The organism is Bacillus salipaludis (assembly GCF_004358205.1).
On sequence record NZ_SMYO01000005.1, the window covers coordinates 230686 to 288356 of the forward strand.

The window sequence follows — 57671 nt, forward strand, 5'->3', positions numbered from 1 at the left end:
CGCTTGCTGATCAGTTAGAGGAAACAGAACTTGGCGGTCCGACAGAATTTGAAGTGATTACGGCCATGTCTTTTTATTATTTTGCTGAAATAAATCCTGTAGATATTGCCATTTATGAAGTAGGGCTTGGCGGTCGTTTTGATTCTACAAATGTCATCTTGCCGATTGCTTCGATTATAACGAATATTGGACTCGATCATACCAGTATTTTAGGGGATACTTATGAGGAAATCGCTTTTGAAAAGGCGGGAATTATAAAAAATCAAACACCTATTTTTACTGCAGTCAAACATCCTGGGGCATTAAATGTGATTGAAGAGCAGACGAAGCAAAAGGATGCGCCGATTTATCGTCTCGGTGAGGAATTTACAATCAGCGGTCATCGGTCGGTTTCGAAAGGTGAAATCTTTTCAATGAAAAATGCCTTACATTCATTGGAGGAAATTGAAATCAGTATGATTGGCAAACACCAAACCGAAAATGCCGCTCTGGCTATTACATCCGCTCAATATTTAAATCAAAAGGGATTGATTTCAATTACAGAGCTGTCCATTAGAGAGGGATTAAAAAAGGCTTACTGGCCAGGAAGGTTTGAAATACTTTCAGAAAAGCCTCTTGTCATCATTGATGGTGCACATAATGATGAAGGAATTGCCACGCTTGTTAACGAGTTAACAAACCGTTATTCGGATCGTAACATACACATTGTCTTTGCTGCATTAAAAGATAAAAAATTTGATAAGATGATTGAACAGCTTGATCAAGTGGCAGATAAAATTTCTTTCGTTTCATTTGATTATCCGCGTGCAGCAACTGCCCAAGATTTATATGAGAAAAGTAATTCGCAAAATAAGGAAATTGTAGAGAATTGGCAGGAGTATTTAAACGAAGCAATTCAAGCTATGCCATTCGATGGATTGTTATTAGTAACAGGTTCACTTTACTTTATTTCAGAAGCAAAAATTTTATTATGCAAGTATTTTAAAAATATGTAGATTTTGATTTAATAAAATAATTTCGCCTTAAATCAAGTTGTTCAAAATGTTTATGGCCATCAAAGCGGCTTTAATCGAGGTTGCAACTGCAGCAGAGCTCCGTAAGATAATGCGTTAATTTTGATAATTTGAATCGCATTTTACGCCGGGCAATATATGATAAGAGGAACCGTGCTGATAAAATGAAAAAAATACAAAAAGAACCCAAAATAGGGTTCTTTTTGTATTTTTTGTATATTGATATAATAGGTAATTTGATATAATAAAAAAAGAATAACCAAAATAAGATTCAAAAATTTAAATTTAAAACAGTCCAAAAGAAACTGGTAAAAACAATGGAAAGGGTAATATCGTTGTGGTAATTATTTTTTAGCTTTGTGGAGTGGGAATTATTGATTAAACCACAAAATATATATTTTAGTGTAAAACATGCTCAAAGTGTATTGTGGAAACCCAAGGGCAAAGTGCACAAGGAAGTCAAACTGTTCCATAGTCAAAAAGTAGTATTAAGACTCAAGGGTTTTCTTTGGCAAGTATCCTTAGACTGAAAAAATTAAGCTTTTTTCTAATGGCTTCGGGAGTAATTCCGATGCAGGTTTCATATTTCTTATTTTACCAGAATGCCTGCGTGTCCAGCTAAAATAGATATAAGAGAGGGGAGTAAATTGATAGTGGAAATATTTATATATTCATATATTTTCTTCTTAGGTTTATGTCTTGGCTCCTTCTATAACGTAGTCGGTCTACGGATTCCAATAAATCAATCAATCATAAAACCAAGGTCACATTGTCCAAATTGTAATCATACTTTATCCACGATAGATTTAATTCCAGTATTCTCATATGTAGTATTAAACGGGAAATGTCGGCGTTGTAAGGCGTCCATTTCTCTCTTTTATCCAATTATTGAAATGATAACAGGAATTCTTTTTATGTGTGCACCAATTATAATGGGCTGGTCATATGGGTTAATCGTTGCATGGACCCTTATCTCATTATTGGTTATTATTTCTGTTTCAGATATTAACTATATGATAATTCCTGATAAAGTTCTCCTCGTATTCTCTGCTCTTTTTTTTCTAGAGAGAGGGTTTTTTCCGCTTTTACCGTGGTGGGACTCAATTTTAGGGGCACTAGTCGGGTTTACTTTGCTTTTTATTATTGCAGTCTTGAGTAAAGGCGGTATGGGTGGCGGTGATATTAAGTTATACGGCGTAATTGGTTTCGTGATGGGGGTCAAGCTTGTATTGATTTCCTTCTTCCTAGCAACGTTTTTTGGAGCGTTTTGTGGTCTTATTGGAATGCTAATCGGAAAGGTGAAAAAAGGAAAACCTATACCTTTTGGACCTTTTATTGCTCTAGGTGCATTAGCAGCTTATTTTTTTGGCAATCAAATTTTTTATTGGTATCGATCCATGATGTAAGGAGTATTCAAAATGGCAATCAATTTCATGTTTGGTAAAAACAGAACATAAATAAAAAATTTGACGAAAGTCTACGATAACAAGACGACAAAAGTCTTGTTATTTTTTTTTGTCAATATGATAGGATGGAACAAATTAGCAGTTTGGTAGAGAGAGGTGTACAAATAGTGGACAAGCCCGATAAAAATGGCCGTACTATTACAATTAAATTAAATGGTGAACCACATACGTTTCAGGAAGAAATAAAAGAAGAGGAGAAAATAGAAACAAGGCAGCTACAGCCTGAAGTAATAGATGTAGAATCTAATCAGAAAGAAAAGGATGTTTTTTTGGAAACAGCTGCTGCCCAAGAGTCGATGGATGAAAGTTTCGATTGGATTATCCCTGAAACCGAAGAGCATGAAATCCAAGAATATAAAATTGTTCACCACCAAAAAAATAAGAATAGTACATTACCTAAGATTGCATCCTTTACTACCAACACCAAAAATAAAGATGGAAAGGGATTCCAATCCATCATTATTTCAGCCGTATTCGCTATCATCCTTGGCACCGGTTTTGGTTTTCTTATGCTTAAACTTGTCCTTACTGAACATAGCAATAAGCCAGCAACTGAGCAAGTCCTAACAGAAGAGCAAGGTGGCCAAAAAGCCGAAACACCTGCAGCAACAGGTGCAACAGCTTCAGTAAAGCCCATTACCACCTTTGTTATTCAGGGCGGTGTTTTTTCTTCAAAGGAGGGGGCCCAAGCAACTGCCGTTCAATTAGCGGAAAAAGAAGTACCTGCACAGTCAGTTGAAATTGACGGCAAACAGTATTTATTTTTAGGAGTGGCAAGTACGATTGATGATGCTAAAAAGCTTGGGAGTAAATATAAAGATGCTGGAATAACGGATGTATGGGCTAAATCACTCTCAGTTGATCAAAAGGATATCAATGGAGTAAATGCCGCTGATAAAACATTCCTCGACACAGTAGGTGCCGTCTACCAGGACCTTACTGAAGTAACAGCAGTTGCCCTATTATCAGAAAGTATTCCTGAGGAATCGTTTAAAACCGTATCCGCATTAATCGCGAAAACAGATAGTACGGCACTGAAAAATACAAAGGTAAAAAGCCTGCAAAATTTTCTGGCTATAGCTGCCGAAAAAGTAGCGAACTATCAAAAAAACAAAGATCAGAATAATCTTGTAGAAGCTCAACAAAATCTACTAAATTTTCTTTCCTTATATTATTCGCTGTAATCAAATTTCGACATCTGAAACACAAATCGCTATTTTCCGGGAAATGAATCTGCAAAAAAGCCTGTTCAAAAATGGACAGGCTTTTCATCATGAACATAAATTTAATTGTATAATTTGACAATTTTCTTCAAATTTTAACGATATATAAATTGTTTGCTCAGGCATAATCTGATACGATTGATTTGTATCTCCCTATGATGAAAAAAGCAAAAAGGTAAGGTGATGAAATGCAGAACCTCATTTTAGCCTCTTCTTCTCCACGGCGAAAAGAACTTCTAGAAAACCTCCGCCTATCTTTCGCAATTTCAAGTAGCGATGTTGATGAAAGCTTTGAACCACATCTTTCACCAGAAGAAGTCGTAGTGGAGCTTGCCAGCCGCAAAGCCCGGGTCATTTTTCAAGAGAACCCCGACGCTTTTGTGATTGGGGCTGATACCATCGTGGTTGCGAATGGCCAAATCTTAGGAAAGCCAGCGAATGAAGCAGAAGCTATCAGTATGTTAAGGAAACTTTCAGGAACACAGCATGAAGTATACACAGGTGTTGCCATTATTTCTTCAAAAAGCTCAACCCAGTTTTATGAAAAAACGGAAGTTTGGTTTTGGGAGTTAACGGATGAGGAAATTAACTTTTATGCGCAAAGTGGGGAACCGCTTGATAAAGCAGGTGCATATGGCATCCAAGGACTAGGGAGCATGCTTGTCAAAAAAATAAATGGAGATTATTTTGCGGTTGTCGGCCTGCCAGTTGCACGAACGGTTCGGGAATTAAAAAGGCTAGGCTATCCATTGCCGTATTAAGTGTTCATTAACTCCCAATGAAAAGGGAGGAAAAATAGTGTCCACTAATTCATTAATGATTCGGGATTTCCCACAGGATGAACGTCCAAGAGAACGTTTTATTCAACATGGTCCACAAAGCTTGTCCAATCATGAGCTCATTGCCATTTTACTAAGGACTGGTACAAAGGATGAATCCGTCCTGCAATTATCGAATCGCCTCTTAACCCATTTTGAAGGATTACGTTTGCTGAAATCGGCCACCTTGGAAGAAATTACTGAAATTAAAGGGATTGGTTCAGCAAAGGCGATTCAAATTCTTGCTGCTGTTGAAATTGGCAGAAGGATTGCCAATCTAAATTACAATGACCGCTATGTCATTCGCTCTCCGGAGGACGGGGCCAATTTTGTCATGAATGACATGCGCTTTTTGTCACAGGAGCACTTTGTCTGTCTGTATTTAAATACGAAAAATCAGGTGCTTCATAAACAAACCATTTTTATTGGCAGTTTGAATGCATCGATTGTACATCCTAGGGAAGTATTCCGTGAGGCATTAAAACGTTCGGCGGCTTCTATTATCGCTTTGCATAACCACCCCTCTGGAGATCCGTCTCCGAGCCGTGAGGATATTGAGGTGACGAAGCGTTTAGTTGAGTGTGGAAAAATGATTGGAATCGAGGTCCTTGATCATCTGATCATTGGTGAAAACAAATTTGTCTCACTCAAGGAAAAAGGTTATTTATAACAATAGGTTTTTATTTGACTCTAGGCTATAATATTAGTTATGATTTTTTAGGACTGTTTTGGAATTTTACGTTTTTTTTACAAACAATAAAGTTCGATTAAATGGTAAAGACATTACCTTTAAGATTAATTGCATTTTCGTATCAGAAAGGGAGATACAACGTATGTTTGGAATTGGTTCAAGAGACCTAGGAATTGATTTAGGCACAGCAAATACACTTGTATTTGTAAAAGGAAAAGGAATTGTATTACGTGAGCCATCTGTAGTGGCTTTACAAACCGATACAAAATCGATTATCGCTGTCGGAAATGACGCAAAAAATATGATTGGCCGTACACCAGGAAATGTTGTTGCCCTAAGGCCAATGAAGGACGGCGTCATCGCCGATTTTGAAACGACTGCCAAAATGATGAAGCATTATATCAGCCAGGCACAGAAGAACAAGGGTGTTTTTGCAGGTAAGCCATATGTCATGGTTTGTGTACCATCGGGAATTACTGCGGTTGAAGAAAGAGCAGTAATTGATGCAACACGTCAAGCTGGTGCGAAAGATGCCTATACGATTGAAGAGCCGTTTGCAGCTGCGATTGGGGCAAATCTCCCGGTCTGGGAACCAACAGGAAGCATGGTAGTGGATATTGGCGGCGGAACGACTGAAGTTGCCATCATTTCTTTAGGTGGTATCGTAACAAGCCAATCCATCCGCATTGCCGGGAATGATATGGACGAATCGATTATTTCGTTTATTCGTAAGAATTACAATTTAATGATTGGGGATCGTACTGCTGAAACAATCAAAATGGAAATTGGTTCTGCAGGTGATTTGGATGGAATTGAAAATATGGAAATCCGCGGCCGTGACTTATTAACTGGACTTCCAAAAACCATTGAAATTACAGCTAAAGAAATTGCGGTTGCCTTAAAAGACACCGTATATGCCATCGTTGACGCGGTGAAAAATACGCTTGAAAAAACTCCGCCGGAACTTGCGGCAGATATTATGGATCGCGGCATTGTGTTAACAGGCGGTGGAGCCCTTCTCAGAAACTTGGACAAGGTGATTAGTGAAGAAACTAAAATGCCGGTTCTTATCGCTGAAAACCCGCTTGACTGTGTGGCTATCGGAACAGGTAAAGCATTAGATCAAATTCACATATTTAAAAATAAAGCGAAAGACTCACGCTAGAAAAATAGAGGTGTATAAATCATGCCACAGTTCTTTTTGAATAAACGACTGATTGTTTTGCTTCTCAGCATTATTATTCTCGTGGCATTGATTGGGTTTTCTATGAGGGAGAGGAGTAAACTTACCTGGCCGGAGCAGTTTGTTAAAGACTCGGTCGGCTGGGTTCAATCCCTGGTTTCAAAGCCTGCGTATGTTGTTGCAGGCTTTTTTGAAAATCTCAAGGATTTAGAAAATACATATCAAGAAAATAAGGAATTAAAATCACGTGTCGAACAGATTGTCAGTCTTGAATCCCAGGTTCAAGATTTGAAAAAAGACAACGCAGATTTACGAAACGTTCTTGGTGAGAAAAAGACTCTGAGAGATTTTAAACCGCTGCCAGCTACCGTTATTGGCAGAAACCCTGATCGCTGGCATGAAATGATTATCATCGACAAAGGTAAAATTAATGGAATCAAGCAAAATATGGCGGTTGTTACCGCGAATGGACTAATTGGAAAAGTAAAAAATGTCAATCAATTTAGTTCGACTGTTCAATTATTAAGTGCAATGGATCCGAAAAACCGGATATCAGCTGTCGTTCAAGGGCAAAAAAATTCGTTTGGATTTGTTGAAGGCTTCGACAGCGAGAAGAAATTACTACAAGTAAAAACCATCCCATCAGGAGCGAAAATTAAGAAAGGACAAACCGTTGTCACCTCAGGTCTTGGCGGTGTGTTCCCAAAAGATTTGCCAATTGGGAAGGTAGTGGAAGTGAAACCGGACCAATATGGTCTGAATCAAACAGCATTAGTAAAACCTGGCGCGGATTTTTATGACATTCAAAATGTTTTGGTTATCACGAGAACGATGACTTCGCCTGATGTAGGACTGGTTGATAGTAAGGGGTTGGGATTGTGAAAAAATTCCTTCTTCCTCTTTTATTTTTGTTTTTATTTTTATTAGAAAGTCTTTTTGTGCAATTAGTTCCTGCAGATATTTTTGGACCCCGTAAAATGTGGGTTCCGCATTTTTTATTTTCTGCCGTTCTTTTTCTGACTATTTATGGCGGCAGAAAGTACGGCATTATTTACGGTGCTGTTTTTGGGCTGCTATTTGATATTGTTTATACGGAAATCCTTGGAATTAACCTTTTTCTTTATCCGTTTGTAGCCTATATCGTTGCAAAAATTATGCATGTATTGCAAAACAATATTATTGTTGCATTTATCGTTTCTCTTTTCGGAATTGGGCTATTAGAGATTGGTGTGTACGAAATGGATTCCTTAATTCATGTGACACAGCTTAGTTTTATGAGCTTTGTCGAAATGCGTATTTACCCAACTCTACTTTTTAATGCAATCTTTTTACTTCTGGCCGGCTATCCCTTCAAAAAATATTTTGAAAAATATTCTCAAGTATTACGGGACGAATAATGAATTAAAAAAGAGGAGAATAGACTGGGCGTGTCGAATTTATATAGTGCGTGTACTCTGACTCATTTAAATGCATGATTTTCATGCATTTTTTGGCTGGTAAGAAAGTATAAACTTATTCTAAGTTAATACTTTCTTCCTGCGCATAAGTGCAACTACGCCTCTGTCTTCGCCCTTACGGGCTCGCCAGTCGGCGAGTTTTCTTTAAATCCTTTGGGGATTGTGTTTGATCGACGGCGCAGCCCTTTTCTTTAAACTTGAGGTGAAAATTCTCCATGAAAAAACGACAAAATGTAACGATAAAGGGAACAAAGGAAGGCTTGGTCCTTCAACTAGATGACTGCTGTTCCTATGAGGAACTTAAAAAAGAACTGGATGAAAAGCTTTCTACTAACCTAAGAACCGAGGAAGACAGTCATTTCCTTGCGGTAAAGGTGAATGTAGGAAACCGATTTTTAAGTGATGATCAAAGGGAAGAACTTAAAAACCTAATTCGGCAGAAAAAGAATTTGGTTGTTGATGATATTGAATCAAATGTAATTACGAAAGAGGAAGCGAAACGGTTAAAGGCAGTAGATGAAGTCGTAACGGTTTCAAGAATCATTCGTTCAGGCCAAGTATTAGAGGTTCCAGGGGATTTATTGTTGATTGGTGACGTAAACCCTGGAGGAACGGTTATGGCCGGTGGCAATATTTTTATTATGGGAACATTAAAAGGAATTGCCCATGCAGGCTGTACAGGAAACGACGAAGCGATTATTGCCGCATCCAATATGAGGCCAACACAGTTAAGGATTAGCGATTGCTTAAATCGAGCACCCGACATTGTTCAAGATAAAGAAAAACATGAAATGGAATGTGCCTACATAGATGAGGACCGAAAAATCAGCGTAGATAGATTACAAGCTTTAATACATTTAAGACCTAATTTAACAAGATTAGAAGGGGGACAATAAAGTGGGAGAAGCTATAGTAATTACATCTGGTAAGGGTGGCGTCGGCAAAACAACGACTTCTGCTAATATTGGGACATCTCTGGCCCTTCAAGGAAAAAAGGTTTGCTTAGTCGATACAGATATTGGTCTTCGGAACTTGGATGTTGTGATGGGACTTGAGAATCGTATTATCTATGACCTTGTTGATGTCATTGAGAAAAGATGTAAAATTCATCAAGCATTGGTCAAGGACAAACGCTTTGATGATTTATTGTATTTGTTGCCTGCCGCTCAGACTGTTGATAAATCTGCGGTGAAACCGGAGCAAATGAAAGAGTTAATTACCCAACTAAAACAAGACTATGATTATATTATCATCGATTGCCCGGCTGGTATTGAGCAGGGCTTTCAGAATGCTGTTGCCGGGGCTGATAAAGCGATTGTGATTACTACCCCAGAGGCTTCTGCTATTCGTGATGCGGACCGGGTGATCGGTCTTCTCGAAAAAGAACAACATATGGAGCCGCCGAAATTAGTAATTAACCGGATTCGCAACCAAATGATGAAAAACGGCGATATGCTGGATGTCGATGAAATCACTCAGCATTTGTCGATTGAGCTTTTTGGGATTGTGGCGGATGATGAGGAAGTCATTCGCGCAAGCAATCACGGGGAGCCGATTGCAATGGATCCAAACAGTAAAGCATCGCTTGCTTATCGGAATATTGCCAGAAGAATTCTTGGCGAATCCATTCCTCTCCAGTCCTTAGAAGAACCGAATAAAGGTATGTTCACAAGGCTTAAAAAGTTTTTCGGTGTAAGATAATTTATAGATTTGTAAGTCTGTTCACAGGGCGTGGACAGGCTTTTTTTGATGTTGGTATTTTCTTTCCACTTTTATTAATATATTTTCCAGTTTAGGTAAAATACTTTCCATTTCAAAACCCACATATCAAGATAACAAACCAAGGATTTTTTTGAAGAGTCATACTCCTTAAATCTCTTTCATAAACTTGTACAAAAAGTGGGAAAAGGGTTGATGGATATGGCGCGGTCGACACCGGATGAAATACGCAAAAGAATCAATAAACGGAAAAAAGAAATAGGTATGCAAGAAAGAAATCCAGACCGCCAGCTGGCTTGGCCTGGGGAAGAAGAAAAGTACGGGTTCAATCATGTATCTTCCTATGGAAGTGGACCAGATGACGAAGGGCACCCGCTGTTTCGCATGGAAGTTTTTATTTTTAAAATACTGGCTTCAGTGTGTCTTTTTTTAGTAGTTGCGATTTTGTTTCGAAATCATACAGCAACATTTGACCAAGCCAGGAATGTAGTCCGAACCACAATGGACAAGGAGTTTAAATTTGCAGTAGTATCCCAGTGGTATGAAGAAAAGTTTGGCAAGCCACTTGCTTTGCTGCCTTTTAATGAACCGAAAAAAGAAAAGCAAACAGAAACAGATACAGCAGAAAAGCCTGCCTTGCCTGCAACCGGTAAAGTTCTAGAAAACTTTGAGAAAAACGGGCAGGGGATTATGATTGAAACGGCAAACGGAGCCTCGGTCAGAGCGATGAATGGGGGAACTGTTACATTTTCAGGTGTAAAGGATGGCATCGGAAAGACAGTCATTATCCAGCACTCCGATGGAACAGAAACCTGGTATGGGAACTTAGCTGACATTCAAGTCAAACTTTATGATTATGTGGAAAAAAGAAAAGTGGTCGGAACGGTATCATCAAGTGAAGAGAAATCAAAGGGTACGTACTATTTTGCCATTAAAAAAGGGGATGATTTTATCGACCCGGTCCAGGTGATCCGCTTTGAGTAGAGTGAGAGATTTACTTCAACAGGTTTATATTCATCCACTGTTATGGATTATTGTCGCACTTTCGATTGCAACCGCACATTTTCGAGAGGTTTGTCTATTGTTAGGAATTATTTTTATACATGAAATGGGGCATGCGGCTGCAGCTTCATTTTTTTCATGGAGAATTAAAAAAATAACGCTCCTGCCGTTTGGCGGGGTTGCTGAAATGGATGAACACGGCAATCGTCCGTTAAAGGAAGAGGCAATAGTTGTCCTTGCCGGCCCTTTACAGCATGTCTGGATGGTCGGTCTTGGCTTTTTGCTCTACTCCAATTCCTTGGTGTCTGCAGATTTATTTTATTTATTTTTCCAATACAATTTAATGATACTCATTTTTAATCTTTTTCCGGTGTGGCCGCTTGATGGCGGTAAGTTAGTCTTTTTATTCATGTCACTCAAAAAATCGTTTCCATTCGCGCACCGGGTCACATTGCAGATTTCCTTTATCAGTCTCACCATTTTCTCGTTGCTGATACTTTTTACCGCTCCGTATCATCTCAATGTCTGGGTGGTCATCGCGTTTCTGTATTTCTCGCTTTACCACGAGTGGAAGCAGCGTCGCTTTATTTTCATGCGTTTTCTGCTTGAACGCTATTACGGCAAGAAAAGTGATTTACACTTATTAAAACCGATTCAAGCGAACGAACATGATTTGTTAATTCATGTCCTCGAAAAATTTCAACGCGGCTGCAAGCATCCGATTATTGTTGAGGGGAACGGCATGGAAAAAGGAATGTTAGATGAAAATGAGCTGTTGCACGCTTATTTCACAGAAAAACGCTTAACCGACAAAGTTAGTGATTTGCTGTTTATGTTTTGAGAATCGGGTTTGGGGCAATCTGCTAGTAAAAGGTGGTTTAGCGCCAGTGAGATTGGCTATCCGACAATAGGCGTAGTCTACCCGACAATAGGAACAGCTTATCCGACAATAGGAACAGCTTATCCGACAATAGGAACAGCTTATCCGACAATAGGAACACAGTCTATCCGACAATTGAAGCACGCTATCCGACAGTTGGCTCTCCTCTCCAAAAAGGGTATAATAAATGCATCAAAAATAAAGTGGGGCCGCCCGATTGGATCAATTAATCATCAATTATCAGTCAAGAGAAAAAAGATTTGCATTCATGCGAAATCATAAGGTGGAAAAAATGGTTTTTGACCGGCCAGAGCAGCGTTCTTTGGTCGGTAATATTTATTATGGGACCGTTTCAAAGGTACTCCCCGGAATGAATGCCGTATTTGTCGACATTGGCGAAGAAAAACACGCCTATTTGCACCGGGACCTGCTGCCTTCCTATGTTTTATCATTAGATAAAATAAATGAAAAAAAGGGCATCTCAACATTTGTTCATCAAGGTGAAAAGCTGCTCGTACAGGTGAACAAAGATGCGACAGGAACAAAAGGGATGCGGGTAACAGGGATTATTGAAATCCAGGGAAATCAGCTCATCTACATGCCGCAAGGCCGCTATGTGGCGGTATCGAAAAAAATTGCCGATGATAACGAGAAAGCCAGCCTCCGCCGGATTGGCCATCAGCTCAAAACAGCCGACGAGGGAATTATTTTTCGCACCTCAAGTTTATTTGCAACAGAAGAAGAAATACATCAAGAACTTGAACAACTAAGAGTTCAACATCATGAATTAATGAAGCAGGCTGAAACCTTTAAAAAGCCCGGGTTGATTTTTCAAAAAGATACATTCGTTGAAATGCTAATCGAAGTGATGGCAAATATGGATAACGGCGAAGTCCTCGTAGATGATCTTTCATTAAAAAGAATATTAGAGGAACACAATCAAAACGCCACGGTAAGCTATTACGGCGGGAAGGAAAATATTTTCGCGGTGAACCGGGTTGAGCATGAAATCGACAAAGCGCTCAAACGGGTCGTTTGGCTCGAAAATGGTTCCTATCTTATTTTCGATGAAACGGAAGCATTAACGATTATTGATGTGAATACTGGCAAGTTCTCTGGAAAAAGCGACTATCAGGAAACTGTATTAAAAACAAACCTCTTGGCAGCAAAGGAAATTTGCCGGCAGCTGCGCCTTCGTGATATTGGCGGCATAGTCCTGATTGATTTTATTGATATGCATCGCGAGCAGGACAAGCAGTCAGTATTGGCAGTTTTTGAACAGAATAAAGATGAGAATCGTATTAAGTTGATTGGCTATACACCACTGGGCATTTTGCAGCTGACACGAAAGAAAACAAAGGTTTCCTTGTCAGAAGCGTTAACGGTTAAATGTTCCGTTTGTGAGGGAACGGGCAGAATTTTAAGTCAAGAAACGGTGGCTTTCCGGCTTGAAAGGGAATTAGTCGAGCACCGGAATGGAGATTTTGAAGCGGTGCTGGTGGAAACAACGAAAGAGGTAAAAGAAGCAATGGCACATCACCTTGAATTCTTAGAGGAATCTCTTAAATTTAAAGTTTATTTTTCCGTGAAGCCAAATCCAAGCCATTATTATCTATTAAAACAATTTGGTGAAGAAAGTGAGATGGCCCAAAAAGCTGGCGATTTCTATTGACACTTTCGTTTAAAATATGTTAGTATCTTAATGTTATGTTTGTAGCACCCGTGCTACAACCGCACAGAACAGGTAGTAAGTTTTATGCTTAAAGCATAGACGCCTGTGTATGGCGAGTCTGAGTTTATAAGGAGGTGCAGTTCATGTACGCAATTATCGAAACTGGCGGTAAGCAATTGAAAGTTGAAGAAGGCCAAGCAATCTACATTGAAAAATTAGATGCAGAAGCTGGTGAAACAGTTACTTTTGACAAGGTCCTTTTCGTTGGCGGTGAAGATGTAAAAGTAGGAAGCCCTGTTGTTGCAGGTGCTACAGTTACAGCTAAAGTTGAAAAACAAGGCCGTGCGAAGAAAATCATTGTTTTCAAGTACAAAGCGAAGAAAAACAACCGTAAGAAGCAAGGTCATCGTCAACCTTACACTAAAGTAGTCATCGAAAAAATCAACGCGTAAGGTGTTGAAATATAGATGATTGGAATTACGATTGATCGTAATCATTCCGGTGAAATTCAATCCTTCGAAATAAGCGGACATGCTTTTTTTGCCGACCGAGGCAAGGATATCGTCTGTGCAGGCGCATCTGCCGTTTCAGTTGGAGCTATCAATGCTGTTCATGCCATTACTGGTGTGACACCAATGATTGAACAGGGAGATGGTTTTCTCCGCTGTGTCATTCCTGATCATTTATCAGCTGACATACATGAGAAAATCCAGATTCTTCTCGAAGGTATGGTCGTTTCATTACGAACGATTGAAGAAGAGTACGGAACGCACATAAAAATTACCTTCAAAAAGCAGGAGGTGGAATAAATGTTATTAAAATTAGATCTTCAGTTGTTTGCATCTAAAAAGGGAGTAGGTTCTACCAAGAACGGACGTGACTCTATCGCAAAGCGCCTTGGTGCTAAGCGTGCAGACGGTCAATTCGTAACTGGTGGTTCAATCCTTTACCGTCAACGCGGTACAAAGATTTACCCAGGTGAAAACGTAGGCCGCGGCGGAGACGACACTCTTTTTGCAAAAATCGACGGCGTTGTAAAATTCGAACGTTTAGGTCGTGACCGTAAGAAAGTGAGCGTTTATCCAGTAGCTCAAGAAGCTTAAGCTTTTAATAAAACTCTAACCGGTTGGTTAGAGTTTTATTTTTGCAGATGTGAGAAAAAATTGCCAATTGGAATGATGGGAAATCATCCGAAACTCCATAAGTACTTCTTCATAAAAGCCGCTTTTTTTCCTCATTTGGACATAATTCGCAAAAAAACGCTTACTCATGGTTGCTTTTTTGATATACTATCAGAAAACGGTTATCGGACAATTAATGTGGGAGTGCAGGGAATGAAGGATCTAGATATTGTTGAAGTGCTTCGGCATTCGCGGCACGATTGGTTAAATCGGCTGCAATTGATAAAAGGAAATTTAGATTTAAATAAAATTGATCGGGCTAAAGAAATCATCGATGAGATTGTCATTGACACGCAGCAGGAATCAAAGCTCTCCAATTTACAGATGCCGATGTTTGCTTCATTGCTTTTAAAATCCAATTGGGATCAACCACATTTTCAGCTTGAATTTGAGGTTCTATCCGATGGGGATTTTATAAAAATAGATGATGCATTATTAACAAATTGGACAAAGTCCTTATTTTTACATTTAAATCAAGCAATTGAAGTATTTGGTGAAAACCATTTATCGATTACCATTGACCCGCAAATTGATGGTGCTCGTTTCTTTTTCGATTTTAGCGGGATAATAATAAAAAGTGAACTGATTGAACAATTCCTTTCTGAATCTCAAGGACCTGAACTGGTTCATGAAGTAAAGGAATTTTCTGAAAACGAACTCGCATTAGAAGTTTTTATGCCTTTTTTAAAAAGAGGATAGGGCTTCGCGATTCTCGTTGGTAGATCAGTTTGTTAAATGCAGACGGGAGGTCTACAACAAAATGTTTGTCGATCAAGTGAAAGTATATGTTAAGGGTGGAGATGGCGGCAATGGTATGGTCGCATTCCGCCGTGAAAAATATGTTCCAAATGGTGGTCCTGCAGGCGGGGACGGCGGAAAGGGTGCAAACGTCGTATTTGTCGTTGAAGAAGGTTTGCGCACACTAATGGATTTCCGCTATCAGCGTCATTTTAAGGCACCGCGCGGGGAGCATGGCATGTCAAAAAGCATGCATGGAAGAAATGCAAAAGATATGGTTATTAAGGTACCACCGGGAACGGTTGTAACTGATGCAGAAACAAAGGAAGTCATTGCTGACCTTGTTGAACATGGCCAACGTGCTGTTATTGCTAAAGGCGGCCGTGGCGGCAGGGGAAATAACCGCTTTGCCACACCGGCCAATCCGGCTCCGGAAATTGCTGAAAATGGTGAGCCGGGTCAGGAGCGCGATGTAATCCTTGAATTAAAATTGCTCGCTGATGTTGGGCTTGTAGGATTCCCAAGTGTCGGGAAATCCACTTTATTATCGGTTGTTTCAGCGGCTAGGCCGAAAATTGCCGAATATCATTTTACGACGATTGTTCCTAACCTTGGCATGGTGGAAACGGAAGATAACCGAAGTTTCGTCATGGCTGATTTACCTGGATTGATTGAGGGGGCCCATGAAGGTGTAGGCCTTGGCCATCAATTTTTACGGCATATCGAAAGGACCCGTGTCATTGTCCATGTCATTGATATGGCAGCGACAGAGGGCAGAGATCCGTACGAGGATTATTTGACCATTAATAAGGAATTAAAAGAATATAATCTAAGGCTGACCGAGCGTCCGCAAATTATTGTTGCGAATAAGATCGACATGCCGGATGCGGAAGAAAATCTGCAAAAATTTAAAGAGCGCTTGGAAGACGATTATCCAATTTTTCCGATTTCCGCTTTAACAAGAAAAGGGCTGCGCGATTTATTATTTGCGATTGCTGATAAATTGGAGGAGACACCGGAGTTCCCTCTTGAGCATGAAGAGGAACAAACAGGTGTACATCGTGTTCTATATAAACATGAGAAGGACCCTGACCACTTTAAAATTACGAGAGAGCCAGATGGTTCATTTGTAGTTTCTGGCGAAAAGGTGGAAAGGCTGTTTAAGATGACAGACTTTTCTCGTGAAGAATCTGTCCGCCGTTTCTCGCGGCAGCTTCGTGGTCTTGGGGTGGATGATGCCTTAAGGCAAAGAGGAGCAAAAGATGGGGATATCGTAAAATTGCTGGAGTTTGAATTTGAATTTATAGAGTAGCCTTCCTTGGTGGTTGGAGGTATAGAGATGAAAAGGAATAGAGTAGAGAAAAAATTCTATTTAGTACGTGAGGATGTTCTTCCGGAGGCAATGAAAAAAACGATTGATGCGAAGGAATTGCTTGAACGGGGTAAGGTGGAATCCGTCCAGGAAGCTGTCCAGCAAACCGATTTAAGCCGAAGCGCGTTTTATAAATATAGGGATACTGTTTTTCCTTTTTCGTCGATTAAAAAAGAAAAATTGGTCTCGCTCTTTTTTCATTTAGAAGATCGTTCCGGTACCCTTTCAAAATTGCTAAGTGTTGTTGCTTCGTCAGGCTGTAACTTGTTAACGATTCACCAAACCATCCCTCTCCAGGGCCGCGCGAATGTGACGCTTTCCATGAATACGGGGAACATGACCATGGAAATTGATGAGTTATTAACAGAATTAAAAAAGCTCGAATTTGTAGAGAATGTGGAAGTGCTGGGAACAGGTGCATAAGGAGGAGTTGTTTGTTCCTTATGAAAGCTGCTCCTAGCTTTCTTTTATTAGACATGACAACGAGGGAGTGGAGAAAAAGTGAAGGTAGGTTTCTTAGGACCAAAGGCAACGTTCACCGAAATTGCGGTGATGAGTGTTTTTTCAGAAGATGAGCTTGAACCGTTCCGGACGATTCCGGAATGCATGGATGCGGTTGCCGATGACAGAGTAGAGTTAGCGGTTGTTCCAATTGAAAATGCTCTTGAGGGTTCTGTAAATATTACTTTGGATTATTTAACCAGGGTAGTGGATATCCCGATTGTCGGGGAAATTACCATTCCGATTAAACAGCATTTTATGGTACATCCTTCGAATCAGGAGCATTGGCAGGATATAAAGCATATTTACAGCCATTCCCATGCCATTGCCCAGTGTCATAAGTTTTTACATACGCAGTTTAAGGGTGTTCCATTTGAAAGTGTAACATCGACGGCTGCGGCGGCAAAAATGGTAATGGACCATCCGGAATGGCAGGCAGCAGCGATTGCCAATGAGTTAGCTGCAAAAGAATATGGACTGCAGATTGTTCAAAGAAACATTCATGATTTTAACTTTAATCAAACGAGCTTTTTTATTCTTTCGAATAAAGATATGGATTTACCGTTAATGGAAGCAGCGAATGCTACCTACAAAACGACGATTATGGTGACTCTTCCTGCAGACCATGCCGGAGCGCTCCATCAGGTGCTATCTGCTTTTGCCTGGAGGAAATTAAACCTTTCGAAAATTGAATCGAGACCGATGAAGACCGGAATCGGCAATTACTTTTTCATTATTGATATCGAAATGAAGCTTGATGAGGTGTTGATTCCTGGAGCAATGGCGGAGTTAGAGGCACTTGGCTGCGGTGTAAAGATTTTAGGAAGCTATCCTTCGTTGATGGTGGAGTTGGATTAGGTAGCTTGTGAATTTTCAGAGTTTTAAAAAAAGGATCCGGGAACATGTTTCCGGGTCCTTTTAAGATTCCATTAAAAAGCCTTCACGTTTTAAGGCTGCTTCTGCTTCGTCAAGTGTCTTTTCACTTGGAGCTGAAATGGTATGAAGATGGATGCCGTCGGTTAATTCCGACAATAATGCTGCTTTGGTCGATTTCAGGTTTTCGATAAATTGTTTGACTTCCTTGCGGTTTGAAACCATTACGGATGCCGTTAAATCCCCGTATATCGCATGTTCGATTTTAACATCCTTGACCAATACACCAAGGTCCACCAACAGGTTGAGCTCCTTTTCAGTATCTTCCGGTTTATGAAAAGAGGGAATTGTTCTTTCAAATGCAGTGTTTCCGGCATTTTGATGTAAATATAGGTAGCCTTGGCTTGTGGCGATAATTGGTTCATTTTTTGCCTTGAGAAGGGTAATATCTCCAACGATGACCTGCCTGCTGACGTTTGTCCGGTTAGCTAAATCACTGCCAGTCAGTGGCTCAGTACTTTCTTTAAGCAGTTGAAGGATCAGGGTTCGCCGTTCCTCCCCTAAGATTTTCTTTTGCTCCATACAAGACCTCCTAGAAATTTCAAAGGGTTTACTATTTTGGGTTGTTAGTCCTTAAACCCTGAAATAGTAAGCCCATCAACCTAATATTTATCGTTTTTAGCATAACATAATTTACTCTTTTTAAATAACTACAGTGCCTTTATATTCCTTAACAATCCCAACGAGCGCTTCCCCAAGCTTCAAAACATCCTCTATGCTTGTTGACCGTCCAAATGATATCCGAATAAATTCCTTCGCTTGCCCGTCGCTAACTTCCAAAGCCTTCATCACCTTCGATGGGGACTGCATCCCCACTTGGCAGGCACTTCCGGTAGAAATCGCAAATCCGAGACGATTACATTCTAACATCACCCATTGCCCCTCAATCCCTGCAATTCGAAGACCAATAATTGAAGGCAGCTGAGCACCCTCCGCCTCAAAAAACTGAACCCATTGCTGAATCGGATTAAGTGCTTCTAGTAATGCCGTCCGGAGCCCCACATAATGATGATAAGTTTCCGAAATAGAAGGAAATATTAATTGAGCAGCTGCCGTCATGGATGCAACTCCAGGTACGTTAACCGTCCCAGGTCTTAACCCTTTCTCATGTGAGCCCCCTGGGAAAAAGGGTTGCCAAGAAATGCTGGGATCAATATAAACGCCCCCAACTCCTTTTGGACCATAAATTTTATGCCCGGAAAAAGAAAAGCTGCTGACTTGCGGTGCCAACGTACTAATATTGATTTTTCCAAATGACTGAACAAAATCACTGTGAAAATGAATATTCTTTTCCTTGCAAATGTGTGCAATTTTTTCAATTGGCTGGATGGTACCAATTTCCGAATTTACATGCTGAATCGTGATTAACACTGTATCTGGCCTGATTGCATCTACGAGTTTCTGGAGATCAATCAATCCAGATGACTGAAAGGGAAGGAAGGTTATTTCATACCCTAATGCCTTGAGACGATTTAAAGCACCATGAATCGATGAATGTTCTGCCACACCTGAAATAATATGTTTTCCTTGTTTTTTAGGAGCGGACAATAAAGCTTCGATTGCTAAAAAATTGCTTTCCGACCCGCCGCTTGTAAAAAATAACCCGTGTTTATCGACATTTACTAGATTGGCCAACTCTTCCCGGCAGTTTTCAAGCAGTGCTGAGGAGTTGCCGCCGATGTCATGGAGGCTGCTGGAATTCCCAAAAAACTCTGTAGCTGCTTGAACGTAAACCTCGGCTGCTTCCGGATCGATAGGCGTTGTCGCTGCATAATCAAAATAAATCATTCTCGGATTCTCCTAACCTTAAAAAATACTTGATATTAGTGTAAATCTGTGTAAATATATATGTCAAGACACCTGTAAAACCAGGAGGGTCAAAATATGACTTATACTGATGTGTTAATTATTGGAAGCGGAGTAGCAGCTTTACAGCTGGCAGTCCGTTTAAATAAGGAATTAAATGTGAGAATTATCACAAAGTCAAAAATTAGGACGGCGAATTCTTACTTGGCCCAAGGGGGGATTGCAGCTGCACTTGGTGACAACGATCATCCTGACAAGCATTTTATGGACACGCTTGAAGCGGGGAGATTTCATAATCATCCGGAAACGGTGCAAGAAATCATCAACGCTGCTCCCAAGTTGATTAGAAATCTTTCAAGTCAAAGTGATGTATTTGACAGGGATCAAAATGGTGAGTTACTTCTAGGAATGGAAGGGGCCCACTGTGAAAAAAGAATTGTTCACGGTGGCGGGGATGCAACAGGAAAAAACGTCATGGAACATCTTATCAGCATGGTAAAAGAAAATGTCCAAATTGAAGAAAATACCTTCGCATTTGAATTAATTATAAAAAATAAACGTTGTATGGGTGTCAAAGCGAAAAAATTAAATGGATACATTGAGCACTACTACGCCAGCCATGTAATCCTGGCAACGGGAGGCTGCGGTCAGCTTTATCCGTACACTTCCAATGCTGAAACCGTCAGCGGCGATGGGATTGCTATGGCGTATTTAGCGGGTGCTGAAATTGTAGATATGGAATTTATCCAGTTTCATCCCACGCTTTTATATATCAATGGTGAAACAAAAGGGTTAATATCTGAAGCCGTACGTGGTGAAGGTGCCATTTTGGTTACAGAAGATGGAAGTCCCATCATGGAAGGAATCCATCCTTTAAAAGACCTGGCACCAAGGCATGTTGTTTCGCAAACCATTTATAGCTATCTCAAACAGGGTGTGAAAATTTATTTAGATATAAGTAAAATTAGCAATTTCAAAAATAGATTTCCAACCATTACTTCGAATTGTGAGGAAAACGGAATTGCCATTTCTGAAGGTAGAATCCCAGTGGCACCGGGAAGTCATTTTTTAATGGGAGGTATCAAAACCGATCTCATTGGACGTACCTCGATTGAAGGTCTCTATGCCATTGGCGAGGCGGCTTGTACCGGTCTTCATGGGGCGAACCGTTTAGCAAGCAATTCTTTGTTAGAAGGTTTATTTCAAGGGGAAAAACTTTCAGCTTGGCTGAATAAGGCAAAAATGGAATTGCCTGAACCAAAATACTCTCATTATTCAACAACAAGCACAGAGATGTTAAAACTTCCGGATGTCCAGATCTTAAAAGAACGGATGATGGAACGAGTCGGAATTGTCCGAAATGAACTCGATTTGAAAAAACAAAAAGATTGGCTGAATCAATGGGAAACAGTTGATCAATTAGACTCATACAGCATGGAAGACATAAACAAAATCTTTATGCTGACGATTGCAAAACTCATCACGGACTCGGCATTAAGAAGAACGGAAAGCCGCGGCGGTCACTACCGAAGTGATTACCCATATGAGGATGAAATAAATTGGTTAAAGAAATCAATCATTCAAAAACGGGAAGTGGAGAAGAAAAATGAACACATTGAAACTGCGCTCGCAACTTGAACAATTTTTTATAGAAGATATTGGAGAACAGGACATCACAACCGATTTAATTTTTTCGAACAATACCAATGGGGAAATTGTCTTCTTATCAAAAGATAACGGAATTTTTTGCGGAGAAGAAATCATCCGAACCGGCTTTCAGGTATTAAACCCACAACTCACAACTCAAGTTTTTGTAAGGGATGGCGAGGCCATTGAAAAAGGGCAGCAGCTCGCAACTGTCACTGGAAAAATTGCAGACCTATTAAAAGGTGAGAGGGTTGTTCTAAATTTGCTCCAGCGGATGAGTGGAATTGCCACCTTAACAAAGAACGCAGTAACAACGCTGGGCAGCACTCATACAAAACTATGTGACACAAGAAAGACAACACCGGGACTTAGAATGTTTGAAAAATATGCGGTTCGCTGTGGCGGCGGCTACAATCACCGCTATGGATTATACGACGGAATTATGATCAAAGATAACCATATTTCCTTTGCAGGATCCATTACAAAGGCTGTTGAAGTAGCAAGAGAAAAGGCCGGTCATATGGTAAAGATCGAAGTCGAGGTAGAAACGGAAGAACAGGTAATCGAAGCGGTAAATGCTAAGGCGGATATCATTATGTTTGATAACCGTACCCCTGAAGAAATCAAGGAATTAATTAAATTGGTACCGCCTGGAACCATTACCGAAGCTTCCGGTGGAATTCAATTAAGTAACCTGGCATCCTTTCAGGATACTGGTGTGGATTATATTTCTTTGGGCTTTTTAACCCATTCGTATAAAGCGCTTGATATCAGTGTAAAAGTAAAATGGAACTAAGGGGTGGAATAAGATGAGCATTCTAGCAGCCTTACAAAAAAACCGAATGATACCGGAAATTTATAAACAAATGTCAAGAGAAGCATTGGAAGAACGGGTACGTGAAGTAAAAAATAAGCTGGGATCAAAATTGTTTATCCCGGGACATCATTATCAAAAGGATGAGGTTATTCAGTTTGCCGATGCTACTGGCGATTCTTTAAAACTGGCTCAGCTTTCAGCTGAAAATAAGGAAGCAGAGTTTATTGTTTTTTGCGGTGTTCATTTTATGGCAGAAACAGCCGATATTTTGACAAGCGAGCAGCAAAAGGTATTTTTACCAGATATGAGGGCTGGCTGTTCGATGGCGGACATGGCGGATCTTCAGCAAACGGAGCAGGCTTGGGAGAAGCTCGGGGAGATTTTTGGAGACACGATTCTTCCATTAACCTATGTAAATTCAACAGCGGCTATTAAATCTTTTGTTGGAGCACATGGCGGGGCAACTGTTACCTCTTCCAATGCACATACAATGGTAAAATGGGCTTTCACTCAGAAGGAGCGGATTCTATTCCTTCCTGATCAGCATTTAGGAAGGAATACGGCTTTTGATTTAGGTATTGATTTAGATGATATGGCTATTTGGAACCCAATTACAAACACACTGGAATATGAAGGTGATGTTTCAAGTATTAAGGTCATTCTTTGGAAGGGGCATTGCTCCGTACATGAGAATTTCACGGTTAAAAATGTTATTGACGTAAGGTATCAACATCCAAAAATGAAGATTATTGTTCACCCGGAATGCCGCAGAGAAGTTGTGGAACTGTCAGATATGGCCGGATCAACAAGTTATATTATCAAGGCTATTGAAAATGCAGAACCTGGAACTGAATGGGCAATTGGGACAGAAATGAATCTTGTAAACCGAATTATTCACGATCATCCGGATAAAAAAATAATTTCGCTTAATCCTCATATGTGTCCGTGTCTTACAATGAATCGGATTGATTTGCCACATTTAGTCTGGAGCCTTGATACCTTAGAGGATGCATCTAATCATAATCTTATTAAGGTGGATGCAGAAATTGCCGAGAATGCAAAATTAGCTTTAGAAAGAATGCTAGCAAATTCATAAATAACTGTTAAAAGGGATGCATTTTTAAAATGTATCTCTTTTTTTATATAGAAGAATTTATCAGCAAACCGAGCCGCTTTATCAGCGGATTGAAGAGATTTATCAGCGAATCGAGGCACTTTATCAGCGAATCGAAAAAATCCATCAAATCAACATCTATAAAATAATTCATCAGGGTCCAACTCATATTTTTCCCAAAAAAAGCATATGTTTTTGTGAAGAATGATAGCACTTTGCCCATTTCCACATAGACTATATGGACTTATGCATAGGAGGGAAATCAGAGTGAAGATCCATATCGTACAGAAAGGGGATACTCTTTGGAAGATCGCCAAGAAGTACGGCGTGAATTTTGAAGAGCTGAAAAAGATGAATTCCCAGCTCAGCAACCCTGATATGATTATGCCCGGTATGAAAGTGAAAGTCCCGACAACAGGGGGAATGGTAAAGAAAGAAGCACCTGTAGGGAAACCGGAAGCTGCCATCAATTTAGGAGCTAAGAAGGAAATGCCGCTTGTTGAACACCCATTTGCCAAGGAAAAGCCTATAGCGAAAGAAATGCCGATTAAAGAAATGCCAATTAAAGAAATGCCAATTAAAGAAATGCCGATTAAGGAAGTTCCAATAAAAGAACAGCCAATTATTAAGGAAGCACCAAAAGTACCTTATACTCCAAAAATGCCTCTCCCAGTTGTCCCAGAAATCGATATTAATAATTATTATATGACAAACATGACAAATATGACGGTAAAACCGGAGTTGCCGCCAAAACCGGCAAATATTTTACCCGAAATAAAGGAAGTACCGAAAAAAGAAGTACCTGTACTTCCACCTATGGAGGCACCAGTTGAGCAGCCATGTGTTCCGATCACACCTGTTATGCCTGGACCAGGATTCTGCCCACCAATGGAATTCTACCCGCAGCCATATATGCCATATCAACATGGTGGCGGCTATCCGGGGACGCTAGATGGCTATGCAGGTATGCATGGTGGTTATCCAGTAAATCCGGGTGCCTATCCAGGAGCACCTGGTGTTGGTGCCTATCCAGGAGCACCTGGTGTTGGTGCCTATCCAGGAGCACCTGGTGTTGGTGCCTATCCAGGAGCACCTGGTGTTGGTGCCTATCCAGGAGCACCTGGAGTCGGAGCCTATCCAGGCGCATTCCCAGCACCTGGTATGGCACCAACTGTTGCAGGAGCATCCTTTGCACCGCATTTTGCTGATGAATCCTCATCCTTTATGCCGCATATGCCGGTTATGAACCCGGGCTATAATCCGGGAGCAGTGATGGGAGCACAAAATCCTGCCCAATATCCGGTAGGAGGTTACCCGCAAATGCTTGCAGGACCAGCTGCACCGACTGGTTATCCTGAAGGGTTTCCAGGGGCAGGAACAGCAGGATACCCAGCTGGACCGGCAGGATTTCAAGGGGCACCCGTAGGGTATGAGGGTTACCCTGGAGGCATGCCTGGAGGATTTCAAGGGGCACCTGCAGGATATGAGGGTTACCCTGGAGGCATGCCCGGGGGATACCAAGGAGCACCTGTAGGATATCCTGAGGCTTATCCGGGTGGAATGCCGCCTGGATATCAAGGAAGACCGGCAGGATATCCTGAGGGGTACCCGGGGGGAATACAGGCAGGTTACCCGCAGGCCGGATATAGTGCTGGGCCACAGGGGGGCTATCCGGGAGAATATCCGACCGCGCAGGGTGCAGTTAATCCCGCTTCAGGAGGAGCACCATACAACCCAGGATCGCCATACGGGCAAACCCCTTACGGATACCCGCCAATGGGATCTGCTTTTGAATCACCGGAAATGACAGGAGCACCAGGTGGTATTCCTGCGAGAGCGGGAGGGGATTGTGGATGCGGCGGACCGGCCAAGGGTGCAGTAACAAATTTCGTCCCATCTACTCCACCTATCTATAGTGCACCCTATACTGGACCAGTCAATGTCGCGCAGCCACCGTATATGAATCCTTATGGGATTGGGCCAGAAGGAGCAGGTGCCTACGGGATGCCCCGATTTGATGAGAGCAATGACGAGAACTAACAAAAAGGGAGACGATGCATATTTGGATCGTCTCTTCTCTTATTTTCAATCAAAGTTCCAAGAAAAAATTAAGCAATTTGTTCCTATACGAAAGAAAGTTTTTTACGTAAAAACGAAAAAAAATATCTATATCATCAAAGGTTACCGCTCAAATAGAAGACTGAAACTGCAGGAAACTTTTACAACAACTTTAAAAAATGAGGGATTTAGCAAAACCTATCTGTATGTCCAGCCTGTCAAAGAACCCCTTTATTTTGAAGGTACCCATTATGGCGTGATCGAATATATAGAACCACATAAAACCAACTTTTCGTATAATTCGAAAGAAAATATTATCGAGGGTTTAAAGCTATTAGAAGAATTTCACAAGGTCACCGCAGCCTTCGAGATACGTTATCGGACTTTAATTTCGAAGGGAGATCTGGTTGGGAAATTTCAGGAGCGTTCGTCCATCTTTATAAATAATCTTCCCGTTTTAGAGTATTTAATAAGCCAATCCTATCTTACTGAAATGTTAGAATGGGCTAAATGGTCATTGGACGGAATTTCCGCAAATCATACTTTTTTTGAAAAAGAACCTTTTGTCATCCTTCATGGGGATGTAGCGCACCATAATTTCTTACGCGATGCCTCCGGGGCTTTAAATTTAATTGATTTTGATTTAATTCAAGTTGGCCCTGATGTCCTAGACTATTTACAATATGCAAACCGGATTCTGCCATACTTGGAATGGTCCTTCGAGCGGCTTTATGAGTTTGAACCATTTCAAAAGTTTTTAAAGGAAAAAGCCTTTTTATATGCCTTGGCCTACCCTTCCGATATTTTTCGTGAATGGAACCGTTTAATCAGGGAAAATTCTCATATAAAACCCTCTAAAACAAAGTATGTATTGGAATTAACAATCAATCAATTTCATTTACGCAGGAAGTTTTTCAATGAGCTAAAAAAAATGGTTAAATAGATGCTTCCGCTTTCTGGCAGAATGAAAATCCCTTCTGAGAACAACCTAAGAATGAGCATATTTCCCTATGCTCATGATGTTCTTTGAGGGGGTTTTTCGCTTGAACAAGAAACCGTGGATGATTCCTCTATCTGCCTTATGTATTATGGGGCTGGCAGGTTGTGCAAATTCTGATCGAGCTGGTGTAAATAACAACAATGATAATAACGTAGCACGTCCAATGGGGTATTACTCAAATGAAAAACATCCAAATAATAACAATGGATTTCTTATCGATAACGATGGACCACTGACGGAAATGATGGATCATACGCTTGGGGATGAGGGGAACTATCAAAGGGATCAACGGAGACAGCTGCTCCAGACAAGGGATGAAAATGGAAACCCTCCGAATCCAACCAAACCTCTTGCGAACCATGATCATAATCTTTTCATGAGAGACAATCGATTTAGTACGGGAGATGTGAATTACCACAATCACTTAAATGTGAAGTACAGCGGCAATGATGCTGCCCATGATTCGGCAACACTTGGAAGAATCACCAATCAGATCAAGCAAAAGGCAGAATCAGTAAATAATGTACAAAACGTTCATTCAGTCATCTATGGTAATTCGGTCATGATTGCGATTGATTTAGTTGATCATAGCCGTGCAGCCGAGACGAAAAAAGCGGTTCAAAAAGCTGTAAAACCATATGTGAACGGTAAAAAGGTGTCGGTCATCACTGATGAAGGAACGATTAGTCGCGATCGTAACACGACAAATGAACTCCTTGAAGGTAAACAAATACCTTGATGAAAAAGGGTAAAGCTGCGGGCTTTACCCCTTTTTCATTTGTTAAGGATAAAAAGGCAAAAAAAGGCTAAACTAGAACTGTATGAATAAAAAGAAGAGGTGATTTGCATGAAGTTCAAATGGATGGTAATGGCTGGTTTCTTCGCTGTTATTTTGGGAATGGCCCCTGGTATGGACATGACAGGATCCGCCGCACAACAAGATCGCCATCTTGAACAGCAAACGAAGGAGCCTCTGAAATTAAAGGTTACTTTACAAAGGGTTTATTTGGATGGCGAGCTGAGCGAGGAAGTAGTTCAGGAAATAAGCTGGTCACCTGAAAATTTTTGGGCGAAATACGATCAATGGCAACTGATTACAAGAGATGGAGAAAATTTAGTTTTTCGTAAAAACGTAGACGATATTTCACCATTGTTAAAGGCAAACGGTTACTTCGGCATTACCAATGAAGGGGTATTGACCATTTTTAACGGCAGACCGGGCCAATCTAGAATAATTCAATCTTTTTTTCAAATAGATATTAGGAAACTCGAAAGCAAAAAGCAAGAAGAGCTCCTGCAGGGAATCCCTATCAAAACAAAGGATCGTTACGTAGAAGTTTTAGAAACCTTTAGGCACTACTCGACTGAGGCAGCCTCAAAAAATTAATGAGTCGAACATAAATTCAGACTGATGTCATTAATCAGCCTGTTTTTTTTCGTAAAAATTAAACTTTGTCATATTAAATGATTTCTGTCAGCGGAAAATTGTCTCCTATCAGCGTAACGAATGATCTAATCAGCGAAAAATTGTCTTCTATCAGCGTAACGAATGATCTAATCAGCGAAAAATTGTCTCCTATCAGCGTAACGAACGATCCAATCAGCGAAAATCATTCCCAATCAGCGAAACCAACCATCCAATCAGCGAAACCAAAATCCCACTAAGGAAAACGGGTTATTTTCTTCAACACCCCCAAAATTTTATGTTAAAATGAAGTTTAGTCCAAACTTGGGGAGAGAAGATCATTGTTTGAATTTATTAAAGGGACCGTTGAATTTGTCGGTCCGGAATATATCGTCATCGAAAATGGCGGAATCGGGTATCAAATATCAACCCCTAACCCGTTTATATACTCCGGCAAAATGGAAACGATGGTAACAGTATATACTTACCATTACGTCCGTGAAGATATCATGGCCTTATACGGCTTTACTACAAGGGAAGAAAAAAGACTTTTTACAAAATTATTAAATGTTTCCGGGATTGGACCGAAAGGGGCGCTTGCCATACTTGCCTCCGGTGAAGTGCAGCAGGTTGTTTCCGCCGTTGAAAATGAAGACGAAGGCTTTCTTGTTAAATTTCCGGGAGTCGGCAAAAAAACAGCGAGACAGATGATTCTTGATTTAAAAGGGAAATTACAGGATATTGTCCCGGATTACTTTCCGAATTTATTTAATGCCGACCAATTTGCGGCACAGCAGGTACCGGCTGCCAACACTTCCTTAGAAGAAGCAATTCTTGCTCTTAAAGCCCTCGGCTATTCTGAAAAAGAAATCAAGAAGATTTCGCCGGAATTACAAAAAGAAAAACTTTCAACAGATCAATACATTAAAAAAGCCTTGCAACGGCTTTTAAAATAAGGTGATGATTCATGGAGGAAAGAATTATTTCGAGTGAAGCGAATCAGAGCGAAATAAGTTTGGAACAAAGCCTTCGGCCGCAAAACTTAAAGCAATATATCGGTCAAACCCAGGTGAAAGAAAATCTGGAGGTTTTTATTGAGGCAGCGAGACTCCGGAAAGAAACCCTTGATCACGTTCTCTTATACGGACCGCCTGGTTTGGGGAAAACTACACTTGCAGTCATTATCGCCAATGAAATGGGCGTAAACATTCGGACTACTTCAGGACCGGCAATCGAACGCCCGGGTGATTTAGCAGCCATCCTTACAGCTCTTGAACCGGGAGATGTGCTTTTTATTGATGAAATTCACCGGCTTCCGCGCTCAATTGAAGAGGTGCTTTATCCGGCAATGGAGGATTTTTGCCTTGATATTGTCATCGGAAAAGGACCAAGTGCCCGTTCTGTCCGCCTCGATTTACCGCCTTTTACACTTGTCGGTGCGACCACAAGGGCCGGTTCGTTATCGGCGCCACTCCGGGACCGATTTGGAGTTTTAAGCCGTCTCGAGTATTATAAGGAAGACCAATTAAAAAACATTGTCCTTCGCACTGCAGAGTTGTTTCAAACCGATATTGACGAGCAATCGGCGATGGAAATTGCAAGGCGAGCAAGAGGGACCCCAAGGATTGCCAACCGCCTGCTTAGGAGGGTTCGAGACTTTGCTCAGGTAAAAGGAAACGGGACGATACATCTTACACTTGCCATGGAAGCCTTGGACCTACTACAGGTCGACCGGCTTGGACTTGACCATATTGATCATAAATTGCTGAAAGGGATTATTGAAAAATTCCGCGGCGGGCCTGTTGGTCTTGATACAATTGCTGCATCGATAGGGGAAGAGTCAGAAACAATTGAAGATGTGTATGAGCCTTATCTCTTGCAAATTGGTTTTTTACAAAGAACCCCAAGAGGAAGAGTTGTGACCCAGGCTGTGTATGATCATTTTGGCATGGAGGTGCCTGAGAAGTGACCGGTCTATCCAAAGCACTAATGATTATCGGTGCGATTATTTTTATTATTGGTTTCCTTATGCCATATTTGCATTTGGGTAAGCTTCCGGGAGACATTGTCATTAAAAAAGGGAATGCAACCTTCTTTTTCCCGATTGTTTCATCGATTATAGTAAGTATTGTCCTATCATTAATTTTTTACTTCATAGGAAGATTTCGATAAAGTAAGGATGTAATAACATGAAAATAGACTTATTTGATTTTGAATTACCTGAAGAATTGATTGCACAGGTCCCATTGAAAAATCGGACGGACAGCAGATTGATGGTGTTAAATAAAGAAACAGGCGAAATTAAGCATGAGATTTTTAAAAATGTGACTGAGTATTTGCGTGAAGGAGATTGCCTTGTGTTAAACGATACCAAGGTATTGCCTGCACGCCTTTTTGGCGTTAAAAAAGACACTGGTGCCAAAATAGAAGTACTCCTATTAAAACAGCTTGAAGGAAACAAATGGGAAACACTTGTCAAACCCGCAAAAAGAATAAAAGAAGGAACAGAAATTGATTTTGGCGACGGGCTGCTGACTGCGGTATGTACGGAAACCTCTGAGCATGGCGGCCGTGTATTTGATTTCAAGTTTGAGGGGATTTTTTACGAGGTATTGGATCAATTAGGGGAAATGCCACTTCCTCCCTACATTAAGGAGCAATTAGAGGATCGTGACCGTTACCAAACCGTGTATGCACGCGAACTGGGATCCGCAGCTGCACCGACAGCCGGTCTTCATTTTACCGAAGAACTATTGCAAGAAATCAAGGAAAAAGGGGTTCATATTGCATTTATTACCCTTCATGTCGGCCTTGGGACATTTCGTCCTGTAAGTGTGGACGATATCTTGGAGCATGATATGCATTCCGAATATTATATGATGACCGAAGAAACAGCCCAATTATTGAATGATGTGAAAAAGCGCGGAGGAAGAATTATTTCGGTTGGGACCACCTCGACTCGCACACTTGAAACCATTGCGTCAAAAAATGACGGGGAATTTATTACAGGTAGCGGCTGGACGAGTATCTTTATTTATCCGGGATATGAATATAAAGCGATTGACGGGTTGATTACCAATTTCCATTTGCCAAAATCGACCTTAATCATGCTTGTTAGTGCCTTGGCAGGGCGGGAAAATATATTGCATGCCTATAATACAGCCGTCGAAGAGGAATATCGTTTCTTTAGCTTTGGAGATGCGATGCTGATTATCTAGTCAATGGATTAGGAAGGAGAAAAAATTTTGACAGCGATTCGCTATGAATTAATTAAAACATGTAAACAAACAGGGGCACGTCTTGGTCGCGTCCATACACCCCATGGTTCTTTTGATACACCTGCATTTATGCCAGTTGGTACACTTGCAACAGTAAAAACGATGTCACCTGAAGATTTAAAAGAAATGGGTGCTGGAATTATTTTAAGTAATACCTATCATTTATGGCTTCGTCCAGGCCATGAGATTGTTAAGGAAGCCGGCGGCCTTCATAAATTTATGAATTGGGATCGGGCAATTTTAACGGACTCAGGCGGTTTCCAGGTATTCAGCTTAAGTGAATTTCGTAAAATTGAAGAAGAAGGGGTTCATTTCCGCAACCATTTGAATGGAGACAAATTATTTCTATCCCCTGAAAAAGCAATGGAAATCCAAAATGCCCTTGGCTCTGATATCATGATGGCATTTGATGAATGCCCGCCATTTCCGGCGACCTTTGAATACATGAAAAAATCAGTGGAAAGAACTTCAAGATGGGCCGAGCGCTGCTTAAATGCTCATCAACGTCCCGAAGATCAAGGTTTGTTTGGAATTGTTCAAGGCGGAGAATATGAGGAACTAAGGAAGCAAAGTGCGAAAGACCTTGTTTCCCTTGATTTCCCGGGTTATGCAGTCGGCGGTTTGTCGGTTGGTGAACCAAAAGATGTAATGAACCGGGTGTTAGAGTTCACGACACCGTTATTACCAACGAATAAACCGCGCTATTTAATGGGAGTCGGTTCACCTGATTCATTAATTGATGGAGCTATTCGTGGAATTGATATGTTTGATTGCGTCCTGCCAACTAGGATTGCACGAAATGGAACGTTGATGACAAGCGAAGGCAGATTGGTAGTGAAAAATGCGAAATATGCAAGAGATTTTGGTCCGATCGATCCAGATTGTGATTGCTATACATGCCGAAATTACTCGAGAGCCTACATACGTCACTTAATTCGCTGTGAAGAAACGTTTGGAATTCGATTAACTTCTTACCATAATCTCTATTTTCTGTTAAGATTAATGGAGAAGGTCAGACAAGCCATCATGGAAGACAGGCTTGGTGATTTCCGAGAAGAATTTTTTGAACGTTATGGTTTTAATAAACCGGACGCGAAAAATTTCTAATAGATGTTACTTGAAAGGAGGGAAATGTAAATGCAAGGAATTGGTACACTTTTACCATTAATTTTAATGTTTGTGTTGTTTTATTTCTTATTAATTCGCCCACAGCAAAAGCGTCAGAAAAACGTACAAAATATGCAAAGCAGTTTAAAAAAGGGTGATAAGATTGTCACGATTGGCGGCCTTCATGGCTTTATTGATTCCATCGATGACAATAAAGCAGTCATTAAATGTGGAGACGGCAGCCGTCTTACCTATGACCGCTCAGCGATTCGTGAAGTAACGGAAGCGAGCAAAGAAGCTCCAAAAGAAGCTTCAAAAGAAGCTTCAAAAGAAGTTAACCTTGAAAAATAATTGCGGAAAAAAGGAAGCCGATCCATACTAGGCTTCCTTTTTTACATTGAAAAATTTTCATGCTGTTCTGGAATTATTGTTTGTGGCGATATTCACTCCAAGAATGCCGCCCATCATTGCAATCAGTGTATAGCAGGAGTGATAGATAATCTGATCGAAAGAGAATAGTTTATCATAACCTAAGTATTGAAATAAGAAGACGACGAGGGAATAAATTAGGCCTGTTACTCCCCCGATTAACCATCCTTTTTCCTTTCTTTTCCCTCCGGATAGAAATCCGCCGCCAAATAATGCGATAAAGGATAGGGCGGTGACAATGTATTGGAGTGATACTTCCCGTGTGGAGGTAAATTTAAGAATTAACGAAACAATAAGGCTGCTAATTGCTGCAAAAGCGAAGATAAAAATGAGCCCGTATAAAATGGATGTACCAAAGCTTTTTGATTCGATTTCAACTCTCCCCCTTCAATGCCTTATGGCAGTCTATATCATTCCTGTATAAATTCCTTCCATTGGAAGCTATACAGTAACCTTCTTAGTACAAGTTATTCAAAATGGTTGGAAAGTAGAATCAAAAAAATCTGCCTATGCTCATAAACATGGTTGTTGATTTCCGCTCCAATTAACAATAACCTTTAACACAGCCATTTTTTGAATCATTAGTTATTGGGTAATTATTCCACTTGTTATTCCCATTACTTTGCAAATAATAGATTTGAATGTACAAAAAGGGGAGACAAACAGTGGAAGTTTATTTGAATATTGCGTTTCGGACTATTTCTTTATATGTAGTGATTCTTGTGATTTTCCGCTTAATGGGTAAACGGGAAATTGGCGAATTAAGTATCTTGGACTTAGTGGTTTTTATTATGATAGGTGAGATGGCAGTCATTTCAATTGAAAATACGAAAGATCCCTTGACTCATACGATGGTTCCAATGGTCTTATTAATGTTAATTCAAATCTCACTTGCTACGATTTCCTTAAAAAGCAAACGATTTCGGAATTTAGTTGATGGGCAGCCGACCATCATTATAAACCGGGGAAAAATCGATGAACATGCAATGAAAAAACAACGGTATAATTTCGATGATTTAATGGCTCAATTAAGAGAAAAAGATATCCGAAGCATCGCGGATGTTGAATTTGCCATTTTAGAGGCTTCAGGGAATTTGTCAGTAATCGAAAAACTGCAGGATCCTAATAAACCGAATAAAAATGGGGATATTACGATTCCATTAATTATGGATGGTCAGATTGATGAAGAAAATTTAAAAAGAATTAATAAAACCAATCTTTGGCTAAGGCAAGAGCTAAAAAAGAAGGGGCATCATGACATAAAAAAAATTTCCTTTTGCAGCTATGAAAATGGAAAGTTTTTTATTGATTTACAGGATGAATGAGGAAAGCCACGTAAAACCCGTGGCTTTTATTCATTATCGAAAAACTAAGTTGCCAATGATAGGAATTCGTTTGAGTTCCTCTTTTTTTATCAACCCTAGGCCCAAGAGCAGGAGGATATAGAGAATAGAGATCCCCGCAGTAGATATTACCACACGAATGGCTAAAAATTGGTTAATCAGGAAATGTCCAAACAGCCAATAACCACACCAGCCGGAAATCCCCATGGCAATAAACGCTTTTGCATAATCACGAATATAAAAAGAAAAAGCAATTTTCTTTAAGACGGTGGCAAAATGAAGGACCGTTACCAAGACAAAACCAACAATAATTCCTAATGCTGCGCCGGTTATGCCAAAAGAAGGCTGGGAGGCCAGCAAAAAGATAACAGCAGTTTTGACGACTGCCCCGATTAGGCTGTTAATCATCGCAGCTCTTGCTAAATTTAATGCCTGCAAAACGGCTTGAAGCGGACCCTGATAGTAATAAAATAAGAAAAATGGTGCCATTAGACGAATAAAGTATGAACCATTTGATTTACCATACATGATCGTCATTAATGGGTCAGCTAGTACATATAGGATCACAACCGCAAGACCGCCGGATAAAAACGCTAGCTTTAATGCCTGCTGCAGACGGTATTCGATTAATTTATGATTGTTTTGCGAATTAGCCTCACTGATGGCTGGGACTAAGGATGTTGCCAATGAAAACGTAATAAATGAAGGGAGCATTAAAAGAGGCAGCGCATATCCCGTTAAGGCACCATATTGTTTAGTTGCTTCCACTGCCGCCACACCGGCCAGTGCTAAGCTATTGGCCACCACAATCGGTTCAAAAAACCAGGCAACCGAACCAATCATCCTGCTGCCCATCGTTGGTACGGCAATTTCCATTAAATCTTTGAAGGTTTTTTTTCCGGAATAAACAAATTTAAAAAAGTTCCTTCGAAGTCTAAATCGTTTTTTGAGCTTAAATGCAGTCATTAAATAGACAAGGGAAAACAGTTCCCCGATTACCGCCGAAACCATTGCTGCTGCTGCGGCATATTGAATTCCATAAGGGATAAATGCTTTTGTCATAACCGCAATCAAGGTAATTCTCACAAGCTGCTCTAGTATTTGGGAGTTAGCAGACGGACGCATGTTCTGTCTCCCTTGAAAATATCCCCGTAAAACGGAAGATACAGCAATAACCGGAACAACCGGCGCAATTGCAACAAGTGGATAGTAGGTTCTCGGATCTGTGAAAAGCGTTGTTGAAAGAATCGGCGCAAGCAATATTAATGCCGGAGTAAATATAAGAGATAAGGATAGAGTTATGGCAAGTGAAACAACTAATATTTTTTTAATTTCCTTATGATCGCCCCGTGCTTCTGCTTCAGCAATATTTTTCGATATGGCAACAGGCAGCCCGAACTGAGTGATGGTTACTGCCAGAATAAAAGTCGGAAATGCCATCATATAGAGGCCAACGCCCTCTTCTCCAATACTTCTCGCTATTACAATCCGATTAATAAAGCCCAAAACTCTTGTAATTAGGCCCGCTATTAATAGGATGAAAGTCCCTTTTAAAAACTTCGACATTCAACTTCCCACCTTCTCAAAAAAGAAGAATTCATATACAATTAACTATATGCACCAAGGTGGACAAAGCATGACAAGCAGAATTGTTTTTTAGAAAAACTAATGGAATGGGTGACCTTTATGGAGGAGGCAGTTGGGATGGAGAATAGCCACGCATACGATCATTTTCGTACACAGGTAAAGCCGGCATTAGCAAGCAAACTTTCGGAATTTAAGATTCTTGGTTATGATTCGGTTACGGAAAGCAGCTTATGGGGATACTTGCAAAAGAAAAAATGGAAAAAGGTAAAGGATGAAATCTATTTACATGAAATTATCCAGGATATTCTTAAGGTTAAAGTAAGTGATTACATGAGTTTTGCAACGATTGAAGCCTATAAATCACCCGAGTTCTCTCTAGAGAATGAAAATGAGTGGAAGAAACTGTTCAAATAGACTTCCATCTTTACAATGTCTTCATATTTTTGTAAATTGACAGCCTTTCCATATTATCTCATAATGAAGGCAATGGATTTTTCATTATTGTACTAGGCTTGTACGTTAAAGTGCTTTGTCTTATGCCTAAGGAGGAAGAAATACATAATGGTAAAACGCAGTAGAATCCTCGCTTTCCTGCTTATTATTGTACTGCTGGGAAGCACAATGGGAGTCACCACGAAAGATATTTTACACAAAATTAAGCTTGGATTGGACCTTCAGGGCGGCTTTGAAGTTTTATATGAAGTTCAGCCATTGAAAGGACAAAAGATTGACAAAAAGGTTTTGGCTGATACAGCCGAAGCGCTTGATCGACGGATTAACGTCCTTGGTGTTAGTGAGCCGAGTATTCAAACCGAGGGAAATAATCGGATTCGAGTTCAGCTTGCCGGTGTAACCGACCAGAATAAGGCGCGTGAGATATTATCCACACAGGCGAACTTAACGTTTCGTGATGCCAATGACCGCTTAATGATGGATGGGTCTGACCTGAAGCAAGGTGGTGCCAAACAAACCTTTGATGAAAATGGTAAGCCAAGTGTATCCCTGACATTAAAAAGCGCTTCAAAGTTTGCTAAAGTAACAAAACAAGTTCTCGATATGGCACCAAATAATGTTCTTGTTATTTGGTTGGATTTTAATAAAGGGAAAGATTCCTTTAAAACGGAAGTAACGAAAAAAGATCCTAAATACTTATCTGCTCCACGAGTTAGTCAGGTATTTAATCAAGATACCGTTTCCATTGTCGGTGATTTTAAAGTCGAAGAAGCACAAACTCTTGCAAAACTTTTAAACGCCGGCGCCCTGCCTGTAAAACTAAAAGAAGTTTATTCCACTTCAGTAGGAGCCAAATTTGGTGAGCAGGCATTACATGATACCATTTTAGCGGGGATTATCGGGGTTGCGCTGGTCTATCTATTCATGCTTGTATATTATCGTTTTCCAGGTTTTATTGCGATTCTTTCTTTAAGCATTTATATTTATCTGGTCCTCTTGATTTTCGATTGGATGAATGGGGTCTTAACCCTGCCGGGAATTGCGGCTATTATCCTCGGGGTTGGGATGGCCGTCGATGCGAATATCATTACCTTTGAACGGATAAAGGATGAGCTTAAAGTTGGTAAATCCATTAAATCAGCATTTAAGGCTGGTGAAAATCATGCATTTAGGACCATTCTTGATGCCAACTTGACAACGATGTTGACAGCAGCTGTTTTATTTTTCTATGGGACAAGCTCAGTCAAAGGGTTTGCTACAATGTTACTTGTGAGTATTTTTATGAGCTTCTTAACTCAAGTTTATGGATCTCGTCTATTATTAGGTCTTTGGATCCATAGCAGTGTACTGAATAAGAAAATAAGCTGGTTTGGTGTGCGTCCGTCTAAAGTTAAGGATATTGCTGAAAACTATGATACAGTAGATCTCCCAACTAGATATGATAAATTAGATTTCGTAAAAATGAGAAAGACATTCTTCATTTTATCAGGAGTGCTATTTGTTGTAGGTATAATCGTTCTTTCTGTTTTCAGATTGAACTTAAGTATTGACTTTACAAGCGGTACCCGTGTTGAGATTCGATCAAATACTCCTTTGACAACTGCACAAGTTGAAAATGCCTTTACTAAACTTCATTTAAAAACAGATGATGTTACCATTTCTGGTGATAAAAAACAAATGGCCGGCGCAAGAATGATAGGTGTTTTATCTAAAAATGAAATTGCCCATTTAAAAAATGAGTTTAAAAAAGAATTTGGCTCGGAGCCAAATGTCAGCACCGTTTCTCCAACAGTTGGTAAAGAGTTGGCGAAAAATGCCTTTTTATCTGTTTTGATTGCATCCATTGGAATTATTCTATATGTTACAATCAGATTTGAAATGTATATGGCGATTGCGGCTGTGATTTCCTTGCTTCACGATGCGTTCTTTATGGTTGCCTTCTTTAGTATCACTAGACTTGAAGTCGATTTAACCTTTATCGCTGCAGTCTTGACGATTGTTGGTTATTCAAATCACGATACAATTGTAACCTTCGACCGGATTCGTGAAAACCTTCATAAGAAAAAACGTCTCAAAACCGTTCAGGAGATCGCTGAAGTAGTGAACGTAAGTATTCGTCAAACATTAACACGTTCCATTAACACTGTTTTAACTGTATTAATTACCACAGCCGCTTTAATGGTTTTTGGTAGTGCATCGATCCGAAATTTCTCCATTGCATTGTTCGTTGGTCTCATTGTTGGGGTATACTCTTCGCTCTTTATTGCTAGTTCATTATGGTATGTAATGAAATGTAGAGAGTTAAAGAAAAAGGGTGTTATTAAAACAGAAAAAGTAAAGAAAAAGTACACTGATCAACCTCAAGTGTAATAATCGTGAAAAAACCGCAGAAAATCTGCGGTTTTTCTTATACACGCATTTCTGATTGAAACGTTTATTCCACTCCTGTATAATATTAAAGTCTGAGAGGTGACCTTTACGCATGTTAAAGTCAAAAACAAGATGGATTGTTCGAGAGTCCGACCAAGCGAAAACAAAAGAAATCGCAGCTGAATTGAAAATTACACCTCTTGTAGCATCGCTGCTTGTTAACCGCGGATTAGATACCGTCGATTCTGCACGGTTTTTTTTATTTGGCAAGGAACAGTTTCATGACCCTTATCTTTTAAAAGGTATGGACCTTGCTGTAAAAAGAATAAATGAGGCTATAGAAAAACAAGAACCGATCTTAATTTTTGGGGATTATGATGCGGATGGTGTAAGCAGTACGACAGTTTTAATGATCACCCTTCGTGATTTAGGGGCCAATGTTCAATTTTACATTCCAAATCGTTTTACTGAAGGCTATGGCCCGAATGAAAATGCCTTCCGACATGCAGCTGATATTGGAATAAAATTAATCATAACGGTTGATACGGGAATTTCTGCAATACATGAAGCAAACATAGCAAAAGAGCTGGGACTTGATCTCATTATTACTGATCACCATGAACCGGGTCCAATTCTGCCTGAGGCGCTTGCCATAATCCACCCAAAGCTGCCGGATAGCGTTTATCCTTTCCGTGAGCTTGCTGGTGTTGGAGTTGCCTTCAAACTGTCCCATGCACTTTATGGCCGGCTCCCTGAACATTTATTTGAAATAGCAGTCATTGGAACGATTGCAGACTTAGTATCCTTGAAGGACGAAAATCGTCTTATTGCCAAAAAAGGTTTAGAAAACCTTAAAATGACAAATAATATTGGTTTAAAAGCGATTTTTAAATTAGCGGGAGTTGACAATAAGTCGATTAACGAAGAAACCATTGGATTTACTCTTGCGCCGAGAATCAACGCAGTTGGGCGCTTAGAAAATGCCGATTTAGCTGTAGAGCTTCTTCTTTCACAGGATCCTGAAGAGGCTAAAAGTTTGGCCGAGGAAATGGATTCTTTAAATAAATCAAGGCAGTCCATTGTTAATACGATTACAGCTGAAGCCATTGAAGAGGTAGAAAAGAATTATCCGATTGACTCAAATCATGTTCTTGTCATTGGTAAGGAAGGCTGGAATGCAGGTGTAATCGGGATTGTCGCATCCAGATTAGTTGAGAAGTATTATCGACCGACGATTGTTTTGAGTTTTGACAAGGAAAAGGGTCTTGCTAAGGGCTCTGCACGGAGTATTTCGGGTTATGATTTATTTAAAAATCTTTCAACCTGTCGTGAAATACTGCCTCATTTCGGCGGCCATCCAATGGCAGCTGGGATGACACTTACGATTGATGATGTTGCTGAGCTTCGTTCAAGGCTTAATTCTCTGGCTAAGGAGCAACTTTCTGATGCCGACTTTATTCCAGTTACGTATCTGGATCATGAAGTTAGGCTAGAGGACATTAACCTTTCGGCTTTAGATGAATTGAATTTATTATCACCGTTTGGGATGGACAATCCAAAGCCAAAGGTGTTAATTAATGAAGTTGCCATTTCGACAATGAGAAAAATTGGCAGTGATCAGAATCATCTAAAGGTTCTCGTGAGCGAAAATGGTGCGAATCTTGATGGAGTTGGATTCGGATTAGGAACTTTGGTGGACCATATTTCTCCTTCTTCTAAAATTTCATTAATCGGAGAATTATCCATCAATGAGTGGAACAATATCCGAAAACCACAAATTTTCGTCCAAGATATTGCCGTCCGTTCATGGCAATTATTTGACCATCGCGGCGGAAAACGCTTAAGCCATCTTGCCGGTTCCGTACCGAAGGAAAATAGAAAGTTTATTTTGTTTAAAAAGGAACTTTATGAGAAAATAGATTCTGAACTAATTGACGATGTTGTGATTATTGATCATTCCGAAGCGGCAAAGGATTTGGATCTTACTGAAACGAATACGGTTTTAGTTGATTTCCCAACTTCAAAAGAAATCCTCTTTAATTTATTTAGAGGAAAACAGCCTGCAAGGATTTATGCATATCTTTATAAACAATCAAGTGATTTTTTAAGCACTATTCCAACGCGGGATCATTTTAAATGGTTTTATGCCTTTTTGTTAAAGAAAGGGCCGATTGATTTGAGACGACATGGTGATGAAATTGCGAAACACCGTGGATGGTCACAGGAAACAGTCACCTTCATGGCAAAGGTATTTTCCGATTTGGAATTTGTTACAATAACCAATGGATTTATTACATTGAATAAACAAGCGCAAAAGCGTGATTTAACTGACTCAATTACCTATCAAACTAAACAGGCACAACTTTTACTTGAGAAGGATTTATTATTTTCATCTTTTCAGCAATTGAAGGACTGGTTCGACCAGGTCATTCATGAGTCGGTTGAAACTGAGGAGGAAAAGACGAATGGATTTAAAACAATTTATTAGTATCGTCGAAGATTACCCAAAACCAGGAATTAAATTTAAGGATATTACTCCTTTAATGAATAATGGAGAAGCGTATAAATATGCTACGGACCAAATTGTAGCTTATGCCAAAGATAGAGAAATAGACTTGATTGTTGGACCGGAAGCACGCGGGTTTATTATTGGCTGTCCTGTGGCATATTCATTAGGAATAGGCTTTGCACCCGTTCGTAAGGAAGGAAAGCTCCCTAGGGAAACCATTAAGGTTAGCTATGGTTTGGAATATGGAAAAGATGTCCTAACCATCCATCAAGACGCCATTAAACCTGGACAGCGCGTCCTGATTACGGATGATTTACTAGCAACAGGCGGAACGATTGATGCTACCATTCAACTAGTGGAGCAGCTTGGCGGTGTTGTAGCCGGGATTGCCTTTTTAGTCGAATTATCTTATTTGGATGGCCGTAAAAAGCTTGATGGATACGATGTATTAACATTACTTCAGTATTAAATAGGAACGAGGGCACTCAGCAATTGAGTGCTCTCTTCTTATAGGAATTTAGGGCTACATTTACCAAAATGTTTCGACATTTACGGAAAAATTACGTCAATCTCTTTACATCTTCGTGTTTTTTTTCGATAATAGTAACAATCATTCTAATTTAGGAGCAAGTTTACGAATGATATTTTTATAATAAATGAGAAGAAAAAAAAGGTGATTTTATGGCGAACGATCAAGTGTTAACCGCCGAACAAGTCATCGACAAAACAAGGGCATATTTAAATGATGAGAATGTTGACTTAGTCAAAAGGGCATATGAATATGCGAAACATGCTCATCGTGACCAATATCGAAAATCTGGCGAACCATATATTATTCATCCCATACAGGTAGCTGGCATTCTAGCTGACCTCGAGATGGACCCTGCAACGGTCGCTGCTGGTTTTCTCCACGATGTTGTTGAAGATACTCCTGTAACGTTAAAAGATATGGAGCAGGAATTCAATGATGAAGTGGCCATGCTTGTCGATGGTGTAACAAAGTTGGGGAAAATTAAATATAAATCGCACGAAGAGCAGCAGGCTGAAAATCATCGGAAAATGTTTGTGGCCATGGCTCAGGATATCCGGGTTATTTTAATCAAGCTTGCAGACCGTTTGCATAATATGAGGACGTTAAAACATCTTCCTGCTGAAAAGCAGCGCCGGATTTCAAATGAAACATTAGAAATTTTTGCACCTCTTGCTCATCGACTTGGGATCTCCAAGATCAAATGGGAGCTTGAGGATACCGCCTTACGATATTTAAATCCGCAGCAATATTACCGTATCGTTAACTTAATGAAAAAGAAGCGTGCGGAACGTGAGCAATATTTAGATGATGTCATTGATGAAGTCAAAGGGCGTTTGAATGAGGTATCCATTAAGGCAGATCTTTCTGGGCGGCCAAAGCATATTTACAGCATTTATCGAAAGATGGTGCTGCAAAATAAACAGTTCAGTGAAATTTATGATTTGCTGGCGGTTCGGATTGTTGTAAACAGCATTAAGGACTGTTATGCCGTACTAGGAATCATTCATACTTGCTGGAAGCCAATGCCTGGCCGTTTCAAGGACTATATTGCCATGCCGAAACCCAATATGTATCAGTCCCTTCATACAACGGTAATCGGCCCAAAAGGGGATCCGCTCGAAGTGCAAATTCGAACAACGGAAATGCATCGAATTGCTGAATTCGGGATTGCGGCCCACTGGGCATATAAAGAAGGCAAGTCGTTAAATGACAGTGCCTCCTTTGAACAAAAATTAACTTGGTTCAGAGAAATTCTTGAGTTCCAAAATGACACTGCTAACGCGGAAGAATTTATGGAGTCGTTAAAAATTGATTTGTTCTCTGACATGGTGTTCGTCTTTACGCCAAAAGGTGATGTGATTGAGCTGCCATCCGGTTCCGTTCCGATTGATTTTGCTTATCGAATCCACTCCGAAATCGGTAATAAAACGATTGGTGCAAAAGTGAACGGCAAAATGGTAACCCTCGACTATACACTAAAGACGGGCGATATTGTCGAAATTTTAACTTCCAAACATTCCTATGGACCCAGTCAGGATTGGTTAAAGCTTGCCCAAACCTCACAGGCGAAAAATAAAATTCGTGCATTCTTTAAGAAACAGCGCCGAGATGAGAATGTGGACAAAGGAAAAGAGCTTGTAGAAAAAGAAATTCGGGCAATGGAATTTGATACGAAGGAGATTTTAACTCCTGAGAACCTAAAAAAGGTTGCTGAAAAGTTCAATTTTATGAATGAAGACGATATGTATGCGGCTGTTGGCTATAACGGGGTTACAGCTCTTCAAGTGGCCAATCGTTTAACAGAAAAGTGGCGGAAGAAACGCGACCAAGAGCAATCGGCTAGCATCGCAAATGCTATTACCGATTTGAAATCCTTTCCTTCCTCTAAAAAGCGCGAGTCGGGTGTCCGAGTTCAAGGAATTGATAATCTTTTAATTCGCCTATCAAGATGCTGTAATCCTGTTCCTGGCGATGAAATTGTCGGATTTATCACAAAAGGACGCGGGGTTTCCGTTCATCGCTCTGATTGTACGAACATAGACTCAACCGATGCTCAATCAAGATTGATTCCTGTCGAATGGGAATCCTCCTTGAACGACCGGAAGGAATATAATGTTGATATTGAAATCAGCGGCTATGACCGCCGTGGCCTCCTAAACGAGGTATTGCAGGCAGTAAACGAAACAAAAACGAATATCTCAGCTGTTTCAGGCAGGTCTGACCGCAATAAAATGGCAATGATTAATATGTCAATTGCAATTCACAATGTGAATCATCTGCATAAGGTCGTTGAGCGAATTAAACAAATTCCTGATATTTATTCTGTTCGCAGAATGATGAATTAAAGGGGTATATGTATGCGAGTTGTTGTACAACGCAGTAAAAAAGCAAAAGTGACGGTTAACGGTGAGATTACAGGTCAAATTAGCAGTGGACTTGTATTACTTGTCGGAGTTACGCATGATGACAACGAAGAAGATGCTGCTTATTTAGCCGACAAAGTTGCCAACTTGCGCATTTTTGAGGATGCGGCTGAAAAAATGAATTTATCCTTATTAGATGTTGGCGGGGAAATCCTATCTGTCTCACAGTTCACTTTATATGGGGATTGTCGGAATGGAAGAAGGCCAAGCTTTATTAATGCGGCCCGCCCGGAACAAGCGATTGGTCTATATGAAACCTTTAACAGTTTGTTACGCGATAAAGGAATCCACGTTGAGACAGGCCGTTTTGGAGCGATGATGGAAGTAGAGCTGACAAACGACGGCCCTGTCACTTTAATTGTAGACAGCAAGGCATAGAAAAACCTTGGCACTATATTAGTGCCAAGGTTTTTAGTTATCCTTAAAATAGCGGGTCAGCCCATTATATAGGCCTGTAGCGGCATTTTCTTGGTATTGGTTTGAATTTAAGGTCATTTCTTCTTCAGGGTTGCTTAAGTATCCAAGTTCCATTAAAGCCGCATTTTGACTATTCTCCCGGATGACATGATAATCGCCAAAACGAACTCCTCGATAATTCAGCTTTGTTTGATTAATAGTTGACGAATATAAATATTCAGCAAGCGATTTTTGATAGGTATGATAGTAATAACCAGTCATGCCCCGGACACTACTATTACCATTTGCATCATAATGTATGCTGACAAAGGCATCGGCTTGATAGGTACGTGCAATACTGACTCTTTCAGGGAGAGAAATATAGGTATCGCTATTTCGCGTAAGGATTACGTTCGCACCGCTGGCTGTTAATTTATCATACAAAAGCCTTGCCGTTCGTATGGTCAGATTCTTTTCAAGTGTTCCGCTCGCACCGGTTGTCCCAGTGTCTAATCCACCGTGGCCGGGGTCAAGGACAATTGTTTTATTTCGTAAATCCGAACCTGCTCCTTTTTTCTGAATTGATGGAGAAGTACCGTTAGTGGAAACTAACCAGCCTGCTACATAGCCGATCGAACCATTAGCGAGCTTAATCGCATACCAATCGTTTTCCTCTCTTTTTACGGCAAATGTATCTCCTGCATTTGCTCTTAATAACACATCCGATTGGACATTCGGTCCTTTGCGAATATTGGTTCCATTATTGACTATCGTAACCTTGTTAGCTTTTGCGACTGGCTCGGAACTGACATTCGGTGTCGTTACATCCATATACCAACCAGCTACCCAACCATACCGATTCGGCTCAAATTCAATCTTTATCCAATCATTCTTCTCCCCTAAAATGGAAAAGCTTTGACCTTTATGTACTGAACCAATTATCGTTGCATTTAAGGATGCCTCGCTGCGAATACTAAGGCTGCCTGCTGTTACAGTTCCAATCGTCCCTGACGTGCTTGAAGTCGTGTCATTGCCCTTTTGAGTATTCGTTTGAAAATCAAGAAATTGACTGCTGACCCAGGCAGCCTGTCCGTTAAATTGGATTTGAGTCCAATTATTTTGGGTGCCGTAGACGTTGACTGTCATACCCTTTGATAGTTTTCCTACCGCTGCACTGGCTGACGATGGGGAAGTGCGGACGTTTAAGGACGGTACTGTAACAACACCGACACTTGTTTTGTTGGATGTAACGCTAGTATCATTGTTCGCTTTAGAAACTACCCAATCCGCCACCCAGCCAGTTTGGCCAGCAGATAGTTTTACCTCGATCCAATCGCCTTTTTCCCTAATGATTGAATACTTTTCCCCTTTATTTGCTTGTTTCACCAATGGATAGCTTAATCCGGGACCTTCTCTGATGTTAACAACCGCGGAGGAAATGGTAATTGTTCCACTTGCAGCCATACTATTTCCTTGCGGCAAAAATCCCGCTATCAAAGTAAAACAAAATACGAGAATAATGAATTTTTTGCCCATCTTGTTTCCTCTCTTAATTTTGCACTTTTCTATTATTTTATCGTAAAGGGGAATGGAAATCATTCCTTTCTTGTAAAAAAAGTCCAATATTCCTCTATCAGATGTTGATAATTCTTTCTTTAATCCTGCAATTTTTCTCTATGATTGGTAACAATAGAGAATATAGATGAGGATTCGAGGTGATTGGTTTATGAGAGCAAGTGAAAAAGGAATGAACGTCCAATCGATGGAAGGCCGGATTTTTGGAGTTGATTTTCATGATTTTATTCAAAAAGAGCAGCATGCGGGTACCATTGAACTTGCTTCTGAATTTGGATTGAATATGAGAGATGTCAGAAGGTTAAAAAAACATCTTGGAAGGTCTTAAAACTCACTTGACAATCTTCCTGATGCTCCGTATTATTATATAAATAAAATGTCATATTTAGTGATAACTAATGATGGAGCACAGTAGTTAAGCATAAAGCATGAAAAGAGAGGAAATGCCCCAGGCTGAAAGCATTTCTGCATGAATCTTAATGAAGGAACACTCCGTAGGTTTCTCTCTGAAAAAGGTATACTCTAGTAGGAGAAGAACGTTAACAGGCGTTAACTGTACGAGCGGAAGAGTCCAAATTTGGGCTTTTCAACTAGGGTGGCACCACGGGACTATAACTCTCGTCCCTTGTATTTATACAAGGGATGGGAGTTTTTTATTTATTTTTTTACATATTTGTTAGGAGGAAAATGGAAATGTCGATTAGCATTCCACGGGGAACGCAGGATATTTTACCCGGTGAAATTGAAAAGTGGCAAATGATTGAAGCAAAAGCGCGCGAACTTTGTGAGAAATACCAATACCATGAAATTCGTACACCGATTTTTGAACATACTGATCTCTTTTCAAGAGGTGTGGGTGATACGACCGATATTGTTCAAAAAGAAATGTACACCTTTGAAGACCGAGGCGGACGGAGCATTACACTGAGACCGGAAGGAACTGCTGCGGTTGTAAGGTCTTTTGTTGAGAAAAAAATGTTTGGCTATGCGAATCAGCCAGTAAAGCTTTATTATATGGGCCCGATGTTTCGATATGAGCGCCCGCAGGCCGGACGTTTTCGCCAATTTGTTCAGTTTGGAATTGAAGCACTAGGAAGTAACGATCCCGCAATTGATGCAGAAGTCATTTCTCTAGCAATGAACTTGTATAAAGAAATGGGTTTAAAGAAGCTGAAACTTATCATTAACAGCCTTGGAGATAAAGAAAGCCGGATTGCACATCGGAATGCATTAGTGAATCACTTCCAGCCACGGATTGGTGAGTTTTGCCATGACTGCCAAAACCGTCTTGAAAAAAATCCACTACGGATTCTTGATTGTAAACAAGACCGCGATCACGAGCTGATGAAAACAGCTCCGTCTATTCTTGATTATTTAAATGATTATTCAAAAGCTTATTTTGAAAAGCTGCAGCAATATCTTACACAATTGGATATTCCGTTTGAAGTGGATGCGAACCTGGTCCGCGGCTTGGATTATTATAATCATACTGCATTTGAAATCATGAGTAATGCGGAGGGATTTGGCGCGATTACCACATTATGCGGCGGCGGAAGATACAATGGTTTGGCAGAGGAAATCGGCGGACCTGAAACACCGGGAATTGGCTTTGCCCTTAGTATCGAACGATTCATTGCTGCCCTAAATGCTGAAGGCGTTGACCTCGAGATCAATCAAGGCATTGACTGCTATTTGGCTGCACTTGGCGAAGAGGCAAAGGATTATACGGTAGGACTTTTACAGCAATTAAGAATGGCTGGTTTTTCGGCTGAAAGAGACTATTTGGATCGAAAAATCAAAGCCCAATTTAAAGCAGCTGACCGATTAAATGCCCGCTTTGTTGCCATTCTTGGCGACGATGAGTTAAAAAATAATAAAATCAATGTAAAAAATATGGCGACAGGTGAACAGGTAGAAATAGATTTAGATTCATTTATTCAACACTTTCAAAGGTTGCAACCATAAGGGGGAAAAACAATGTTTGGCAGATCGTATTTTTGCGGAGAGGTTCCGGAAACAGCAGTAGGAGAGAAAGTAACATTAAAAGGATGGGTGCAAACCAGACGCGATTTGGGCGGAGTCATTTTTATCGATCTTCGTGACCGGTCTGGGATTGTACAGGTCGTATTTAATCCGGATTTATCACAGGAAGCACTTGAAATAGCTGAAAAAATCCGTAGTGAATATGTTCTAGATATTCAAGGGACAGTGGTTGCCAGAGAGGCATCGACCATTAATGAAAAAATTAAAACCGGTAAAATTGAAGTACAGGCTGAAAAAGTAACCATTATCAATGAAGCGAAAACACCACCATTTATGATTACTGATACAACAGATGTTTCAGAGGATGTCCGTTTGAAATATCGCTATTTAGATTTCCGTCGTCCGGTTATTTTTGAAACCTTAAAAATGCGCCATCAGGTGACAAAACAAATTAGAGACTTCTTAGATTCCGAAGGTTTCTTAGACATTGAAACACCGATTTTAACAAAAAGCACGCCTGAAGGTGCCCGGGATTATCTAGTACCAAGCCGCGTTCATCCTGGTGAGTTTTATGCGCTGCCACAATCACCGCAGTTGTTTAAGCAATTGTTAATGGTTGGCGGTGTTGAGCGATATTATCAAATCGCCCGCTGTTTCCGTGACGAAGACCTTCGTGCAGACCGTCAGCCTGAGTTTACTCAGGTCGATATTGAAACAAGCTTTTTAAGTCAAGAAGATATTATGGCCTTAATGGAAAAAATGATGACTCAAGTCATGAAAGAAGTTAAAGGTATTGAGATTCCTGCTCCATTCCCGCGGATGACGTATGATGAAGCAATGAGCCGCTTTGGTTCAGATAAACCGGATACCCGTTTTGGTTTAGAGCTTGTTGATCTTTCTGAAATTGTGAAGGATTCAGGCTTCAAAGTCTTTTCAGCTGCTGTGGCAAATGGCGGTCAAGTAAAAGCTATTAATGTAAAAGCTTCTGCGGATAAATATTCTCGTAAAGATATTGATGCCTTAACAGAATTTGTTGCTGTATACGGAGCAAAAGGTCTTGCTTGGTTTAAGGTTGAAGCTGAGGGGATAAATGGTCCAATCACAAAATTCTTCTCTGAAGAAGAAGTAAATGCGATGAAAGCGACGCTTGAAGCTAGTGTTGGTGATTTAATTCTATTTGTTGCTGATAAAAAGAGTGTTGTCGCTGATGCATTAGGTGCACTAAGAATTAAACTTGGTAAAGAATTAGGGTTAATTGACCAAAGCAAGTTTAATTTCCTATGGGTTACAGATTGGCCATTACTTGAGTTTGACGAAGAGGAAGGCCGCTATTTTGCTGCCCATCATCCATTTACAATGCCGTTCAGGGAAGATCTTGAATACTTAGATACGGATCCAGGAAGGGTTCGCGCACAAGCCTATGACATTGTTCTTAACGGCTATGAGCTTGGCGGAGGTTCTTTAAGGATTTTTGAACGGTCCATTCAGGAAAAAATGTTCAAGGTGCTAGGTTTTACACCTGAAGAAGCGAACGAGCAATTCGGATTCCTGATGAATGCCTTTGAATATGGAACACCGCCGCACGGTGGGATTGCCCTTGGCTTAGACCGTTTAGTCATGCTCTTAGCAGGCAGCTCTAACCTTCGTGACACGATTGCTTTTCCGAAAACAGCAAGTGCAAGCGACTTGTTAACGGATGCACCAGGTGAAGTTTCCAAGGCACAATTAAAAGAGCTATATTTAACACTAAATGTAAATAAATAACAATAAAACGCTTTCATGAACCCTTGAATGCCGATTTATTTTATGCTATTATAAAACCAATCCAAAAGAGTCCTGAAGTGTTCGTTGTATTACCTGAAATATTGACCGAACATTATTTCTTCGGGAGTCCAGAGTTTTTCGGCAGCGCAAATGCCTCGGCCCATAGCGGATTAGGGGACTTGCAAAACAGAGAACAGGACACCCACCTGCTAAGTGCGGGATCAATATGAAGGAAGCCAAAAGCGACGGCACGATTGGGACTCTTTTCAAATTGACCTTGATAAACCTCCTATATGGGAGGTTTTTATTTTCCCATATTTTTAATAAATCTTATCTGAATACTTGTTTTTAAATGATGGTATGATATATTTTTATTCGGGAAAAAGATACCTAATGAAATTAACATAACTGGAGTGAAATATATGCTGCATCAATTTTCTCGAAATGAGCTGGCGGTTGGTAAAGAAGGAATGGATATCATGAAAAACAGCACGGTTGCTGTTTTAGGAATCGGGGGAGTCGGTTCTTTTGCCGCCGAGGCGCTTGCTCGTTCCGGTGTCGGCCGTCTTATTTTGATTGACAAAGACGATGTAGACATCACCAATGTCAACCGTCAGCTTATTGCTTTATTATCAACAATTGGCAGACCAAAGGTGGAAATCATGGAGGAGAGGATTAAGGATATTAATCCGGATTGTGAAGTGATTTCACTAAAAATGTTTTATACGGAAGAAACTTATGAAGAAATTTTTAACCACAATATCGATTTTTTTGTAGACGCCTCCGATACGATTATTTATAAAATCCATTTAGCGAAGGAATGTTTAAAGAGAAATATTCCAATCATTTCAAGTATGGGTGCAGCAAATAAAATGGATCCAACCCGTTTCCAAATTGCCGATATCTCTAAAACACATACAGATCCGATTGCAAAAGTGATCCGGACTAAACTCCGTAAGGAAGGAATTCGCAAGGGGATTCCTGTTGTTTTTTCCGATGAGAGCCCGATCGTGATTCGTGAGGATGTCCGTCAGATTGTCGGGAATGACAAAGCGGAGATTCGTAAGGCTAAGATGCCGCCAGCTTCCAATGCCTTTGTTCCGTCTGCCTGCGGTTTAATCATGGCAAGTTATGTGGTAAGAGAATTATTAAAAGATATCAAAATTCAACGCGTGTCAGATGAGAAATAAGCTTAAGGCCCTGAACTTTGTTCAGGGCTTTTGTTTATTTTTAATAAGATTTTATAAAAAAGCGGTGGTGTCTTCTTTTTGAAACACCCTCATCAATTATTTTAACGGTATTGTTAAAACATCTACTTTTGAGCCATCTTTCGCCGAATAAATAAATAGCTCGAATGCTGCCCCTTCTCCTGTTTTTTCAGCAAGTGACTTGTCAAAGGAAATCTCAAAATTTCCCCATGCTGGAGCTCCTTCGGTTTGATAATGGTCTTGTAGAATGGTTTTATTACCGGAAGTTACCGCATATTGAAAGACACCTTCAAATACTCTTGCCTGCCCTTTTACCATGATTTTACCGTCTTTTTCAGATAAGACTACGTTTTTAAAGGAATTGTTTTGGTATACCTTTGGGTCATCCTCCTTAGGAGGCTTCTTGGTCCCGGTAGAAGGCTTATTTGGATCGGCCGGGGGTGTTGTTGTTTCCCCTGAAGGCTTCGATGGAACACTTTTTGGAGGCTTGGTGGTCTCATGTTCGGTTACACTGGGTTTCTGTTTAACATCCACATGGACCCTAACACCCAAACTGTACGCAATAACTCCTAAAATCACGATGATACACAACATTAACAAGTTTGTTAGTTTCATTAGGTTCACCCCCAAAACCGCTTGATTTTTTTCTTCCATCTTACCCCTATTATATTCATCACCCCCTCCCTTTCTACACAATATCGAATCTTTTCGTACGTCGCAGGTCCTAGAATTGACTCATTCTCAAGCCGTTTTAATCAAGAAAGACCTCACATTATAATAAAAATTAGAAGGAATGACATCAAATGCAGGAAAAATTTTCAAATTTAAGTTAAACTGGTAAGGTGGCCTTTTTTCGACAAAAGATAGAGAGAGGAGAAGATGAGTTGGATTCGATTGTAGAATTAAAAGATGTGACGAAAATAATCAAAGGGAGAAAGATCATAGATCAAATTAGTTTCCAGGTAAACAAAGGGGAGGTCTTTGGCTTTTTAGGGCCAAACGGGGCCGGGAAAACTACGACCATCCGGATGATTGTGGGCTTAATGGGCATCACTTCGGGTGATATTACCATTGGAGGAGCCAGTATTAAAAGTAATTTTGAGGATGCTGTCCGCCATATTGGTGCCATTGTTGAAAATCCGGAAATGTATAAATTCTTGAGCGGATATAAAAACCTTGTGCATTATGCAAAAATGTCAAAAGGAATAACGAAAGAGAAAATTGATGAAGTGGTCAAACTGGTCGGGTTAACAGACAGAATCCACGACAAGGTAAAAACGTACTCACTGGGAATGCGGCAAAGATTAGGTTTGGCGCAATGTCTTTTACATGACCCCGAGGTACTTATCCTCGATGAACCCACCAACGGTTTGGACCCGGCTGGAATTCGGGAAATCCGCGACTATTTGCGCCTCCTTGCAAGGGAAAAAAATATGGCTGTCATTGTATCAAGTCATTTGCTTTCAGAAATGGAAATGATGTGTGACCGCATCGGAATTATTCAAAACGGCCGTTTAATAGATGTACAGCTTGTCCAAGAATTTGTGCAAGGTAATGAAGTCACATATGAACTTGAAGTGATTCCAAGTGAAAAGGCACGCTCCATCATCCAAAACCATTATTCAGACGTTAGAGTGTCCCATTCGAGAAATGGCGTATCTTTGGAGCTGGCCAAAGAAGAAATTCCGAATTTAATAAAGTTATTGGTGGAAGGTAACGTTCAGGTCTTTGGAGTTAAAGAAGTGGCAAAAACATTAGAGGACCGCTTCCTTGAGGTTACAGGTGAAAAGGAGGAAGCTAGAATATGATGAATTTAATTCAAAATGAATGGATGAAAATTTTTAAGCGCCCAGGAACGTTTGTCATGATTGCAATTCTTCTTGTCGCAGCGTCGATTGTGGCTGGCTTTTTTAAATATCAGGAGTCAGGAAGTAAAGCCGGCGTTGACCAAAAATGGGAGCAAAACCTGAAGCAGGAGAATGATGCTTTAAAGAAGCAGTATGACCGAAGCGGATCAAAGATCGAAAAACAATTCCTTAAAAGAGAGATAGCCATCAATGATTACCGGATTGAGCATCATATTGCCCCACAGGAAAGCTATGATGTTTGGACCTTTGTAAAGGATGCTTCGCAATTAATATCATTAGCAGGGCTGTTTACGATTATTGTTTCCGCAGGGATTGTTGCAAGTGAATTTAATTGGGGCACGATTAAGTTGTTGTTAATCAGGCCGATTAATCGAACGAAAATTTTACTCTCTAAATATTTAACAGTTTTACTTTTTGCATTATTCCTGCTGGCCGTGCTTTTTGTATATTCAACCGTCATTGGCGCGATTTTATTTGGGATGCCTGACCAGGCTGTGCCATATTTGAATTACAATAATGGTACAGTGACTGAGCAGAATATGGTGGTTCATTTAATGAGTTATTATGGTTTGAGCTCGATTGGAATGATTATGCTGACAACCATGGCATTTATGATTTCGTCTGTGTTTCGAAACAGTTCACTTGCCATTGGTATCTCCATCTTTTTAATGTTTTCCGGAGGAAACTTAACTCAATTATTAGCATTGAAATTTGATTGGGCTAAATATATCTTGTTTGCTAATACGGATCTCATGCAATATTTTGAAGGTTCTCCGATGGTGGAAGGAATGACCTTATCATTTTCCATCATCATGCTAATTGTTTATTTTGTTGTTTTCCAATTTCTGGCCTTCTTTACTTTTAAAAAGAGAGATGTGGCTGCGTAATATTGTTGATACCCGCTAAAAAGTGTTGATAACGGCAGAAAAAAATAGCCTCCGCGTAACGCGAAGGCTATTTTTTTCTGCCTGTTAGTTTTGCATAGACCGTGGCCAGTGCTTGTTCAAACTTTCCAGTCTTTTTTGGTACATAGTATTGTTTATTTTTTAAGCGATTCGGTAAATATTGCTGCGGGACCCAGCCATTTTCATAGTCGTGCGGGTATTTATAGTCAATTCCCCTGCCCAGCTCTTTTGCACCTTTATAATGGGCGTCGCGCAAATGGTCAGGAACTTCTCCAACATTGCCTTTTTGAATATCCTCAAGCGCGGATTGAATCGCAAGCACTGCTGAATTGGATTTTGGTGATAAACATAATTCAATCACTGCGTTAGCAAGCGGGATTCTTGCTTCCGGGAAACCGATTCGTTCTGCTGTTTCAATCGCCGCCAGCGTCCGTGCCCCTGCCTGGGGACTGGCAAGACCGACATCTTCAAAAGCGATGACAAGCAAGCGTCTACTAATGCTTACCAAGTCACCAGCTTCAATTAACCTGCCAAGATAATGAAGTGCAGCATCTACGTCACTGCCGCGAATTGATTTTTGGAAGGCGGAAAGAACATCATAATGGCCGTCCCCATCCTTGTCAGCAGCAAAACTCTTCTTTTGTAAGCATTCTTCTGCTATTGCCAAGTCAATATGAATAACGCCTTCCCCGTCCTTATCGCTCGAAAGGACAGCTAATTCTAGGGCATTTAAGGAACTTCTAACATCACCATTTGATCCGATTGCAAAATGATTTAGAGCTTCATCGGTCAAGACAACCCTTACGTTTCCAAAGCCTCTTTCCGCGTCTTCTAAAGCTCTTGTCAATGCTATTTTTACTTCTTCCGGCTCCAGCGGCTTTAACTCGAAAATTTGACATCGGCTGCGGATCGCCGGATTAATCGCGTGGTATGGATTGCTCGTCGTTGCCCCTATTAAAGTAATTAATCCATTTTCTAAATAAGGGAGCAAATAATCCTGTTTCGCTTTATCGAGGCGATGGACCTCATCCAAAAGAAGAATTACCTTTCCGGACATTTTTGCTTCGGCAACGACAATCTCCATGTCTTTTTTATTATTGGTTACGGCATTTAGGGTGCGGAAAGCATATTTAGTACTTCCGGCAATTGCACTTGCAATCGAGGTTTTGCCAATTCCAGGCGGACCATATAAAATCATCGACGTCAGCTGTTTAGCTTTTACCATTCTGGCAATAATTTTTCCATCGGCAACAAGATGCTGCTGTCCGACAACCTCTTCAATGGTTCTGGGACGCATCCGAAATGCTAGAGGCTTTTGCTGCATAATCATCTCTCCAACTGAATACTGTCTTTTCTTATTGTCTAGCTTCAGCGCCTAGCCCCTCTAGGTCGCTTCGGCCCAGCCGATGAAGTCAAAGAACGACTTCACCGTCTGGGCCTCCAGCGCTTTTCGGGGCTGACCAAGGCGCTTCCGCTTTTCTTATTACGATATCATTTTTTCTGTGAAAAGCATATTAAAGAACAATATGGTATAATAAATAAATGCCTATCAAGTTACTGAGGATTTGATTCCTGTTGACATTATAAAAAATAATTTTAAAATAGAAAAAGTTGAAATGAGGTGCCTTTAAATGAAAATATCGACGAAGGGCAGATATGGTCTGACCATTATGATTGAACTGGCTAAAAAATACGGTGAAGGTCCGATTTCACTAAAAACAATTGCCCAAGCAAATGATTTATCGGAACATTACCTAGAACAATTAATTTCACCGCTTCGCAATGCCGGATTAGTAAAAAGTATTCGTGGAGCATATGGTGGTTACATTCTAGCTGATGATCCTGCAAAAATTACTTCCGGTGATGTGATTCGTGTTCTTGAAGGACCGATTACACCGGTAGAGGGTATTGAGGATGAAGAACCGGCAAAACGTGAGCTTTGGATTCGTATTCGCGATGCGATTAAGGATGTATTGGATAATACAACATTGGAAGATTTAGCCAGCCATAGCGATGATGGTGAGTCAGAAGCTTATATGTTTTATATTTAATGTCAAAGGTAATTGTATAGATTTCATTTGAATGAAGGTGGAATTATGGAACGAATCTATCTCGACCATGCCGCTACAACACCGATGCATCCAAGAGTTATGGAGAAAATGCTTGCAGCCATGAATGAAACCTTCGGGAATCCCTCAAGTATCCATTCTTTTGGAAGAGAAGCTCGGCACAGAATCGACCTCGCACGCGAAAGAATGGCAAAAAGTATCGGTGCAAAAGAGGTAGAGATTATTTTTACAAGCGGTGGAACCGAAGCGGATAATATGGCCCTATTTGGCGTTGCTGAAAGTTATCAAGCGAATGGGAAGCATATTATAACCTCACAAATAGAGCACCATGCAGTACTTCACGCCGGTCATAAATTAGAAAAGATGGGGTATGAGGTTACCTATTTGCCTGTGGATGAAACTGGAAGGGTGTCTGTGGCCGAATTAAAAAATGCATTAAGAGAAGATACTATTCTCGTCTCAATCATGTACGGGAACAATGAGGTAGGGACACTCCAGCCAATTGCTGAAATTGGGGAGCTCTTGAAAGACCATCAAGCAAAATTTCATACCGATGCTGTACAAGCCTACGGTGTTGAAAAAATAGATGTTAACGAATGTAATATTGACTTGTTGTCCGTTACAGCTCATAAAATTAATGGCCCGAAAGGTATCGGCTTTTTATATGCCCGCGAAAATGTTAAACTAGCGCCACGTCAATTTGGCGGAGAGCAAGAGCGAAAAAGACGTGCCGGTACCGAAAATGTTGCCTCAATTGTTGGTTTTCACGAAGCTGTTTTAATTTCGGCGGAAGAACTGTCTGAAAAAAGGAATAGGTACATGGGGTTTAAGGAGACGTTTATTCAAAAACTCCGAGAGCACAGAATCGATTTTGCACTAAACGGAACACTTGAACATTCGCTGCCACATGTATTAAACTTAAGCTTTCCGGGGACAAATGTCGAGCAAATGCTTGTGAATCTCGATTTGGCGGGAATAGCGGTCTCTAGCGGTTCAGCATGTACAGCGGGTTCGATTGAACCTTCTCATGTACTGGTTGCTATGTTTGGAAAAGGATCTGAGCGGTTAATTAATTCGATTCGCTTTAGCTTTGGTTATGATACGACTACAGAGCAAATAGTGAGAGCGGCTGAAGAGACAGCCAGAATTGTAACTCGCTTAAAAAAATAGATGTACGAAACACTTTTATGAGATAGAGAGGTGAAAAAAGATGGAGACTAGAGAGCCAAAAGATATACGAGTGGTGGTGGGCATGTCCGGTGGAGTCGATTCTTCGGTTGCAGCGTTACTTCTAAAACAGCAAGGTTATGATGTTATCGGGATTTTTATGAAAAACTGGGATGATACGGATGAGTTTGGCGTTTGTACGGCGACAGAGGATTATGAAGACGTAATCCGTGTTTGTAACCAGATTGGCATTCCATATTATGCCGTTAATTTTGAAAAACAATATTGGGATAAGGTATTTACCTACTTTTTAGAAGAATATAAGGCGGGCCGAACCCCGAATCCGGATGTCATGTGCAATAAAGAAATTAAGTTTAAGGCTTTTCTTGAGCATGCGGTGAACCTCGGTGCTGATTATCTGGCAACAGGCCATTATGCGCAGGTTGAGTACCGGGATGGAGAATATAAAATGCTCCGTGGTCTCGACGAAAACAAGGACCAAACCTACTTCCTAAACCAATTGACACAGGATCAGCTTAGCAAGGTCATGTTCCCGATTGGTAATCTTGAGAAATCCAGGGTAAGGGAAATTGCCAAGGAAGCTAATCTTGCGACTGCAACGAAAAAGGATAGTACTGGTATTTGCTTTATTGGGGAAAGGAACTTTAAAGAATTCCTAGGCCAATACCTGCCTGCCCAGCCGGGTAATATGGAAACTTTTGACGGAAAAGTTATGGGAAGGCATGAGGGACTTATGTATCACACCATCGGTCAACGTCATGGACTCGGAATTGGTGGTGCCGGTGACCCATGGTTTGCAATTGGAAAGGACCTAAAACGTAATGTCCTTTATGTTGGACAAGGCTTTCATAATGAAATGCTTTATTCCGATTCCATTATTGCGGATGCCGTCAGCTGGGTTTCCAATCAAGAAAAACCTGCTGAATTTGAATGCACTGCAAAATTTCGCTACAGGCAGGAAGACCATAAAGTAACCGTCCATCTTCTT

At 40.5% G+C, this 57671-nt stretch carries 57 protein-coding genes, 1 other RNA gene, 1 pseudogene and 2 other annotated features (2 of these 61 only partly in view); of the genes and pseudogenes, 52 read left to right on the forward strand and 7 right to left on the reverse strand.

Translation table 11 applies throughout. The annotated features are described in order from the left end of the window. The 21 genes and pseudogenes from E2K98_RS11730 to pheA form a co-directional block, all read left to right on the forward strand. Positions 1-995: the 3' portion of a bifunctional folylpolyglutamate synthase/dihydrofolate synthase gene (locus tag E2K98_RS11730; RefSeq protein ID WP_133334415.1), read on the forward strand. 316 nt of this gene lie to the left of the window's left edge; only the last 995 of its 1311 coding nucleotides appear in the window; the start codon falls outside the window, past its left edge; its stop codon occupies positions 993-995. A 620-nt stretch (positions 996-1615) separates the two neighbouring features. Then, positions 1616-1924, forward strand: a pseudogene (locus E2K98_RS32230) (prepilin peptidase); the annotation flags it as partial. Positions 1925-1927: 3 nt separating this feature from the next. Continuing rightward, a complete protein-coding gene (locus E2K98_RS32235; RefSeq protein ID WP_328591975.1) occupies positions 1928-2419 on the forward strand; it encodes a prepilin peptidase in 492 nt (163 codons plus the stop codon). A 167-nt stretch (positions 2420-2586) separates the two neighbouring features. Next, entirely contained in the window at positions 2587-3663 is a 1077-nt protein-coding gene (locus E2K98_RS11740; RefSeq protein WP_133334417.1) for an SPOR domain-containing protein, read from the forward strand. Between the two features lie 227 nt (positions 3664-3890). Continuing rightward, a complete protein-coding gene (locus tag E2K98_RS11745; protein ID WP_133334418.1) occupies positions 3891-4463 on the forward strand; it encodes a Maf family protein in 573 nt (190 codons plus the stop codon). A gap of 55 nt (positions 4464-4518) precedes the next feature. Further along, positions 4519-5190, forward strand: a complete 672-nt coding sequence (gene radC / locus E2K98_RS11750; protein ID WP_197031363.1) for a RadC family protein — start codon at positions 4519-4521, stop codon at positions 5188-5190. A 163-nt stretch (positions 5191-5353) separates the two neighbouring features. Beyond that, positions 5354-6376, forward strand: a complete 1023-nt coding sequence (locus E2K98_RS11755; protein ID WP_133334419.1) for a rod shape-determining protein — start codon at positions 5354-5356, stop codon at positions 6374-6376. 21 nt (positions 6377-6397) lie between these two features. Next, entirely contained in the window at positions 6398-7276 is an 879-nt protein-coding gene (gene mreC, locus E2K98_RS11760; RefSeq protein WP_133334420.1) for a rod shape-determining protein MreC, read from the forward strand. Further along, positions 7273-7791 (forward strand): rod shape-determining protein MreD, encoded by a 519-nt coding sequence (gene mreD, locus E2K98_RS11765; RefSeq protein ID WP_133334421.1) that lies wholly within the window; start codon positions 7273-7275, stop codon positions 7789-7791. Before mreC ends, mreD begins: the two co-directional genes overlap by 4 nt. A 275-nt stretch (positions 7792-8066) precedes the next feature. Further along, complete coding sequence (gene minC / locus E2K98_RS11770) at positions 8067-8747, forward strand: septum site-determining protein MinC (protein ID WP_133334422.1); 681 nt, start codon at positions 8067-8069, stop codon at positions 8745-8747. A 1-nt stretch (position 8748) separates the two neighbouring features. Further along, on the forward strand, positions 8749-9552 hold the full coding sequence (minD, locus tag E2K98_RS11775; RefSeq protein ID WP_026572307.1) for a septum site-determining protein MinD: 804 nt from the start codon (positions 8749-8751) through the stop codon (positions 9550-9552). Positions 9553-9771: 219 nt separating this feature from the next. After that, complete coding sequence (locus E2K98_RS11780; RefSeq protein WP_133334423.1) at positions 9772-10554, forward strand: M23 family metallopeptidase; 783 nt, start codon at positions 9772-9774, stop codon at positions 10552-10554. Beyond that, positions 10547-11413, forward strand: a complete 867-nt coding sequence (locus E2K98_RS11785) for a M50 family metallopeptidase (RefSeq protein ID WP_133334424.1) — start codon at positions 10547-10549, stop codon at positions 11411-11413. Before E2K98_RS11780 ends, E2K98_RS11785 begins: the two co-directional genes overlap by 8 nt. A gap of 256 nt (positions 11414-11669) precedes the next feature. Further along, positions 11670-13124: an Rne/Rng family ribonuclease gene (locus E2K98_RS11790; protein ID WP_133334425.1), complete on the forward strand. Its 1455-nt coding sequence runs from the start codon at positions 11670-11672 to the stop codon at positions 13122-13124. Positions 13125-13171: 47 nt separating this feature from the next. Then, positions 13172-13254, forward strand: a sequence feature (ribosomal protein L21 leader region). Positions 13255-13267: 13 nt separating this feature from the next. Beyond that, positions 13268-13576 carry a 50S ribosomal protein L21 gene (rplU, locus tag E2K98_RS11795; RefSeq protein ID WP_026572311.1) on the forward strand — a complete coding sequence of 103 codons (309 nt, stop codon included), beginning with the start codon at positions 13268-13270 and terminating at the stop codon, positions 13574-13576. Between the two features lie 15 nt (positions 13577-13591). Further along, entirely contained in the window at positions 13592-13933 is a 342-nt protein-coding gene (locus tag E2K98_RS11800; protein WP_026572312.1) for a ribosomal-processing cysteine protease Prp, read from the forward strand. Then, on the forward strand, positions 13934-14227 hold the full coding sequence (gene rpmA, locus E2K98_RS11805; protein ID WP_026572313.1) for a 50S ribosomal protein L27: 294 nt from the start codon (positions 13934-13936) through the stop codon (positions 14225-14227). A 231-nt stretch (positions 14228-14458) separates the two neighbouring features. Beyond that, entirely contained in the window at positions 14459-15004 is a 546-nt protein-coding gene (locus E2K98_RS11810) for a Spo0B C-terminal domain-containing protein (protein ID WP_133334426.1), read from the forward strand. 61 nt (positions 15005-15065) lie between these two features. Further along, positions 15066-16355 carry a GTPase ObgE gene (gene obgE / locus E2K98_RS11815; RefSeq protein ID WP_133334427.1) on the forward strand — a complete coding sequence of 430 codons (1290 nt, stop codon included), beginning with the start codon at positions 15066-15068 and terminating at the stop codon, positions 16353-16355. Positions 16356-16382: 27 nt separating this feature from the next. Beyond that, positions 16383-16838, forward strand: coding sequence for an ACT domain-containing protein (locus E2K98_RS11820; protein ID WP_133334428.1), 456 nt, complete (start codon positions 16383-16385; stop codon positions 16836-16838). A 78-nt stretch (positions 16839-16916) separates the two neighbouring features. Then, positions 16917-17774, forward strand: a complete 858-nt coding sequence (gene pheA / locus E2K98_RS11825) for a prephenate dehydratase (RefSeq protein ID WP_133334429.1) — start codon at positions 16917-16919, stop codon at positions 17772-17774. A gap of 60 nt (positions 17775-17834) precedes the next feature. On the opposite strand, the gene E2K98_RS11830 is transcribed toward pheA, so the two are convergent. Both E2K98_RS11830 and E2K98_RS11835 read right to left on the reverse strand, forming a co-directional pair. Beyond that, positions 17835-18371, reverse strand: a complete 537-nt coding sequence (locus E2K98_RS11830) for a transcription repressor NadR (RefSeq protein ID WP_133334430.1) — start codon at positions 18369-18371, stop codon at positions 17835-17837. A gap of 120 nt (positions 18372-18491) precedes the next feature. After that, complete coding sequence (locus E2K98_RS11835) at positions 18492-19637, reverse strand: IscS subfamily cysteine desulfurase (RefSeq protein ID WP_133334431.1); 1146 nt, start codon at positions 19635-19637, stop codon at positions 18492-18494. A 96-nt stretch (positions 19638-19733) separates the two neighbouring features. On the opposite strand from E2K98_RS11835, the gene nadB reads away from it, so the two are divergent. The 13 genes from nadB to yajC all read left to right on the forward strand — a co-directional run bounded on the left by nadB (position 19734) and on the right by yajC (position 32432). Then, positions 19734-21293, forward strand: a complete 1560-nt coding sequence (gene nadB, locus E2K98_RS11840) for an L-aspartate oxidase (protein WP_133334432.1) — start codon at positions 19734-19736, stop codon at positions 21291-21293. Then, the gene (gene nadC / locus E2K98_RS11845; protein ID WP_133334433.1) at positions 21262-22098 is read left to right on the forward strand and encodes a carboxylating nicotinate-nucleotide diphosphorylase; all 837 of its coding nucleotides are present in this window, start codon (positions 21262-21264) and stop codon (positions 22096-22098) included. The genes nadB and nadC overlap by 32 nt, the downstream gene beginning before the upstream one ends. A 13-nt stretch (positions 22099-22111) precedes the next feature. After that, entirely contained in the window at positions 22112-23215 is a 1104-nt protein-coding gene (gene nadA, locus E2K98_RS11850; RefSeq protein ID WP_133334434.1) for a quinolinate synthase NadA, read from the forward strand. Between the two features lie 285 nt (positions 23216-23500). Further along, positions 23501-25273 carry a SafA/ExsA family spore coat assembly protein gene (gene safA / locus E2K98_RS32240; protein ID WP_208025360.1) on the forward strand — a complete coding sequence of 591 codons (1773 nt, stop codon included), beginning with the start codon at positions 23501-23503 and terminating at the stop codon, positions 25271-25273. Beyond that, on the forward strand, positions 25251-26234 hold the full coding sequence (locus E2K98_RS11860; RefSeq protein ID WP_133334713.1) for a phosphotransferase: 984 nt from the start codon (positions 25251-25253) through the stop codon (positions 26232-26234). The genes safA and E2K98_RS11860 overlap by 23 nt, the downstream gene beginning before the upstream one ends. A gap of 100 nt (positions 26235-26334) precedes the next feature. Beyond that, positions 26335-27030, forward strand: a complete 696-nt coding sequence (locus tag E2K98_RS11865; protein ID WP_165976246.1) for a YhcN/YlaJ family sporulation lipoprotein — start codon at positions 26335-26337, stop codon at positions 27028-27030. A 108-nt stretch (positions 27031-27138) separates the two neighbouring features. Beyond that, complete coding sequence (locus E2K98_RS11870; protein ID WP_133334436.1) at positions 27139-27678, forward strand: BofC C-terminal domain-containing protein; 540 nt, start codon at positions 27139-27141, stop codon at positions 27676-27678. A gap of 359 nt (positions 27679-28037) precedes the next feature. Further along, positions 28038-28652: a Holliday junction branch migration protein RuvA gene (ruvA, locus tag E2K98_RS11875; RefSeq protein WP_133334437.1), complete on the forward strand. Its 615-nt coding sequence runs from the start codon at positions 28038-28040 to the stop codon at positions 28650-28652. Positions 28653-28663: 11 nt separating this feature from the next. Continuing rightward, on the forward strand, positions 28664-29665 hold the full coding sequence (gene ruvB / locus E2K98_RS11880; protein ID WP_133334438.1) for a Holliday junction branch migration DNA helicase RuvB: 1002 nt from the start codon (positions 28664-28666) through the stop codon (positions 29663-29665). Beyond that, positions 29662-29868, forward strand: a complete 207-nt coding sequence (locus tag E2K98_RS11885) for a DUF2905 family protein (RefSeq protein WP_071353998.1) — start codon at positions 29662-29664, stop codon at positions 29866-29868. Before ruvB ends, E2K98_RS11885 begins: the two co-directional genes overlap by 4 nt. Before the next feature lie 17 nt (positions 29869-29885). Continuing rightward, positions 29886-30914 (forward strand): tRNA preQ1(34) S-adenosylmethionine ribosyltransferase-isomerase QueA, encoded by a 1029-nt coding sequence (gene queA / locus E2K98_RS11890; RefSeq protein ID WP_133334439.1) that lies wholly within the window; start codon positions 29886-29888, stop codon positions 30912-30914. 27 nt (positions 30915-30941) lie between these two features. Further along, a complete protein-coding gene (gene tgt, locus E2K98_RS11895) occupies positions 30942-32081 on the forward strand; it encodes a tRNA guanosine(34) transglycosylase Tgt (protein ID WP_133334440.1) in 1140 nt (379 codons plus the stop codon). A gap of 30 nt (positions 32082-32111) precedes the next feature. Further along, positions 32112-32432 carry a preprotein translocase subunit YajC gene (gene yajC / locus E2K98_RS11900; RefSeq protein WP_133334441.1) on the forward strand — a complete coding sequence of 107 codons (321 nt, stop codon included), beginning with the start codon at positions 32112-32114 and terminating at the stop codon, positions 32430-32432. Between the two features lie 57 nt (positions 32433-32489). On the opposite strand, the gene E2K98_RS11905 is transcribed toward yajC, so the two are convergent. Beyond that, positions 32490-32834 (reverse strand): TIGR04086 family membrane protein, encoded by a 345-nt coding sequence (locus E2K98_RS11905; RefSeq protein WP_235824802.1) that lies wholly within the window; start codon positions 32832-32834, stop codon positions 32490-32492. Between E2K98_RS11905 and E2K98_RS31650 the strand changes: the two genes are divergently transcribed. Both E2K98_RS31650 and E2K98_RS11910 read left to right on the forward strand, forming a co-directional pair. Beyond that, a complete protein-coding gene (locus E2K98_RS31650; protein ID WP_235824791.1) occupies positions 32749-32934 on the forward strand; it encodes a hypothetical protein in 186 nt (61 codons plus the stop codon). The two genes, E2K98_RS11905 and E2K98_RS31650, sit on opposite strands and share 86 nt — an antisense overlap. 241 nt (positions 32935-33175) lie before the next feature. Further along, positions 33176-33835: a DUF421 domain-containing protein gene (locus E2K98_RS11910; protein ID WP_133334442.1), complete on the forward strand. Its 660-nt coding sequence runs from the start codon at positions 33176-33178 to the stop codon at positions 33833-33835. Between the two features lie 33 nt (positions 33836-33868). Here E2K98_RS11910 and spoVB read toward each other — a convergent pair whose 3' ends face one another. Next, entirely contained in the window at positions 33869-35419 is a 1551-nt protein-coding gene (gene spoVB, locus E2K98_RS11915) for a stage V sporulation protein B (RefSeq protein WP_133334443.1), read from the reverse strand. 138 nt (positions 35420-35557) lie between these two features. Here spoVB and E2K98_RS11920 point away from each other — a divergent pair, with 138 nt between their 5' ends. The 6 genes from E2K98_RS11920 (at position 35558) to dtd (ending at position 44105) form a co-directional block, all read left to right on the forward strand. Continuing rightward, positions 35558-35854, forward strand: coding sequence for a post-transcriptional regulator (locus E2K98_RS11920; protein WP_133334444.1), 297 nt, complete (start codon positions 35558-35560; stop codon positions 35852-35854). 147 nt (positions 35855-36001) lie between these two features. Continuing rightward, positions 36002-38263 carry a protein translocase subunit SecDF gene (gene secDF, locus E2K98_RS11925; protein WP_133334445.1) on the forward strand — a complete coding sequence of 754 codons (2262 nt, stop codon included), beginning with the start codon at positions 36002-36004 and terminating at the stop codon, positions 38261-38263. 112 nt (positions 38264-38375) lie between these two features. Then, on the forward strand, positions 38376-40751 hold the full coding sequence (gene recJ, locus E2K98_RS11930; protein WP_133334446.1) for a single-stranded-DNA-specific exonuclease RecJ: 2376 nt from the start codon (positions 38376-38378) through the stop codon (positions 40749-40751). Beyond that, on the forward strand, positions 40729-41241 hold the full coding sequence (locus tag E2K98_RS11935; protein ID WP_133334447.1) for an adenine phosphoribosyltransferase: 513 nt from the start codon (positions 40729-40731) through the stop codon (positions 41239-41241). Before recJ ends, E2K98_RS11935 begins: the two co-directional genes overlap by 23 nt. Before the next feature lie 212 nt (positions 41242-41453). Continuing rightward, positions 41454-43649: a RelA/SpoT family protein gene (locus E2K98_RS11940; protein WP_133334448.1), complete on the forward strand. Its 2196-nt coding sequence runs from the start codon at positions 41454-41456 to the stop codon at positions 43647-43649. 12 nt (positions 43650-43661) lie between these two features. Then, positions 43662-44105 (forward strand): D-aminoacyl-tRNA deacylase, encoded by a 444-nt coding sequence (dtd, locus tag E2K98_RS11945; RefSeq protein ID WP_133334449.1) that lies wholly within the window; start codon positions 43662-43664, stop codon positions 44103-44105. Between the two features lie 33 nt (positions 44106-44138). On the opposite strand, the gene E2K98_RS11950 is transcribed toward dtd, so the two are convergent. Continuing rightward, the gene (locus E2K98_RS11950; protein WP_133334450.1) at positions 44139-45659 is read right to left on the reverse strand and encodes an SH3 domain-containing protein; all 1521 of its coding nucleotides are present in this window, start codon (positions 45657-45659) and stop codon (positions 44139-44141) included. Between the two features lie 190 nt (positions 45660-45849). On the opposite strand from E2K98_RS11950, the gene E2K98_RS11955 reads away from it, so the two are divergent. The 5 genes from E2K98_RS11955 (at position 45850) to E2K98_RS11975 (ending at position 50635) form a co-directional block, all read left to right on the forward strand. Beyond that, a complete protein-coding gene (locus E2K98_RS11955) occupies positions 45850-46026 on the forward strand; it encodes a hypothetical protein (RefSeq protein WP_165976247.1) in 177 nt (58 codons plus the stop codon). A gap of 61 nt (positions 46027-46087) precedes the next feature. Beyond that, positions 46088-46327 (forward strand) — a binding site (T-box leader). A gap of 64 nt (positions 46328-46391) precedes the next feature. Next, positions 46392-47663: a histidine--tRNA ligase gene (hisS, locus tag E2K98_RS11960; protein WP_133334452.1), complete on the forward strand. Its 1272-nt coding sequence runs from the start codon at positions 46392-46394 to the stop codon at positions 47661-47663. 12 nt (positions 47664-47675) lie between these two features. Continuing rightward, positions 47676-49445 carry an aspartate--tRNA ligase gene (gene aspS / locus E2K98_RS11965; protein ID WP_133334453.1) on the forward strand — a complete coding sequence of 590 codons (1770 nt, stop codon included), beginning with the start codon at positions 47676-47678 and terminating at the stop codon, positions 49443-49445. Positions 49446-49511: 66 nt separating this feature from the next. Next, positions 49512-49710, forward strand: a non-coding RNA gene (gene ssrS, locus E2K98_RS11970) — 6S RNA. Positions 49711-49867: 157 nt separating this feature from the next. Continuing rightward, a complete protein-coding gene (locus E2K98_RS11975) occupies positions 49868-50635 on the forward strand; it encodes a tRNA threonylcarbamoyladenosine dehydratase (protein ID WP_133334454.1) in 768 nt (255 codons plus the stop codon). 96 nt (positions 50636-50731) lie between these two features. Here E2K98_RS11975 and E2K98_RS11980 read toward each other — a convergent pair whose 3' ends face one another. After that, positions 50732-51268, reverse strand: a complete 537-nt coding sequence (locus E2K98_RS11980; protein ID WP_165976248.1) for a Gmad2 immunoglobulin-like domain-containing protein — start codon at positions 51266-51268, stop codon at positions 50732-50734. Positions 51269-51537: 269 nt separating this feature from the next. On the opposite strand from E2K98_RS11980, the gene E2K98_RS11985 reads away from it, so the two are divergent. Both E2K98_RS11985 and E2K98_RS11990 read left to right on the forward strand, forming a co-directional pair. Then, complete coding sequence (locus tag E2K98_RS11985; RefSeq protein WP_133334456.1) at positions 51538-52461, forward strand: ABC transporter ATP-binding protein; 924 nt, start codon at positions 51538-51540, stop codon at positions 52459-52461. Then, positions 52458-53408: an ABC transporter permease gene (locus E2K98_RS11990; protein ID WP_133334457.1), complete on the forward strand. Its 951-nt coding sequence runs from the start codon at positions 52458-52460 to the stop codon at positions 53406-53408. The genes E2K98_RS11985 and E2K98_RS11990 overlap by 4 nt, the downstream gene beginning before the upstream one ends. Before the next feature lie 67 nt (positions 53409-53475). Here the strand turns inward: E2K98_RS11990 and E2K98_RS11995 are convergent, their stop codons facing one another. Next, entirely contained in the window at positions 53476-54750 is a 1275-nt protein-coding gene (locus tag E2K98_RS11995) for a replication-associated recombination protein A (protein WP_133334458.1), read from the reverse strand. Positions 54751-55057: 307 nt separating this feature from the next. Here E2K98_RS11995 and cymR point away from each other — a divergent pair, with 307 nt between their 5' ends. The 3 genes in view from cymR to mnmA are tightly spaced (at most 45 nt apart) and all read left to right on the forward strand, a layout consistent with a single transcriptional unit that may run on beyond the window. Next, positions 55058-55477, forward strand: a complete 420-nt coding sequence (gene cymR / locus E2K98_RS12000; RefSeq protein ID WP_133334459.1) for a cysteine metabolism transcriptional regulator CymR — start codon at positions 55058-55060, stop codon at positions 55475-55477. A gap of 45 nt (positions 55478-55522) precedes the next feature. Next, positions 55523-56665: a cysteine desulfurase family protein gene (locus tag E2K98_RS12005; RefSeq protein WP_133334460.1), complete on the forward strand. Its 1143-nt coding sequence runs from the start codon at positions 55523-55525 to the stop codon at positions 56663-56665. Between the two features lie 40 nt (positions 56666-56705). After that, positions 56706-57671: the 5' portion of a tRNA 2-thiouridine(34) synthase MnmA gene (gene mnmA, locus E2K98_RS12010; RefSeq protein ID WP_133334461.1), read on the forward strand. It continues 153 nt past the right edge of the window; only the first 966 of its 1119 coding nucleotides appear in the window; it begins with the start codon at positions 56706-56708; its stop codon lies off the right edge, out of view.

What these genes read in the sequence shown, in the direction of transcription:
- E2K98_RS32235 (WP_328591975.1), top strand. Translation starts at nt 1,928, where the DNA reads ATGTGTGCACCAATTATAATGGGCTGGTCATATGGGTTAATCGTTGCA.
- E2K98_RS11745 (WP_133334418.1), top strand. Translation starts at nt 3,891, where the DNA reads ATGCAGAACCTCATTTTAGCCTCTTCTTCTCCACGGCGAAAAGAACTT.
- radC (WP_197031363.1), top strand. Translation starts at nt 4,519, where the DNA reads ATGATTCGGGATTTCCCACAGGATGAACGTCCAAGAGAACGTTTTATT.
- E2K98_RS11755 (WP_133334419.1), top strand. Translation starts at nt 5,354, where the DNA reads ATGTTTGGAATTGGTTCAAGAGACCTAGGAATTGATTTAGGCACAGCA.
- mreC (WP_133334420.1), top strand. Translation starts at nt 6,398, where the DNA reads ATGCCACAGTTCTTTTTGAATAAACGACTGATTGTTTTGCTTCTCAGC.
- minC (WP_133334422.1), top strand. Translation starts at nt 8,067, where the DNA reads ATGAAAAAACGACAAAATGTAACGATAAAGGGAACAAAGGAAGGCTTG.
- E2K98_RS11780 (WP_133334423.1), top strand. Translation starts at nt 9,772, where the DNA reads ATGGCGCGGTCGACACCGGATGAAATACGCAAAAGAATCAATAAACGG.
- rplU (WP_026572311.1), top strand. Translation starts at nt 13,268, where the DNA reads ATGTACGCAATTATCGAAACTGGCGGTAAGCAATTGAAAGTTGAAGAA.
- E2K98_RS11800 (WP_026572312.1), top strand. Translation starts at nt 13,592, where the DNA reads ATGATTGGAATTACGATTGATCGTAATCATTCCGGTGAAATTCAATCC.
- rpmA (WP_026572313.1), top strand. Translation starts at nt 13,934, where the DNA reads ATGTTATTAAAATTAGATCTTCAGTTGTTTGCATCTAAAAAGGGAGTA.
- E2K98_RS11810 (WP_133334426.1), top strand. Translation starts at nt 14,459, where the DNA reads ATGAAGGATCTAGATATTGTTGAAGTGCTTCGGCATTCGCGGCACGAT.
- obgE (WP_133334427.1), top strand. Translation starts at nt 15,066, where the DNA reads ATGTTTGTCGATCAAGTGAAAGTATATGTTAAGGGTGGAGATGGCGGC.
- E2K98_RS11820 (WP_133334428.1), top strand. Translation starts at nt 16,383, where the DNA reads ATGAAAAGGAATAGAGTAGAGAAAAAATTCTATTTAGTACGTGAGGAT.
- E2K98_RS11830 (WP_133334430.1), bottom strand. Translation starts at nt 18,371, where the DNA reads ATGGAGCAAAAGAAAATCTTAGGGGAGGAACGGCGAACCCTGATCCTT.
- E2K98_RS11835 (WP_133334431.1), bottom strand. Translation starts at nt 19,637, where the DNA reads ATGATTTATTTTGATTATGCAGCGACAACGCCTATCGATCCGGAAGCA.
- nadB (WP_133334432.1), top strand. Translation starts at nt 19,734, where the DNA reads ATGACTTATACTGATGTGTTAATTATTGGAAGCGGAGTAGCAGCTTTA.
- nadC (WP_133334433.1), top strand. Translation starts at nt 21,262, where the DNA reads ATGAACACATTGAAACTGCGCTCGCAACTTGAACAATTTTTTATAGAA.
- nadA (WP_133334434.1), top strand. Translation starts at nt 22,112, where the DNA reads ATGAGCATTCTAGCAGCCTTACAAAAAAACCGAATGATACCGGAAATT.
- E2K98_RS11860 (WP_133334713.1), top strand. Translation starts at nt 25,251, where the DNA reads ATGAGAGCAATGACGAGAACTAACAAAAAGGGAGACGATGCATATTTG.
- E2K98_RS11870 (WP_133334436.1), top strand. Translation starts at nt 27,139, where the DNA reads ATGAAGTTCAAATGGATGGTAATGGCTGGTTTCTTCGCTGTTATTTTG.
- ruvB (WP_133334438.1), top strand. Translation starts at nt 28,664, where the DNA reads ATGGAGGAAAGAATTATTTCGAGTGAAGCGAATCAGAGCGAAATAAGT.
- queA (WP_133334439.1), top strand. Translation starts at nt 29,886, where the DNA reads ATGAAAATAGACTTATTTGATTTTGAATTACCTGAAGAATTGATTGCA.
- yajC (WP_133334441.1), top strand. Translation starts at nt 32,112, where the DNA reads ATGCAAGGAATTGGTACACTTTTACCATTAATTTTAATGTTTGTGTTG.
- E2K98_RS31650 (WP_235824791.1), top strand. Translation starts at nt 32,749, where the DNA reads ATGTATTGGAGTGATACTTCCCGTGTGGAGGTAAATTTAAGAATTAAC.
- spoVB (WP_133334443.1), bottom strand. Translation starts at nt 35,419, where the DNA reads ATGTCGAAGTTTTTAAAAGGGACTTTCATCCTATTAATAGCGGGCCTA.
- E2K98_RS11920 (WP_133334444.1), top strand. Translation starts at nt 35,558, where the DNA reads ATGGAGAATAGCCACGCATACGATCATTTTCGTACACAGGTAAAGCCG.
- secDF (WP_133334445.1), top strand. Translation starts at nt 36,002, where the DNA reads ATGGTAAAACGCAGTAGAATCCTCGCTTTCCTGCTTATTATTGTACTG.
- recJ (WP_133334446.1), top strand. Translation starts at nt 38,376, where the DNA reads ATGTTAAAGTCAAAAACAAGATGGATTGTTCGAGAGTCCGACCAAGCG.
- E2K98_RS11935 (WP_133334447.1), top strand. Translation starts at nt 40,729, where the DNA reads ATGGATTTAAAACAATTTATTAGTATCGTCGAAGATTACCCAAAACCA.
- E2K98_RS11940 (WP_133334448.1), top strand. Translation starts at nt 41,454, where the DNA reads ATGGCGAACGATCAAGTGTTAACCGCCGAACAAGTCATCGACAAAACA.
- dtd (WP_133334449.1), top strand. Translation starts at nt 43,662, where the DNA reads ATGCGAGTTGTTGTACAACGCAGTAAAAAAGCAAAAGTGACGGTTAAC.
- E2K98_RS11950 (WP_133334450.1), bottom strand. Translation starts at nt 45,659, where the DNA reads ATGGGCAAAAAATTCATTATTCTCGTATTTTGTTTTACTTTGATAGCG.
- E2K98_RS11955 (WP_165976247.1), top strand. Translation starts at nt 45,850, where the DNA reads ATGAGAGCAAGTGAAAAAGGAATGAACGTCCAATCGATGGAAGGCCGG.
- hisS (WP_133334452.1), top strand. Translation starts at nt 46,392, where the DNA reads ATGTCGATTAGCATTCCACGGGGAACGCAGGATATTTTACCCGGTGAA.
- aspS (WP_133334453.1), top strand. Translation starts at nt 47,676, where the DNA reads ATGTTTGGCAGATCGTATTTTTGCGGAGAGGTTCCGGAAACAGCAGTA.
- E2K98_RS11975 (WP_133334454.1), top strand. Translation starts at nt 49,868, where the DNA reads ATGCTGCATCAATTTTCTCGAAATGAGCTGGCGGTTGGTAAAGAAGGA.
- E2K98_RS11980 (WP_165976248.1), bottom strand. Translation starts at nt 51,268, where the DNA reads ATGAAACTAACAAACTTGTTAATGTTGTGTATCATCGTGATTTTAGGA.
- E2K98_RS11990 (WP_133334457.1), top strand. Translation starts at nt 52,458, where the DNA reads ATGATGAATTTAATTCAAAATGAATGGATGAAAATTTTTAAGCGCCCA.
- E2K98_RS11995 (WP_133334458.1), bottom strand. Translation starts at nt 54,750, where the DNA reads ATGCAGCAAAAGCCTCTAGCATTTCGGATGCGTCCCAGAACCATTGAA.
- cymR (WP_133334459.1), top strand. Translation starts at nt 55,058, where the DNA reads ATGAAAATATCGACGAAGGGCAGATATGGTCTGACCATTATGATTGAA.
- E2K98_RS12005 (WP_133334460.1), top strand. Translation starts at nt 55,523, where the DNA reads ATGGAACGAATCTATCTCGACCATGCCGCTACAACACCGATGCATCCA.